The 57,265-nt window shown below is 70.8% G+C and carries 48 protein-coding genes and 2 pseudogenes (1 of these 50 running past the window's edge); 20 read left to right on the top strand and 30 right to left on the bottom strand.

The features are described from left to right. On the bottom strand, nt 1–272 hold the start of the coding sequence (locus AC0680_RS18425; RefSeq protein ID WP_478629748.1) for a phosphotransferase family protein. 685 nt of this gene lie to the left of the window's left edge; 272 of the gene's 957 nt are visible here — the first part of the coding sequence; its start codon is at nt 270–272; its stop codon lies beyond the left edge, outside the window. A gap of 231 nt (nt 273–503) precedes the next feature. Between AC0680_RS18425 and AC0680_RS18420 the strand changes: the two genes are divergently transcribed. Beyond that, nucleotides 504–833 carry a hypothetical protein gene (locus AC0680_RS18420; RefSeq protein WP_478629703.1) on the top strand — a complete coding sequence of 110 codons (330 nt, stop codon included), beginning with the start codon at nt 504–506 and terminating at the stop codon, nt 831–833. Between the two features lie 561 nt (nt 834–1,394). Continuing rightward, entirely contained in the window at nt 1,395–3,038 is a 1,644-nt protein-coding gene (locus AC0680_RS18415) for a PLP-dependent aminotransferase family protein (RefSeq protein ID WP_478629700.1), read from the top strand. A 15-nt stretch (nt 3,039–3,053) separates the two neighbouring features. Here the strand turns inward: AC0680_RS18415 and AC0680_RS18410 are convergent, their stop codons facing one another. From AC0680_RS18410 to AC0680_RS18390, 5 genes and pseudogenes are all read right to left on the bottom strand, one after another. After that, nucleotides 3,054–3,530, bottom strand: coding sequence for a hypothetical protein (locus AC0680_RS18410; protein ID WP_478629697.1), 477 nt, complete (start codon nt 3,528–3,530; stop codon nt 3,054–3,056). Nucleotides 3,531–3,545: 15 nt separating this feature from the next. Continuing rightward, nucleotides 3,546–4,103 (bottom strand): telomere-protecting terminal protein Tpg, encoded by a 558-nt coding sequence (gene tpg, locus AC0680_RS18405; protein WP_478629696.1) that lies wholly within the window; start codon nt 4,101–4,103, stop codon nt 3,546–3,548. 3 nt (nt 4,104–4,106) lie between these two features. After that, nucleotides 4,107–6,359: a telomere-associated protein Tap gene (gene tap / locus AC0680_RS18400; RefSeq protein ID WP_478629693.1), complete on the bottom strand. Its 2,253-nt coding sequence runs from the start codon at nt 6,357–6,359 to the stop codon at nt 4,107–4,109. A 369-nt stretch (nt 6,360–6,728) separates the two neighbouring features. Beyond that, nucleotides 6,729–9,626: a TIR domain-containing protein gene (locus AC0680_RS18395; protein WP_478629690.1), complete on the bottom strand. Its 2,898-nt coding sequence runs from the start codon at nt 9,624–9,626 to the stop codon at nt 6,729–6,731. Between the two features lie 805 nt (nt 9,627–10,431). Beyond that, a pseudogene (locus AC0680_RS18390) lies at nt 10,432–11,680 on the bottom strand (MFS transporter). A 332-nt stretch (nt 11,681–12,012) separates the two neighbouring features. On the opposite strand from AC0680_RS18390, the gene AC0680_RS18385 reads away from it, so the two are divergent. Further along, nucleotides 12,013–15,231, top strand: coding sequence for an NACHT domain-containing protein (locus AC0680_RS18385; RefSeq protein ID WP_478629687.1), 3,219 nt, complete (start codon nt 12,013–12,015; stop codon nt 15,229–15,231). A gap of 283 nt (nt 15,232–15,514) precedes the next feature. On the opposite strand, the gene AC0680_RS18380 is transcribed toward AC0680_RS18385, so the two are convergent. Next, on the bottom strand, nt 15,515–16,555 hold the full coding sequence (locus AC0680_RS18380) for a hypothetical protein (RefSeq protein WP_478629684.1): 1,041 nt from the start codon (nt 16,553–16,555) through the stop codon (nt 15,515–15,517). A gap of 204 nt (nt 16,556–16,759) precedes the next feature. Between AC0680_RS18380 and AC0680_RS18375 the strand changes: the two genes are divergently transcribed. The 3 genes from AC0680_RS18375 to AC0680_RS18365 all read left to right on the top strand — a co-directional run bounded on the left by AC0680_RS18375 (nt 16,760) and on the right by AC0680_RS18365 (nt 20,218). Beyond that, nucleotides 16,760–17,086 carry a hypothetical protein gene (locus tag AC0680_RS18375; protein WP_478629681.1) on the top strand — a complete coding sequence of 109 codons (327 nt, stop codon included), beginning with the start codon at nt 16,760–16,762 and terminating at the stop codon, nt 17,084–17,086. A 486-nt stretch (nt 17,087–17,572) separates the two neighbouring features. Further along, a complete protein-coding gene (locus tag AC0680_RS18370) occupies nt 17,573–19,228 on the top strand; it encodes a hypothetical protein (RefSeq protein WP_478629679.1) in 1,656 nt (551 codons plus the stop codon). Between the two features lie 165 nt (nt 19,229–19,393). Beyond that, entirely contained in the window at nt 19,394–20,218 is an 825-nt protein-coding gene (locus AC0680_RS18365) for a M55 family metallopeptidase (protein WP_478629677.1), read from the top strand. Nucleotides 20,219–20,470: 252 nt separating this feature from the next. Here AC0680_RS18365 and AC0680_RS18360 read toward each other — a convergent pair whose 3' ends face one another. From AC0680_RS18360 to AC0680_RS18350, 3 genes are all read right to left on the bottom strand, one after another. After that, nucleotides 20,471–21,166, bottom strand: coding sequence for an endonuclease/exonuclease/phosphatase family protein (locus AC0680_RS18360; RefSeq protein ID WP_478629675.1), 696 nt, complete (start codon nt 21,164–21,166; stop codon nt 20,471–20,473). Beyond that, nucleotides 21,163–21,558, bottom strand: a complete 396-nt coding sequence (locus AC0680_RS18355; protein ID WP_478629672.1) for a hypothetical protein — start codon at nt 21,556–21,558, stop codon at nt 21,163–21,165. Before AC0680_RS18355 ends, AC0680_RS18360 begins: the two co-directional genes overlap by 4 nt. A 196-nt stretch (nt 21,559–21,754) precedes the next feature. Further along, on the bottom strand, nt 21,755–22,588 hold the full coding sequence (locus AC0680_RS18350; protein WP_478629670.1) for a 2OG-Fe dioxygenase family protein: 834 nt from the start codon (nt 22,586–22,588) through the stop codon (nt 21,755–21,757). Between the two features lie 156 nt (nt 22,589–22,744). Here AC0680_RS18350 and AC0680_RS18345 point away from each other — a divergent pair, with 156 nt between their 5' ends. After that, nucleotides 22,745–24,835, top strand: coding sequence for an NACHT domain-containing protein (locus AC0680_RS18345; RefSeq protein WP_478629669.1), 2,091 nt, complete (start codon nt 22,745–22,747; stop codon nt 24,833–24,835). 85 nt (nt 24,836–24,920) lie between these two features. On the opposite strand, the pseudogene AC0680_RS18340 reads toward AC0680_RS18345, so the two are convergent. Then, nucleotides 24,921–25,557 (bottom strand): annotated as a pseudogene (locus tag AC0680_RS18340) (M20 metallopeptidase family protein). 146 nt (nt 25,558–25,703) lie between these two features. On the opposite strand from AC0680_RS18340, the gene AC0680_RS18335 reads away from it, so the two are divergent. From AC0680_RS18335 to AC0680_RS18325, 3 genes are all read left to right on the top strand, one after another. Then, entirely contained in the window at nt 25,704–26,420 is a 717-nt protein-coding gene (locus AC0680_RS18335; protein WP_478629666.1) for a TetR/AcrR family transcriptional regulator, read from the top strand. Between the two features lie 169 nt (nt 26,421–26,589). Beyond that, complete coding sequence (locus AC0680_RS18330) at nt 26,590–27,795, top strand: acyltransferase family protein (protein WP_478629663.1); 1,206 nt, start codon at nt 26,590–26,592, stop codon at nt 27,793–27,795. Between the two features lie 310 nt (nt 27,796–28,105). Continuing rightward, nucleotides 28,106–28,825, top strand: coding sequence for a DUF6333 family protein (locus AC0680_RS18325; protein ID WP_478629662.1), 720 nt, complete (start codon nt 28,106–28,108; stop codon nt 28,823–28,825). A 171-nt stretch (nt 28,826–28,996) separates the two neighbouring features. Here the strand turns inward: AC0680_RS18325 and AC0680_RS18320 are convergent, their stop codons facing one another. From AC0680_RS18320 to AC0680_RS18305, 4 genes are all read right to left on the bottom strand, one after another. Continuing rightward, on the bottom strand, nt 28,997–29,344 hold the full coding sequence (locus AC0680_RS18320) for a hypothetical protein (RefSeq protein WP_478629659.1): 348 nt from the start codon (nt 29,342–29,344) through the stop codon (nt 28,997–28,999). 49 nt (nt 29,345–29,393) lie between these two features. Further along, entirely contained in the window at nt 29,394–29,663 is a 270-nt protein-coding gene (locus AC0680_RS18315) for a response regulator transcription factor (protein WP_478629656.1), read from the bottom strand. A 264-nt stretch (nt 29,664–29,927) separates the two neighbouring features. Continuing rightward, nucleotides 29,928–30,914, bottom strand: a complete 987-nt coding sequence (locus AC0680_RS18310) for a hypothetical protein (protein ID WP_478629653.1) — start codon at nt 30,912–30,914, stop codon at nt 29,928–29,930. A gap of 306 nt (nt 30,915–31,220) precedes the next feature. After that, nucleotides 31,221–31,685 (bottom strand): ATP-binding protein, encoded by a 465-nt coding sequence (locus AC0680_RS18305; protein WP_478629651.1) that lies wholly within the window; start codon nt 31,683–31,685, stop codon nt 31,221–31,223. Between the two features lie 366 nt (nt 31,686–32,051). Here AC0680_RS18305 and AC0680_RS18300 point away from each other — a divergent pair, with 366 nt between their 5' ends. After that, nucleotides 32,052–32,372 (top strand): hypothetical protein, encoded by a 321-nt coding sequence (locus AC0680_RS18300; protein ID WP_478629648.1) that lies wholly within the window; start codon nt 32,052–32,054, stop codon nt 32,370–32,372. 252 nt (nt 32,373–32,624) lie between these two features. On the opposite strand, the gene AC0680_RS18295 is transcribed toward AC0680_RS18300, so the two are convergent. Further along, nucleotides 32,625–33,161: a DUF4232 domain-containing protein gene (locus tag AC0680_RS18295; protein WP_478629645.1), complete on the bottom strand. Its 537-nt coding sequence runs from the start codon at nt 33,159–33,161 to the stop codon at nt 32,625–32,627. Between the two features lie 122 nt (nt 33,162–33,283). Continuing rightward, entirely contained in the window at nt 33,284–33,631 is a 348-nt protein-coding gene (locus tag AC0680_RS18290) for a hypothetical protein (protein WP_478629643.1), read from the bottom strand. Nucleotides 33,632–33,807: 176 nt separating this feature from the next. Here AC0680_RS18290 and AC0680_RS18285 point away from each other — a divergent pair, with 176 nt between their 5' ends. Next, nucleotides 33,808–35,259: an MFS transporter gene (locus AC0680_RS18285; protein WP_478629641.1), complete on the top strand. Its 1,452-nt coding sequence runs from the start codon at nt 33,808–33,810 to the stop codon at nt 35,257–35,259. 220 nt (nt 35,260–35,479) lie between these two features. Further along, nucleotides 35,480–36,424 carry a MerR family transcriptional regulator gene (locus tag AC0680_RS18280; protein WP_478629638.1) on the top strand — a complete coding sequence of 315 codons (945 nt, stop codon included), beginning with the start codon at nt 35,480–35,482 and terminating at the stop codon, nt 36,422–36,424. Nucleotides 36,425–36,575: 151 nt separating this feature from the next. Here AC0680_RS18280 and AC0680_RS18275 read toward each other — a convergent pair whose 3' ends face one another. After that, nucleotides 36,576–38,180, bottom strand: coding sequence for an amino acid adenylation domain-containing protein (locus AC0680_RS18275; protein WP_478629635.1), 1,605 nt, complete (start codon nt 38,178–38,180; stop codon nt 36,576–36,578). Nucleotides 38,181–38,547: 367 nt separating this feature from the next. Here AC0680_RS18275 and AC0680_RS18270 point away from each other — a divergent pair, with 367 nt between their 5' ends. The 3 genes from AC0680_RS18270 (at nt 38,548) to AC0680_RS18260 (ending at nt 40,007) form a co-directional block, all read left to right on the top strand. Beyond that, nucleotides 38,548–38,835, top strand: coding sequence for a hypothetical protein (locus AC0680_RS18270; protein WP_478629633.1), 288 nt, complete (start codon nt 38,548–38,550; stop codon nt 38,833–38,835). Between the two features lie 624 nt (nt 38,836–39,459). After that, the gene (locus AC0680_RS18265) at nt 39,460–39,810 is read left to right on the top strand and encodes an LppU/SCO3897 family protein (protein WP_478629746.1); all 351 of its coding nucleotides are present in this window, start codon (nt 39,460–39,462) and stop codon (nt 39,808–39,810) included. Beyond that, entirely contained in the window at nt 39,786–40,007 is a 222-nt protein-coding gene (locus AC0680_RS18260; RefSeq protein ID WP_478629632.1) for a hypothetical protein, read from the top strand. Before AC0680_RS18265 ends, AC0680_RS18260 begins: the two co-directional genes overlap by 25 nt. A 4-nt stretch (nt 40,008–40,011) precedes the next feature. On the opposite strand, the gene AC0680_RS18255 is transcribed toward AC0680_RS18260, so the two are convergent. The 7 genes from AC0680_RS18255 to AC0680_RS18225 form a co-directional block, all read right to left on the bottom strand. After that, nucleotides 40,012–40,698, bottom strand: coding sequence for an HAD family hydrolase (locus tag AC0680_RS18255; protein WP_478629631.1), 687 nt, complete (start codon nt 40,696–40,698; stop codon nt 40,012–40,014). Nucleotides 40,699–40,761: 63 nt separating this feature from the next. Next, the gene (locus AC0680_RS18250) at nt 40,762–41,742 is read right to left on the bottom strand and encodes an AfsA-related hotdog domain-containing protein (protein ID WP_478629630.1); all 981 of its coding nucleotides are present in this window, start codon (nt 41,740–41,742) and stop codon (nt 40,762–40,764) included. 171 nt (nt 41,743–41,913) lie between these two features. After that, nucleotides 41,914–43,110, bottom strand: coding sequence for an MFS transporter (locus AC0680_RS18245; protein WP_478629628.1), 1,197 nt, complete (start codon nt 43,108–43,110; stop codon nt 41,914–41,916). A 58-nt stretch (nt 43,111–43,168) separates the two neighbouring features. Then, a complete protein-coding gene (locus AC0680_RS18240) occupies nt 43,169–44,236 on the bottom strand; it encodes an aldo/keto reductase (RefSeq protein WP_478629625.1) in 1,068 nt (355 codons plus the stop codon). A 158-nt stretch (nt 44,237–44,394) separates the two neighbouring features. Next, on the bottom strand, nt 44,395–45,924 hold the full coding sequence (locus AC0680_RS18235; protein WP_478629622.1) for a beta-ketoacyl synthase N-terminal-like domain-containing protein: 1,530 nt from the start codon (nt 45,922–45,924) through the stop codon (nt 44,395–44,397). Next, entirely contained in the window at nt 45,921–47,150 is a 1,230-nt protein-coding gene (locus tag AC0680_RS18230) for a beta-ketoacyl-[acyl-carrier-protein] synthase family protein (protein ID WP_478629620.1), read from the bottom strand. The genes AC0680_RS18235 and AC0680_RS18230 overlap by 4 nt, the downstream gene beginning before the upstream one ends. Beyond that, nucleotides 47,143–47,409, bottom strand: a complete 267-nt coding sequence (locus AC0680_RS18225) for an acyl carrier protein (protein WP_478629617.1) — start codon at nt 47,407–47,409, stop codon at nt 47,143–47,145. The genes AC0680_RS18230 and AC0680_RS18225 overlap by 8 nt, the downstream gene beginning before the upstream one ends. A gap of 364 nt (nt 47,410–47,773) precedes the next feature. Between AC0680_RS18225 and AC0680_RS18220 the strand changes: the two genes are divergently transcribed. From AC0680_RS18220 to AC0680_RS18205, 4 genes are all read left to right on the top strand, one after another. Continuing rightward, nucleotides 47,774–48,823, top strand: coding sequence for a 3-oxoacyl-[acyl-carrier-protein] synthase III C-terminal domain-containing protein (locus tag AC0680_RS18220; RefSeq protein WP_478629615.1), 1,050 nt, complete (start codon nt 47,774–47,776; stop codon nt 48,821–48,823). Nucleotides 48,824–49,163: 340 nt separating this feature from the next. After that, nucleotides 49,164–49,868, top strand: coding sequence for an SDR family oxidoreductase (locus tag AC0680_RS18215; RefSeq protein WP_478629614.1), 705 nt, complete (start codon nt 49,164–49,166; stop codon nt 49,866–49,868). 15 nt (nt 49,869–49,883) lie between these two features. Next, the gene (locus tag AC0680_RS18210) at nt 49,884–50,351 is read left to right on the top strand and encodes a hypothetical protein (protein ID WP_478629612.1); all 468 of its coding nucleotides are present in this window, start codon (nt 49,884–49,886) and stop codon (nt 50,349–50,351) included. Nucleotides 50,352–50,809: 458 nt separating this feature from the next. Beyond that, nucleotides 50,810–51,139, top strand: coding sequence for a cupin domain-containing protein (locus AC0680_RS18205; protein ID WP_478629610.1), 330 nt, complete (start codon nt 50,810–50,812; stop codon nt 51,137–51,139). A 206-nt stretch (nt 51,140–51,345) separates the two neighbouring features. Here AC0680_RS18205 and AC0680_RS18200 read toward each other — a convergent pair whose 3' ends face one another. The 5 genes from AC0680_RS18200 to AC0680_RS18180 form a co-directional block, all read right to left on the bottom strand. Continuing rightward, a complete protein-coding gene (locus AC0680_RS18200) occupies nt 51,346–51,756 on the bottom strand; it encodes a RidA family protein (protein WP_478629608.1) in 411 nt (136 codons plus the stop codon). 463 nt (nt 51,757–52,219) lie between these two features. Beyond that, nucleotides 52,220–53,011, bottom strand: a complete 792-nt coding sequence (locus tag AC0680_RS18195; protein WP_478629606.1) for an alpha/beta fold hydrolase — start codon at nt 53,009–53,011, stop codon at nt 52,220–52,222. A gap of 425 nt (nt 53,012–53,436) precedes the next feature. Next, nucleotides 53,437–54,114 carry a response regulator gene (locus tag AC0680_RS18190; RefSeq protein ID WP_478629604.1) on the bottom strand — a complete coding sequence of 226 codons (678 nt, stop codon included), beginning with the start codon at nt 54,112–54,114 and terminating at the stop codon, nt 53,437–53,439. After that, nucleotides 54,093–55,181 carry a sensor histidine kinase gene (locus tag AC0680_RS18185; protein ID WP_478629603.1) on the bottom strand — a complete coding sequence of 363 codons (1,089 nt, stop codon included), beginning with the start codon at nt 55,179–55,181 and terminating at the stop codon, nt 54,093–54,095. Before AC0680_RS18185 ends, AC0680_RS18190 begins: the two co-directional genes overlap by 22 nt. Before the next feature lie 211 nt (nt 55,182–55,392). Further along, nucleotides 55,393–57,081 (bottom strand): FAD-dependent monooxygenase, encoded by a 1,689-nt coding sequence (locus AC0680_RS18180; RefSeq protein ID WP_478629745.1) that lies wholly within the window; start codon nt 57,079–57,081, stop codon nt 55,393–55,395. Nucleotides 57,082–57,265 lie beyond the last annotated feature (184 nt).

Raw genomic sequence — 57,265 nt, 5'->3', positions numbered from 1 at the left:
CCGGGAGCCGGCACGCCGGTCCCCGTGAGCAGGGTCAGGGCGCCGGCCTCCCTGTTCAGCCAGTCCTCGGCGTGCTCCACGTCGACGAAGGTCCGCAGCACCAGCTCACGGGTGCCTCCGTCCCGCCTGCCGAGGGTCAGCCGCCGCATTTCGGCGGTGATGCCGCCGTGCAGCGCCTCGGTTCTGACGATCCGTTCGCCGGCCTCCAGGTGCCGGCTCACCCAAGCCAGTGTCAACGGTCGGACAGCCGCCGCCTCATCGTGGTTGGTCACCGTGCCACCCCACCATCCGGACGACGGCACGCGCAAAGGCCTTTCGTGCGCAACGGCCTTTGGTTGGAGGCGATGGCCGTGCTGCTCCGGCAGAAACGCCGCCGGCACGAGGCGGACCGCAGCAGACCAGTCATGGCGAACCGCAGCAGACCAGTCATGCGGCAGACATTTCAGTTGCCGGCGCTCCTCCCCGCGGCTGATCCTGGGCACTTGGCGAGCGAGGAGAGCGGGATGGGGCTCGTACTCTTTCCCGGAGATGACGACGTCAGCAGCCCGGACATCTCCTGGTCCTACAGCGGCTTCGGCGCGTTCAGGGCGTGGTTGGCGCAGGCCGAGGGGTTCACGCTCGCCGAGATGCACGGCTTCGGTGGAGACCGTCCGTGGAGCAGCGTCTCCACCACGCTGACACCGCTTCTCGATCACCCGGACGACGACGGTCCCGACCTCACGCCGACCCAATCGCTGCCATGCTGCCCCGCCTGGAGGCAATCATCGACCAGTGGCGACACGATGAAAGCGATCCCGTTCTCCGACGGCGCGGCGACGACGTACGCCAGCTGATCGCCGTCATGCGGCTCTGCCTGGACAAGGACGTCGAGCTCATTTTCGGCTGACCGTCGACCGGAGACGGTTACGCGCGGGGCGTCGCGGTGACTTCGTGGGAGCCGGGCAAGGCGACCGGCGGCGGCCCGTACGGCCGGCTTCGGCGGACGCGGTCTCACGCCGGGACTTCGCTTCCGCGGCTGCCGGCGATCCCTCACCCACCAGGCGGCTCCCCCTCGGGTACACAAAGACAGCCGTCCGGCGTTGGCCCCTCTTCAGTTTCACCCGAAATGGCCATGGCCAGATAAACGTGGGAGATCTGGTAATTCGAGTTCCCGCTTGTGCATATTCTGTTTATCGCGAGACGCCCGATGGGGCGATCCGTCGCCAGTCGCTGACGTCACCGCAGGTCCGTGCAGCCTGCGGCCGGGCGGACTTTCGGCTGACGAATCGACCGGCGGCTTTCCTCGCGCCCTTCCATATCCCTTTGATCCCGAGCATTTCCTGGGACTGGTGGACCCGGTAGACCAGCACCGTCCACTCCACCGTTTCGGGAAATCGCTCAGAATCGGACACGGAATGACTGTCGAACACTCCGATGCGGGCCTGGCGGCGCTGCCGGCCAACGACGACTACCGGCTGGGGACCGACGCCTACACCGACGAGCAGCGGACCGCGGTTCTGGAGAAGCTGGAGGGTCACCTCGGCGAGCGGAGCGGGCGTCTGCTGGGGTACCAGGTCAACCTGTCGCTTGCCGGCCACGCCGCGCTGGGACGTTTCCTGGGGTATCACATCAACAACGTCGGGGACCCGTTCGTCGACAGCAACTTCAGCCTCCACTCACGGTGGCTGGAGCGCGCGGTGCTGGAACACTACGCCCGCCTGTGGCACGTCCCGCTCCCCAAGGATCCGGCCAACCCGCAGGACCAGGACGGGTGGGGGTACGTGCTGTCCATGGGCAGCACCGAGGGCAACCTCTACGCCCTGTGGAACGCCCGCGACTACCTTGACGGCAACGCCCTCGTACGCGACGAGGTCTCCGGCCACTCCAGCTGCCGTACCACCTACCTTCGGGCCAAGCACCCCGACGACAACCCCAACGCCTACTCCCCGGTGGCGTTCTTCTCGCAGGAGACCCACTACTCCCACATCAAGGCCATGCGGGTCCTGGACATCCCGACCTTCTACGACCTGGGCGGGAGTCTCTACCCCGGTGAATGCCCCATCGACGTGGCCGGCACCAAGATGCAGACCTACAACGGCTGGCCGCTCGGCGGTGTCCCCACCACCGGCGGCGACGAAGGTCCCGGCACCGTTGATGTCGATGCCCTGGTCGCCCTCGTCGACTTCTTCGCCGCCAAGGGCCACCCCGTCCTGGTGAACTTCAACATCGGCAGCGTCTTCAAGGGCGCCTACGACGACGTCGCCACCGCCTGCGAGCGTCTGCGCCCCGTCTTCGAGCGGCACGGCCTGGTCGACCGCACCGTCCGCTTCGACCCCGACGACCCCGAGCGGGTCAGCATCCGCAACGGCTACTGGATCCACGTCGACGGGGCCCTCGGCGGCGCCTACGCCCCCTACTTGGAGAAGGCCCGCAACGCGGGCCTCATCGACACCGCGCCCCCGGTCTTCGACTTCCGGATCCCCGAGGTGTCCTCGATCGTCACCAGCGGCCACAAGTACCCCGGAGCACCCGTCCCCACCGGCATCTACATGTCGCGCGCCGGATCCAAGCTGCGTCCGCCGTCCGACCCGGCCGTCGTCTCCTCCCCCGACAGCACCTTCGCCGGCTCCCGCAGCGGATTCGCCTCCCTGGCCATGTGGAACCACCTCGCCCAACTCAGCGAGGAGCAGCAGGTCCGCCAGGCCGCCGACGTCCTGCGGCTCGCCGAATACACGGCCGAACGCCTGCGCGGGCTCAGTCTGCAGCTGAAGGATCGCGCCGAGCCCTGGGCCGAGGACGGCATCGAGGTCGGCCACGGCGACCACGCACTCAGCGTCTGGTTCCAGCAGCCCAGGGCCGAGATCACCGAGAAGTACACCCTGGCCTGCGTGCCCCTCAACCTCGACGGCCGCCGCCACGACTACAGCCACATCTACGTCATGCCCCACGTCACCCAGGACCTCATCGACGAACTCCTCGACGACCTCTCCCGCCCCGGAGCATTCGACCGGACCGGCGAGACCGGCGCCGTCCGGCCGACGCTCCCCAGCCAGCGCTGACCTGAACCCCCGGCCTTACCGCGGCCCCGCCCGCGCCGGCGCCCAGCGCGTCACGCGGGCGGGGAGCCGCACGACTGCGACCCACCGGCCGCCCCACCGGCCGCACCCGACCGCGGCTCGCCCTCCCCCACGACTCCAAGGAGTGGCGCATCCCCACACCACCGCCAGCACCAGCACCAGCACCAGCACCAGCACCAGCACCAGCACCAGCACCAGCACCAGCACCAGCCTGCCCGTTGCCCCAGGCGCGCAGTGGGAACTGTGGCGGTCGGGGCGGCCGCTCGCGCTGTACGCGAGTATGAGGACGTGAAGCGGGTCGGGCGGCAGCTCGCCGAACGGGGCGAGGCAGCCGTCGGCCGTGACCGGGGCGGGCGTGCGGTGTTGGCACGTCGACGCGTGCGTGAAGTCCGTCCCCGCGGATGTACGGGTGAGGTCCTGTACCAGCGCCAGGGGTGCGGGGCGGGCCTCACGGGTGTGCGGGGCAGGCCTCACGGGTGTGGGGGGCTGCTACAGCTCGATGTCGATGTGCTCCACGTCGGTGAACTCCACGCCCAGGCCGGCCGCGCGGGTGTCGTTGGCGCGGAAGTACATCTGCGCGAGGCCCTCGGCCGCGATGCGTTGGAGCTGCTGTTCGGTGGCGCCCTGCTCGCGGGCGGTGAACAGGCGGTCGGCCCACTGGGGCGGTAGGGCCTGGGTGATGTCGCGGATGCGGGCGTCGTCGGTCGTGCCCGGGGCGGCGGTGAATCCGAACCGGGCTCGGCTGGAGAGGACCAGGCCGTCGGTGGTTGCCGCCTTCTTCTTGGCCTTCGCCCGGATCTGCGGCTGCCAGCGGTGCTTGACCTCACGCTCTATGCGCGCACGCAGGTCCTTGCGGGGCCGCTTGAGTGTGCCGACGACGTACCGCTCCACGGTGCGCTGGGAGACCCCGAGCGCCTCCGCGACCGCCTTGGTGCCCTTGAGCTGCTTGACCAGGTACTTCACTTGCGCCTGGGCGCTCTTGGGGATGGGGCGGGTGAACGCTCCCTCCAGCGCGCGGTCCAGGCTTTCCGCGACCGAGTCCGCCATGGCCTACTCGCCTCCTGTGGCCGTCATGTCGTTCATGTCATTCATGTCGTTCTTGATCAGGTTGGCGACGTTGAAGACGCCGCCCTGGGTCTCGAACTGCTCCTCGGCCCACAGCACGGTCTGCGTGCCCTGGTGTTTGACCATCCCCGGTGAGACGCCGAGCCGGAACGTGCCCGGCGCGGGCTTGCCCTCGTCCGTGTGTGGCAGGAAGTCGAGCGGCGAGGGGCCGGGCGAGGGATAGACCAGTGCGTCGGTGCCGATCGCGACCGGGTAGACGTCGGCCGCGGCGGCGGTCTTCATCATCTTGCGGTGCATGCTGACCCGGACCGTCGCCAGCACGGCGGCCCGGATGTCGGGGCGCCAGGTCTCCCTCGAGAGCGCCGGCCACGGCTCGTAGTACGGCACCTGACCACGGTTGCGCTGGCGCAGCTTGCCGATGCCGCCCTTGGCGGTGGCCTTGATCGCCTTGAGTACCAGGGCCGTCGTCGGGTCCGCCTGTTGGGAGCGGGCCATCGCCTGAAGGAACTCCTGGCCGCCCAGGTCGGTGGTGACGCCGAGGTCGGCCATCGTGGCGACGTAGGCGTCCCGCAGTCGCTTGTACCAGGGGTCGAGGTAGCGGCCGGTCTGCGTGCGCACGTGCGCCTCGATCGGTGCCACCTCGAAGCCCAGTTCCTGGGCGTAGGCCACGGTCGGGGTGGCGTACCAGGCCGGGCCCTGCGGCCGGTTGCCCTTGGGTGTGAAGGGTGAGGGGAGCCGGTCGCCGTCGAGGGTGCGGCCGTTGATCCGCACGTGGGAGAGGTCGACGTGGGTGAGGTCGACCAGCCACGAGCCGGGCAGCGACGGGTCGAATTTCGGGTTGCCGGTGAGGTGGGTGGGCCCGTTCAGACCGACGGTGAGCCCGTTGGCGGCCGCGGCGAACGCCATGTTGACGTCGATGGCGACCAGGTAGCGCTGCATGCACTCGGCGTCGGTGAGCTGCCGGCACCAGTCGTACGGCTCCTCCATCAGCATCTCGGCCGGGGTGCGCAGGTGATGCCGGGCGTGGACGCCCTTGAGGATCGGGTGCTCGTCGGGGACCTCGCACTCCACCACGTCGTACAGCTTGGTCAGGGCGTCGTCGTTGAACGCCCTGTTGAACTCGCCGGTGGCCGGGTCCTTCTCCGCGCGGTTCGGCGGGCGCAGCGCCGTCATCAGCTCCAGGCCGGTGACCGCGGTGGTGCCGCGCGGCGTCATCACGCGGTCCGCGTACGTGCCGAGGAACCGGGCCAGGTCCGCTGCGTGCATGGTCGGCAGTTGCGGGTCGTTGTTGTTGTCCCACTCGTCGACGGGCAGCGCGCCCCAGGCCGGGATGCACAGCTGCACGCAGCGGCGCCTGGAGCCCTCGGGCTCGCGGAAGAGGCGCGTCCATGCCCCGAACCCGCGCTGGGTGAGCTGCAGGCCGGCCTTGCCGAGCTGTTTGACCGCCTTGTGGCTGTCCTTGAGCCGCCCGGCGCGCCGCTCCTCCTGCGACAGTTCGGCAGGCAGGCCGTAGCGCTCCAGGGCGGCGGGGGTGAGGAGCAGGACGGGGTCGGCGTCGCGGCCGTTGCGGTGCAGGCGGGTCTGGCCGAGCTTGGCCTCGGTCAGTGTCCAGTCGACCAGCGCGGGCAGGGACTTGGCGGGCACGTCCAGGACCAGGCCGCCGACGCAGTACGCCGACACCTGCCCGTCCTCGCAGTCGACGACCGCCAGCGGGCCGTTCTCGAACCGCGCGTCGGTGCCTGCCGGGCCGGTCGGCTTCGTCGCCGCCTTCCGCGCGGCCGGCCGCCGCGATGTCGGCGACGGCCGGCCGGCACGCGCCGGGCGCGATGCGGCTGCCGGGGCGGTGCTCGGCTCAGCGTTCCCTTCGGCGGCCGCGGCCGCTGCCTCGGGCGCTGCCTCGGGCGCTGGGAGGGACGGTGTTCGCACCTCGGGGCGGGCGGGCGTGGCGGTGAGCGGCACCGGCAGCTGCGCAGCGTCGGTGTCGGTGGGCTGGGGGTACTTCTGCGCCCACCCGTCCAGCAGCCGTTGGTAGGCCTGGCGGCGCGGCGGCCGCGGTTCCGAGCGGCCGGCTTCCCAGTTCTTCACCGTCTGCGTCGATGTCCGCAGCGCCTCCGCGAGCCGGGCCTGAGAGACACGGGCCGCTTCGCGCAGCCGCGTCCGCTCTGCCGGGGGCGGCATCTCCGGCTCGCCCTCCAGTAGTGCGTCCACTGCCGCGAACAGCTCGTCTTCGGTCGGCATGCTTCACCTCCGTCCCAGACACTACCGCGAACTTACCCGTGAATTTACCTATGAGTTTGCGGTTGGATTTCGGATCGGGCTGCTGTGGGCAGAAGGCGGGAGGGTGTGGTGACCTGTCGCGGCGGAGGTTGAGCGTTCCTCATCGGTGTTTGGCGGCCGGCCGTGCTCGTGCCGCTGAGGACCGTGAGGCGGTGGGCGCCCCCAGCCCCCAGCCCCCAGCCCCCAGCCCCCAGCCCCCAGTCCCCAGCGGCAAGAGAAGTGCAGTGCAGGCGCTCCCGGGTCCGTCGAGAAGTGCGTTCACTACGGCTCGACGAAGCCGACGCTCGACGCCGCCTACCAGGAGCCCACCGTGCTCGAGGTCGTCAGTCGTCAGCGGCACGGGTCTTGGTACGCCAGCCCCGGTACGTACCGTAGCCACTGCGTCCGGTCCAGGCCGCCGGCGGCCACCTGGCAGGCCAGGCGCTTGGGGTCGTGGGCGGCGGCGGGCAGCTGGCCCAGGTCCCACAGGCGCAGCATGCCGTCGCCGCCGGCTGTCAGCAGCGTACGGCCGTCGGGGGTGAACGCCACGTCGTCGACGCTGTCGTCGAGCGGCGGCAACTCGGCCGCGACATGGGGCCGTTGCAGATCACCGATGTCCCACAGCACGGCCGTACCCTGGTCGTCGGCCTTGGCCAGCAGGTCGCCGTCGGGGTGAAAGGCCACGCGTCCACCGCGGTCGGGCGCATCGGGGAGCTCGATGGCGGGCTCGGACAGGGACGTGCCGTTGACCTGGTAGACGCTTTCGCCGACGGCCAGCAGTCTGCGTTTCGCACTGAACGCCGTGTCCTGCTGGAGCACCGCCACCGAGTCCCACTTGAGGTGACGGGGCCGGTTCGTATCGCTCATGTCGAACAGGCCGCTGCCCGCGCCCGGAAGCGCGAGCAGCCTGCCGTCCGGACTGAACGATGCCACGCTCGCGTTGGTGAAGCTGTTGAGGGTGTACGAGCGGGTCTGCGCGGGCCGTGCCCCCTTGAGGTTCCACAGCGTCGCCCAGCCGTCGATACCGCCGGTGAACCGGGGTTGGTTTCCGGACGTGACGAGGAGTGGGGCACGGGGGCTGAAGGCCAGCGAGGCCACCGGGCCCCGGGTGCGCAGGGTGGCGGTCTTGCGGGGGTGGCGCCGGTTCGATGCGTCCCACAGGATGACCCGGCTTGCGTCGTCGCCACCGGCCAGGTAGCGGCCGTCCGCCGAGAACGCCACGTCCCTTGGGTTCCCGGAGAAGCCGCGCACGACGGAGAGTCGGCGGGGCTTGTCGTGGTCGGTGAGGTCCCACAGCACCAGGGCGTGCATGCCCGCGGTCGCCGCCGTCCGCCCGTCCGGGGAGATCGCCACGGCCGCCACGGCCACCGGGTCCGCGGACGCCTGGGCGCGTTGCCGGGGACCGGGCTCGAAGTCCGTGCGCCAGCTGGCGACCACATCGTTGGTGTCGACTTCTCGGATGTGCCGTCCGTCAGGTGTGAAGGCGACGTCCTCGCCCCGGCGCAGCTCGGCGTCGAGCAGCTTTCCCGGGGAGTGCGGCTTGTCGGGGCGTGCCAGGTCCCAGCGCACCGCGCTGCCCTGCCCGTCGAGCGTGATCGCCGCCTTGCCGTCGGGCCGGAAGGCGGCGGCGGTCACGTCGCCCCGGTGGCCGCGGAGTTGGCTGAGGCGTTGCGGTGCGCGGGAGGGGCGGATGCGCCAGACGTAGGCGGTCCTGGCGTGGCTGCTGATCAGGGTGCGGCTGTCGGGGCTGAAGGCGAGGGCCCCTCCCCAGGGGGCGTCGCGTCCCAGGCGGCGCGGACGGGCCGGGTCGGAGGTGTCCCACGCGGTCATCCCGCTGCCGTGCTCGATGGTGATCTTCCCCGTGTCCGCCTCGTCGAGAGTGATCTTGCCGGTGGCGGTCACGACGGTCTTGCCGTCGGGGCTCATCTGGACCTTCGCAGCGTCGTAGAGACCGGTCACCGAGGCGAGACGGCGTGGCCGGCGCGGGGCTGCCACGTCCCACAGGTCCATCCGGCCGCTGCTGCCCCTGCCCTCGTGCACGGTGGCCAGCGTCCGGTCGCCGTCGCCGAATCCGCCGCCGTCCAGGCCCGTCGCGCCGGGCAGGCCCGGTAGCGGCCGCGGCTTGCCGGGCGTGGTGATGTCCCACAGGGCGTGGCCTTGGGTGGCCGCCACGAAGAGGGTGCGTCCGTCTCGGCTGAAGGCGATGTTTTCGACGTCCCCTCGCGGCGGTGCGAGGCGGTGCAGCAGTCGGCGCCGGCCTGGCTGTGAGACGTCCCAGAGCTTGAGCGTGCCCTCGCCCGCGGTGGCCAGGACGCCGGCGTCGTCCGAGAGTTGCCTGACGAACTGGCCGACGTCGTCCGGTCCCTGTGATGCGCCCGCGTACGGCGTGCGTTGCAGTGCGTTGACCAGGGCGGCGCGGGTTTCGGTGCTGGGGCGTACGCGGTACGCGGTCAGGCCGAGGCGGACGGCGGTGCGCGGGTCGCTTGTCAGGCGGTTCTCCGATTCGGCGAGCAGCGCGCGCACCGTGGCCACCCGCCGTTGCCCGTCGGCCTCTTTGCGCTGACGCTCGGCCTCGTCGCCGCGCACCTGTGCCATGACGCCGAAGACGAGGGAGGCGATGAGGAAGAAGGCCAGGCTCCAGGTCAGCGTGCGCCGCACGCCGACCGTTCTGGCGTGCTGGCGTGCCTCCTCGCTGTCGAGTTCGTCCTTGCTCACTTTGTGCAGGGCGGCCGCCAGGGTGCCGATGTCCTGGCGGAACCGGGCGTGGTCCAGGGACAGTTCGGTCTCGCTGCGGGCCCAGGTCAGGTCGACCCACAGGGGTTCGGCCGTGAACCATCCGAACATCTGGGGTGGTAGGGCGGTGGTGCGTGTCCGGTCGAAGTCCCGTGTGGTGTGGTCCCAGTGGATCGTGCCGCTGGTGAGCACGATGAGCAGGGTGGCGGGCTCGCGGTGCTGTTTCCAGTGGGCGATCTCGCGGCCCACCCATGGGGAGCGGGCGGCCTGCGGTGAGGCGAGCAGGATGAGGTGGCGGCTCGTGCTCAGCTTGGTCTCGATGGTGGCCCACAGGTCGGGACCGGCTTCCAGGGATGCCTGGTCGCGGAAGATCCGCAGGGCGCGCGGCCGGTTCCAGGGCTTGGCCAGGCGGCTCAGTGCTCTGTGCACGGCCGGGGCCGCCTTGGTGTCGGCCCCGTGACTGTAGGAGAGGAAGGCGTCGTAGACGTATCGGGTCGTGGTGTCGGTCGACGGCATTGGCTACCTCACATGTGGGAAGCGCGCCACAGGGTGTGCTCACGCCATGCCGCGTCCTTGGCGTTCGCCACGGAGTCGGCAGTGACCTGAGCCGGGACGCCCCGTCGGGGACTGGCCAGGCGGCCTCGACGTCGGTCTCGATCTTTGTGAAGCGGGTCGGTGGCAACTCGGCGGCGGTTTCGGTCGAGGTTTCCTCGGGCACCGAAGCCAAATGATCGCAGACGGTGATCCGGGTGTCCCGCGAAGTCTCCTGGGGCCAGGGTGACTTCGGCCATGTCGGGGCAGGGGGCACGTCTGCTCCGGTGGAAGCGCCTGGTCCTGCAGCGGTGCTCGGCAGTGCGGCTGCCGAGCACTGATCGGGCGCCGCTCTCGGCCACCCCTGGCAGCGGAGTCAGTCGCCGCAGGCCAGAGGGTCGCCGTCGGCTGACTCCCCAACCTCGCCAACTCGACGGAGTTGGGCTCCGGCAGGGTACGGCGCTCGAATTCCTCGTCGATGCGCGTGATCAGCCGGCCCAGGTCCCCTTTGGCTCCGGGAGGGAGGTGCAGCATCGCCCGCTCCAGGTCGTCACGGGCATCTTCCACCTCTCTCACAGGCGAATAGGCCTCGGAGGCGTTCAGGTAGCGTCCAGGCTGCTGGAAAACCCACTCGAAACAAGCGAGCGCATCAGCGACCGCGTTGGGCCACATCTCCTGGTCTTCGACCCGGCGGATCGCTGCACGAGTCCGCGCGGAGACACCAGGCACCTTCAGGACCGGATACTGCCATCGTGGCCGCCACCGCTCTGCGCGGAGGGCCTGGGGGCGCCTACGCGGCATCGCCCTTTCGGATCAACATGAGGCTATCCTGCCACGGCTGGGCACTCCCGGCGCAGGCCAGGGCCGCGAGCAGTGTCACGCCGCCCGTGAGCGCGAAGCACGCCCCGAGCGGCAGCCGTGCCGCCAGCAGACCGGCCGCCGCCGTGCCGCCCGAAATCCCCGCGTTCACCGCCGTGTTGACCCAGGCGCCCGCCTGGGTGCGGCGCCTCGGCGGTGCCACCTCGTCGGCCAGCAGATACGCCGTGGTGAGCGCCGGAGCCACAAAGAATCCCGCACCCGCCGCCGCCACGGTCAGTGCCCCCACGTCCGGTGCGAGCCCCGCGGCGGCCAGGGCGAGACCGAGGCCGGCGGCCAGCAGCGGCAGCCGTATCCGGGCCCCGGTGCGCCAGTTGACGGCGCCGTTCAGGAGCCCGCCGACCGCGCTGCCCGCCGAGAGGGCCGCGAGCACCCAGGCGACCACGTCGTCCCCGTGATGCCGCGCCGTCGCGAAGGCGAGGACCAGCAGATCCATGGCGCCCAGGGACAGCCCGACCCCGGCCGCCACCACGACCGGTGTCAGCAGCGCCCGCGCGCCTTGCAGCGGTGTCCTGGAGCGTGCCGGCGCCTTGGCAACGGCAGTCGGCCGTATGTCCCGCACGGCCGGCGACATGACGAACGCGCAGGTCCCGGCCCCGACGAGCAGCGCGCTCACGACGACCCCGGCCGCCGGGGGCGCGATCTGCACCAGCGCGCCGACCAGCAGCGGACCGGAGACGAACAGCATCTCCTCCGCGACGCCGTCCAGGCTGTACGCGCGCTGCAACAGTGGCTGGTAGTCGGTGAGTTCGCGCCAGATGGCCCGCATCGAGGGGCCGAGCGGAGGCGTCGTGGCGCCCGCGGCGGCGGCGAGGGCGCCCAGGAGGAAGGCGGGGGTGCCGGGCCGCCAGGAGGCCGCCGCGAGGGCGCTCAGGAGGCCCGCGTAGAGCAGGGCCATCGGCAGGAGCGCGGGGCGTGGCCCGTGGCGGTCGACCAGTGCGGCCCGTACCGGGGACAGGGCGACGCTGGTGGCGCCGAACAGCTGCCATGATCGTGCCGGCGACGGCGTACGAGCCGGTGGCCCGGGTCACCGCCAGCATCACGGAGAGGGCGACCATCCCGTAGGAGAGCCGCCCGAGCAGGGCGGCACCGAAGGTGCGTCGGGCGTACGGAAGGCGCAGTACGGCGGCGTACGAGGGCCGCCCTTGAACAGGCGCAGACATGGAAGGTTCCTCGGTCGAGGCGGAAGGAGGACGCCGGAGTGTCGCGAGCGCTGTGTGCGGGTCGCGGCCTGGGCGTGCCTATGCCAAGAGGAGGAACATGAGGCTCAACGTAGCAGCGGGCACCAGGGAAGTCAGTAGTCGCGGGAAGTCCGTAGTCCTAGGGAAGTTCGTAAGTCCTAGGGAAGTCCGTAGTCCGAGGGATCCCGCCCTCGGTGGTCGCGGGATGCGCGGCGCGCATATTGCAGTGAGATGTCCCGTTCCTGACCCGTGCGGGCCCGTGCGTGCCAAAGTGGAGGCCGACGAGGGGGATTGAGGCCATGAGGGCGCGCAGAGTGTTGACCTTCGCCGACGCGCTCGTGCTCCTCGGCGCCGAACCGCAGGGGCTGGCGAGACTGGACCAGGCGCTGGGCGGGGCGCTGAACCTGGCCACCGGCGGGGTCAGCAGCACTGTGCTCGGCATGGCGGACGCCAACGGCCGCCTCATCGGTCTCGGCCGTGATGCGGCACGAAGCGTCGGTGCGCGGCTCGGTCGGGTCCAAGGCCGGGCGGAGCGCACAGAACTGCTGCGCGCGGCGCACACCGTGATCGTGGTGGTGGCGTTCTTCGAGGCGATGGCGGAGTTGGATCTGCCGTTCGGCCTGGATGAGGTGGAGCTGACCCGCAGCGAACAGCTCGCCCTCGCCCGGCCGGATCCGGCGTCGTCTTCCTCGGCACCTCAAGCCCCCGACGTCGTGGCCCTGCTCCTCGATGCCGACCTGCCCTGCCCGGCGCCGCACACCACGTCAGATGCGGTCGGGGCAGCCCTGTTGGTCCGCTACGGCGAATACGCCGACAGGTTTGTGCGCTTCCTCCAGGGCTTGGCCGTCTGGGAGGGGCTTTCTCCACGTCGGCGCGAGCAGGCCGGCGACAGCCTCATCCGGGTCCTGCCGAGGAAGGCTCAAGAGCGCTATCAGAGTCTGTACGTTCAACTTGCCGCGCAGGCACCGGAGTTCGCGTTCTGGACAACGCAGCTGGCGCAGCAGGCCACCCAGGCAGAGGTCGGCCGGGCCCTTGCAGGGGTGGAGAGACTCCTCACCCGAACAGCCGAGGCCTTGCGCCCACCGGTCGACGTGGCAGCAGCTCTCGCGCGCGCACACCGCGCGGCGCTGAGCCGCACCGTGCTCGACGCCGAGTCCGCGCCGGAGGGCATCCGTATCCCCTCCACGGAGGAGCTCTATCTCGACCCGGACTTCCGAGTGAGCGATGTGCCCGGATCCAGCGAGCCGACCGACGAGCAGTGGTGGGAGCACATCCCGGTCCGCCGGGATCTGACACGGTATCTGGCCGGCGCGCTGACGTCCCCCCATATGACCCAAGCGCCGCTGCTGGTACTGGGGCAGCCCGGAGCAGGCAAGTCCGTACTCACTCGTGTGCTGGCCGCGCGGCTTCCTGCCGTCGGCTTCCTCCCCGTGCGCGTGCCGCTGCGGGACGTCCGCGCCGAGGACGATCTTCAGGATCAGATCGAGCAGGCGATCAGAGCCGCCACGGGTGAGAGGGTGAGCTGGCCGGAGCTGGTGCGCTCAAGCGGCGGCAGTACCCCGGTGCTGCTCTTGGACGGCTTCGACGAGTTGCTGCAGACCACCGGCGTCCACCAGAGCAACTTTCTCGAACGTGTTGCCCAGTTCCAGGCGCGCGAGGCGGATCAGGGCCGTCCTGTCCTGGCGCTTGTCACCAGTCGGACCGCGGTGGCGGATCGGGCTCGATTTCCCGACGGTCTGGTGGTGCTGCGTCTGGAACCCTTCCGGCCCGAGCACATCAGACAGTGGCTGGCTGTGTGGAACGCGGCCAACGCGGCCGGGTTCGCCGCCGCCGACCGCTCCCCCCTGGCCTGGGAGCACATCGAACGGCATGCGGACCTCGCCGCCCAGCCCCTGTTGCTGACCATGCTCGCGCTGTACGACGCGACTCAGGGAACGCTCCAGGGCGCCGGTGACAACCTTGATGTGACGGAGCTGTACGAGCAGCTGCTCTCCTCGTTCGCCCGACGCGAGGTGGAGAAGTCGACGCAGGGCGCGATACCCGAGGAGGAGACGGCCGAGCTCGTCGAGCGGGAGCTGCAGCGCCTGTCGTTGGTGGCCTTCGCTCAGCTGAACCGCGGCCGCCAGTGGGTGTCGGCCGCGGAGCTGGAGGAGGACCTCACGGCGGTGCTCGGGCGACAGCCGGTGCGGGCCGGCGGGTTCCGTACTCCCCTGAACCCGGCCGAGGTGGTGCTGGGCCGGTTCTTCTTCGTCCAGCGCGCCCAGTCCAGGCGGGACGGGCAGGTACTGGCCAGCTACGAGTTCCTGCACGCGACGTTCGGCGAGTACCTGGCGGTGCGACTCGCCCTGCACCTGCTCACCGACCTTCTGACTCCCCGCCCCGCGCTCGCGCTCGGCGGCAGCCACATCCACGACGACCTCGCCTACGCGCTGCTGTCCCATACCTCGCTGGCATCCCGCCAGATGCTGCGCTACGCACGCTCCTTGACCGAGTCGATGCCTGAGGATGAGCGCCGCCGTCTCGTCCGGCTCCTGGTCCAGGTCCTGGACCAGCACCAGACCCGTACGGCGGATCAGCTTCCGGGCTATCGACCGGCGCTGCTGCGTACCACGTCGCGCCACGGTCTCTACGGGTCGAACCTCGTTCTGGTGATCGTTCTGCTCGCACGGCACTGCCCCGCGGCGGTGCTCTTTCCTGCATCGGATGATCCCGTAGGCGCCTGGCACAGGCACTGTCTGCTGTGGCGTTCGGCGATGGACGAGAGCCAGTGGACGGACTTCGCGGTGTCCTTGGATGTCCATCATTACTGGGACGATGGCGGGCGGGGCCTGAGCGTCTCCCTGCGGCCTCACGCCGCCGGGCCCCCCGAGCCGCTCGACATGAACTGGCTGTTCCGCTATCCGCAGGCGCATGGCGGCTCGGGCTGGTCACGCTCCTACTGGGAAGATCTGTGGCTCAAGATGGCCATATCCGGCGGCACGAACGACTCGGTGCTACGGCACAGTCTCGATCCGGTGTTCCGCTGGCTCGGCCAAGCGGTGACGGTCTTCACTCCCATCGAGGGCGCGCCTGCCTCATCGCTCGCCCACGATCTCCTCGAATTGCTGCTCGCCGACCGTGAGGCGGTGACCGACGAGCAACTCGGCGATCTTCACATGCGGGCCCTGCGCGGCGTTCGGTCGATGTTTCCGACGGCCTCCATGTACCTGATACGAACCGTGGACGCCCTGTTGACCGCATTCTCCCGGGACAGGGAGCGACTGCCTGAAGCGTCGTCCGGTGCTCTCGGGGAGTTCCTGCACAACGACATGGTCCCCCTGCTGCTCGGTGAGCACGAGAGGGTGACGACGCCTGCGCCGTCCGTCCGTCATGCCCTGTTGCGGGTTCTGTGGCTGCACGAGCCTGCGCTGTCCGGGCTGCTTGCGCCGGATCTTCTGGACCGTCTGAACGACTACCGGGCGAGGGCCGATTGTTCTGCGCCGCCGTCGACGCGGTTCACCGGCCGCAGGTCACCCTCTGGGGAGGGGAGTTGACCACCTGCGTTCCCGCCGACCTCGAACGGTTCCTCTTGCACGCCCCCGCGTGTGGGTGCTCGATGTTTCCTACGGTCCCCGGGGGAACCCCGGAGTCAACGGGCTCGGTCCGGTGGTGCGGGCGCAGGAGGTCGCCGGCGGTGTGGTGACCCGGCCGGTCATGTGGCCCGGGCTTGGGCCGAGCGGTGCACCGACGACCGGGAAGGCGCGATCCCGGAGTGCGAATGGGTGGGCCGCCAGTGGCCCCGTGCCTAGGACGAGCGCCGAAGCGGCCCCGTACCGCTCAGGCCTCCCAGTCCTCGTCGTCGCCGCCGCGCATGGTGCGCCATCCTACGAGGTCTTCCCGCGCCCGCCGCGCCAACTGGGCGTACTGCACCGGGCACTCCCACAGCTCGCGGGCCGAGAGCTCGGCGGGCACGGGGGTGTCGGGGTGGTCGTGCGGCGCGTACAGATGGACCACCGCGCGGTAGCGGGAGCGCACGTCGGAATCGGCGGTGGACCAGGGGTGCTGCGGATGCTCGCAGGAGACGTTCAGGTCGATGGTGGCGAGCGCGGCTGCCAACTCGCGCGCGTAGGAGGGCGGCAGACCCTCGTACGTCTGGGCGATGCCCATCCACAGGCACAGGAACAGGCCGATCCGGTCCTCGTCGGGCACCTGCCCGGTGAGCCGGCGGCGGGCGGACCACAGGGCGACCGGGCCGGTGTTGTTCTCCCAGCTACGGCTGATCGCCTCCTGCATGGCGACGAGGTCGAGGCGGCCGTCGTCGCGGACGAACTGCGCGTCCAGGTGGGAGACGTCGATGCCGCCGAAGAGCTCTTGGTGCGCCTGGTGCAGGCGGCTCAGGGCCTCGTCGGCGAGGTCGGCGAGGAAGCCCTCGCAGTCGAACACCGCCGGCTCCTCCTGGTCGAGACCGTAGTCCTCGGCGAATGCGGCCCGTCCGGCCTCGGTCAGCATGCTCACCCCGGCCTCGACCTGGTACTCCGAGTCCAGCTGCGTGGGATGGGCGCCGGCCGGGCAGGTGCAGCAGGCCCGGTCCCACTGCGCGCGGAGCCCGTCCAGGGCCTGTATGTACGACGCGAACAGGGACTTGCTGAAGATGCGTGCGGAGACGTACCAGCAGGTGGCATGCAGGAGGATCGTGTATCCGGTCCGCTCCCGGCGGCCCTCGGGGGTGGCGCCGCGGCCGAGCGCCTCCGTCGCGTCGTCGGCGAGGACGGCGAGGGTCGACTGGGGGTCTGCGTTGGGGTGGTCGCTGACGATCCCGGACAGGTCGGAGATCAGTTCGCGGTGGTCGGCGGGCAGCGTGGGCGTCACTTCAGTCACGTCCGTAACCGACGATCGCGCAGGTCGGACGGTTCCCCCGGCGCACGTGGCCGATGCCGCGGGGCCCGGTCATCGCGGAGACGTCCGGTGTCGTTTGGAACGGCGCTCCGGGGGATGTCGAGGCCTCGCGGCGCCCTTGTAGGGTCGTGGCGGGGCAACGGTGTGACGTGTCCGCACGGGCCCTGAAGCATGGGAGGGGCGCAGATGCTCTTGTCGTTGTTGGTGCTGGTGGTCTTGGGCGTGCTGGCCGCGATCGTGGTCGTCGTCGCCGTGGTGCTGAGCAAGCGCGGCAGCGGCGCGCGGCCGCAGGGCGCTCCCGGCGGGGGGTGGGGTGCGGGTCCGGGTATGCCGCACCAGGCGCCGTATCCGCCCGCCCCGCAGTCCGGGCAGGGGTTCTGGCCGCCGCAGCAGCCGGGCGCGCCGGGGTATCCGCCGGTCGCCCCTGCGGGGCAGCCGCCGCAGAACCCGGGACCGTACGGCGCCCAACCGCCACAACAGCCGCCCCATCAGCCGCCCCATCAGGGTCAGTGACAGCCGAGGAGCGCCGGCGATCGGTCGGGGGCGCAGCCGGCGAGAGGTCTGGGGCTCGGCCGCGTGGCGGCCGGGCGGCTCGGTGGGCGCGAAGGGCGTTTGCGGGGTGACGGCACGGGCTGTCCGGGCTTGACCGTGACGGGCGGCTGTCGGGACGCCGGTGTATGCCGACGGTCGTCGTGGGTGATCCTCGCAGCTGTCGGCGGCTCGTCGAGGTGGTCGTCATGTGGGGCAGGCGCACCGGGCGCGTGTTCCGTTCGGGTCTCGAAGGTCGGAGAAATAGGCTGGCGGTGACTTTCCGTGCCCGTTATGGGAGGAAGGAGCCGCTGTGGGCCTGCTGTGCTGCCCCTGCGCAGGGCCGTCCACCGCGCAGGGCCGGCGGCAGAGCCTCGATCGGCACCTGGTACCGGGCGCCGACGTCGTCGAGCCGAGCCGAGTCACACCGAGTCACACCGAGTCGAGTCGCATCGCTCTGCAGGAGATCTCATGGAGTACTTCTTCGACCTCGGGACCCTCACCCGGCCGGTGTCGACACGTTCGCCGAAAGCGCAGCGCTGGTTCGACCGTGGTCTTGCGTGGAGCTTCGCGTTCAACCACGAGGAGGCGGTCAGCTGCTTTGAGTCGGCGGCGGCTGCGGATCCCGGATGTGCCATGGCGTACTGGGGCATCGCGTACGCCCTGGGGCCCAACTACAACAAGCCCTGGGAGTTCTTCGACGACGCCGATCTGCGGCGCACGGTGGGACGGGCGCACACCGCCGTCGAACGGGCTCGCGCACTGTGCGACGGGGCCACGCCGATCGAGCGCGCGCTCATCGAGGCGCTGCGCGAGCGCTACCCCGCCTCGCGCGCCGCGCAGGACTGTTCCGTCTGGAACGAGCCCTATGCGCAGGCCATGCGCGCCGCATACGAACTCGCACCCGACGATCTGGACGTCGCCACCCTCTACGCGGACGCGTTGATGAACCTCACTCCGTGGCGGCTGTGGGATCTGCGCACGGGCGGGCCCGCCGTCGGCGCGCGCACGCTGGAGGCGAGGGCCGTCCTCGACCGGGCGTTGCTGACCGAGGCCGGCGCCGGTCACCCGGGCGTACTGCACATGTACATCCACCTGATGGAGATGTCGCCGACGCCGGAGAAGGCTCTTGTGGTCGCCGACCGGCTGCGGGGGCTGATCCCGGACGCGGGCCACCTGCACCACATGCCCTCGCACCTCGATGTGCTGTGCGGCGACTACCGAAAGGTCGTGTCGGGCAACAGCGACGCGATCAGGGCTGACGAGAAGTACCTGCGGCACGCCGGCGCGATGAACTTCTACACGCTGTACCGCTCGCACAACTACCACTTCAAGATCTACGGTGCGATGTTCCTGGGCCAGTGTGAAACGGCGCTGGAGACGGCCGCGCAGCTGGAGGCGTCCGTTCCCGAGGAGCTGCTGCGTGTGGAGAGCCCGCCCATGGCCGACTGGCTGGAGGGCTTCTTGGCCATGCGGGTGCATGTGCTGATCCGCTTCGGCCGGTGGAGGGACATCCTCGCGCTGCCGATGCCTTGTGATGCGGAGCTGTACTGCGTCACCACGGCGATGCTGCACTACGCGCGCGCGGTGGCGTTCTCCGCCACGCGGGCGATCGCGAGGGCCGAGGCCGAGCGAGGGCTGTTCCGTCATGCGGCCGAACGGGTTCCCCCGACGCGGATGCTGTTCAACAACACGTGCCGGGACATCCTGGCGATCGCCTCCGCCATGCTCGACGGTGAGCTCGCCTACCGTAGGGGCGAGTACGACGTGGCGTTCGCCTGCCTGGAGCGCTCCGTCGAGCTCGACGACAACCTGCCCTACGACGAACCGTGGGGCTGGATGCAGCCGACCCGCCACGCCTACGGGGCGCTGCTGCTCGAACAGGGCCGGGTCGAAGAGGCCGAGGCTGTCTACCGGGCCGATCTGGGAATCGACGACGCCCTGCCCAGGTCCTCGCAGCATCCGGGGAACGTCTGGGCCCTCCACGGCTTCCACGAGTGCCTCGTGCGGCTCGGCAGGACGGGCGAGGCCCGTATCGTCGCCCGGCAGCTCACCTTGGCCACCGCACTCGCGGACGTCCCCGTCGAGGCGTCGTGTTTCTGCCGCCTGGGTGCCGCGGGCGCGTAGAGCGGCTGCGGCATGCCGGGGACGGTGTGGCGGGCGGTTTGGAGGTCGGATTGGCTGAAAGGACGCTCTGGTCGTGCTGCGGCCGGCTCCTCCATAACTGGGGGCCGCCACCGGCAACGGGCGCGGGCATCGGCCCGGTTCGCACCGCACCAGGGAGCGTGTGCCGTGAAGATCTTCGTCTCCTCTGACATGGAGGGCACCGCGGGCGTGGTGGACTGGTCGCAGTGCCGGCCCTCGGAGCCTGAATACGCCTACTACCGGGGCCTGTTGCAGGAGGAGGTCAATGCCGCCATCGAGGGAGCGCGGGCCGGCGGTGCGACGGAGTTCCTGGTGAACGACGCGCACTCGACGATGGCCAATCTGCGGCCCGATGCCCTCGCGGGCCGCAGCCGCTATCTGTCCGGACGGCATAAGCCGCTGTATATGATGCAGGGCCTGGACGACTCCTTCGATGCGGTCTTCTTCGTCTCCTACCACGGCTCGATGTCGGGCACCCCGGCCGCGCTGTCGCACACCTACAATCCCCGGGCCGTGAGCGAGGTCCGTCTGGGCGGGGTGGTCGCCGGGGAGAGCGGTATCAACGCCCTGGTCGCGCTCGGCTACGGCGTGCCCGTGGTGCTGATCACCGGGGACGACACGACGGCCGCGGAGATCGAGCCCTTTTGTCCCGGGATCCGCAGCGCCGTGGTCAAGTCCTCGGTGTCCCGGTTCGCGGCGGACAGCCTCCATCCCCTCGACGCACGGGAAACGATTCGCAAGGCCGCCTACGAGGCCGTGCGGGCCCTGCCTGAGGCTGCCCCGCCGCGGATCGCGCTCCCGGCCACGCTGACCGTGCGGCTGCGCAACCCGGACCTCGCCGAGATGGCCACCTGGATCACCGGCGTCGAACGTCTGGACGCGGTGACGGTGCGGCTGACCGACGACGACCCGATCCGGCTCTACCGCAGGTTCGTCACCGTCGTGGTCCTCACCCGCGGGATCGCGGAGTGAGCCGGTGCCGGCCGGCCGAGTCGACGGCGGCGGAGTCGTGCGGGCCACCTGTCGCCCGTTGTGGGCGCCGGCAGCGTGGCCGCCTTGCCGGCTGCTCCCGGCTGGGCAGCCTCGCCGCCGAGGCGCCGCTGCAACCGGCATACGGCAGCGGCTGCCCGGCGCTGATCCTCCGGCTCGGCGCAGGGCTCGACACCGTCGTGGCGGTGCGCCTGGACGACGGCCGCAGCACCGGGCTCTACGCCGTCGGCTGGCTTACAGGTCGAGTTCGGCGACGATGGCGGCGTGGTCGGAAGCCTGGTCGCCGGGTCCGGTCACCTCGTCGAACGGGGTGCCGAACTCGAAGATCCCACGTCGCTCCACCTCGACGTCGTCGACCCTGGCGAACAGCTCCGGCGAGAACATCAGGTAGTCGATCTTGTCCTTGTCGGTGCACTTCCCGTGGGTACCGGGCGGGCCCTCGTAACTGTCGTGGGTCATCGCGTCCTTGAGGCTGGTGGCTTCGAGGAACGTGAGCGGGGGGCTGCCCGGGGTGTCGTTAAGGTCGCCGGCGACCACGACACGGGCCGAGCGCTTGAGCGCGGCCCGGTAGAGCTGGGCGACGCGCTCGCCCTGGAGCTTGCGCTTGTCGCCGCCTCCGCCGCCGCGCTTGCTCTTGAAGTGGTTGCCCAGGAGCCAGAGCGGTTCGCCATCGATGTCGATCTCGAATTCCGGGCAGTCCCGGCTAAAGATGTCCCGGGAATCCTTCTTGTCGAAGATGTGCGAGCGTACGGAGGTGATCGGGTGCCGGCTGAACAGCCCCACGTCGATGCCGCGAATGTCGTTTCCGTCGATCAGCATGTTGAACGGATACGGTTCCGCGTCGAGCTGGCCCGCCAGCACCTGCTTGTTGAAGCGGTGCAGGGTGAGCCGGTCCTCGACTTCGACCGTCAGCAGAATGTCGGCGTTCACCTCGGCGATGACCCGGCGGTGTTCTTGACGGCGTCCCAGCTGAGGTCGTCCTTGACCAGTTCGACCCAGCCGACCCAGGCGGAGCGGCCCGTTACCTCGGCCCTGACCTCGATGTTCCTGCCCTCGCCCTTGAGCAGCCGGGCCTGTCCGCGCGGCTCGTTCACCAAAATCGTCTGGGTGGAGATCTCCTGGGAGACATCGACGCTGTGCTTCTTGAGAAGCTCGATGATCTTTTCCTTGTCATTGGCCGTATACGCGTCGTGATCGAGGATTTCGACAAGTTTCCTGAAGTCGCCCAGCACGGCGTCGCGTATGGGGTCGCTCCCCCTATCGAAGACGGCGGGCCTCCGGAAGAGGTTTTCGCAGTTGAAAGTGGCTATGCGGATGCTCATGGCCCCTCCTCACGCACATCCAATTCTCCGGCGGTGTGCCATCGCTGTCGAACGGAGCAGGGCCGGCCCGGGAGCCGGCTGGGGCGGCGGCCGAAAGCGGGCCCCGGCAGGGGTAGTCCGCGGACCGACGGGCGGTGCGGCGCGCTCGGCGGCCTTGAGGACGTCCAGCGGGATGCCGGCCGTTGGGACCGCTCGATCACCCTGTGCGGCGCGGGCCGCATCGGTGTGGCCGGGCGGTGGAGGGAGCGGATCGCCATCCGGAGCTGAAGGTCACTACCAGGACGTCGCGCAGGCCGGGCCGGCGAGGGTCGGCCTGGACCAGCGGGGTGACTTCGTGGCGGAGGTGCTCGTCGTCGACGAGGACCAGGTCCAGTGGGTCCCGCAGTGTCACCTCGGCCCGGCGTTGGTCGTCGTGGTCGTACAGGATCGTCGCCCCGCCGCTGACGTTGTCCCGCCGTACCAGGACCATCATCGCGAATCTGACTCCGTCGCGGTGGCGGCCCTCGGGGGTGGGTGAGACGCTCGCGGTGGTTTCGGCCGTGATGCGGAACTGGTGGACCTCGACGTGCCAGTCGTCGTCGGGAGACAGCCGGCCGAACACTTCGGCTCCCAGCTCCAACAGGCTGTTCATCGTCTGGCTGTACAGGGTCTCGTCGCGGACGGGACCGAAGAAACGGGGGAATCCGCCGTTCAACCAGTTGTGCTGGAGATGCTGATAGTGGGCCTGGGGCGGATTGATATAGAAGGTGCGGCTGGAGGCGCATGCGCGCAGTGTGGAGAATCGGCGGCGGCGGTAGCGGCCGCCGTCGTTCATGAAGTGATCGAGTGGCATGTGGGACCAGCTCTGCTGGAATGCGTCCCAGTCCGAGAGCGAACGGGGATTTGCGGACAACAGCAGTGCCTGAGCCCATTCTCCGGGCAGGATGCAGGCGTTGTCCCGGTCGAGCTTCCGGCCCAGCTCAGCGACGGCGGCGGCGGGTGGCGTGGGGATCGCCGTGCACGGGCTAAACGGATCGCGCCGAATGGCCATGGCGTCACACCTTTGGGTAATTGACGCTCCGTAAGTGCGAGGGATAGAAGTGTAGAAGTTGGCGCGGCGGCATCGGAAGGCGCTCATGCCTGTCCGCTCCCCGGCACCGTACTTTCTGGGGGATGTTCGATATGCCGGACGCCAGGTAGGCCTGTCGTGGCCGCGCGCAGGACGAGGGTCGCAGCGGCGATTGCGCTGGCTTGCGCCAGTGCCGGCTCGGGGATCGCCACCGAGCTCGTGCCCGGTCAACTGCCGAACTGGCTGGTGAAGAACTCCGCGCTCTCGTGGGCCGCCTTCGGCATCACGGCGCTGTTGTGTCTGGGGGTGGCGGCTTGGCAGGCGTGGATCGAGCCGCAGGAGGATCCCGTACCCGATGCCCGGGTGCAGCAACAGCACCGCAGGCTGATGCTCCAGCGCCAGCGGGACTTTTGGATCGACGGGGTCCTGAACCAGTCGCTGGAGGTGGTGACGAGGCTGGAGTTGGGGCTGGAGACCCGGTCGGACGCTGTCGAGCGGCCGTGGAACGTCGTGGTGTACGACGATCCGGGCCGGCCGCGTGCGCTTCCGCCGGGAACTTCGGCCATCGATGTCTTCGACCAGTCCGGAGGCTCCCTGCTGATCCTTGGTATGCCCGGGTCCGGCAAGACGACGTTATTGCTCGAGACAGCCGCGGAGTTGCTCCAGCGGGCGCAGTCCGACGGGGAGCAGCCGATGCCCGTCGTCTTCAACCTCTCCTCGTGGGGGAAGTCCGAAAGTCCGCTCGACCAATGGCTCGAGGACGAGTTGCAGCGCCGGTACACCGTTCCGCGGAAACTGGCCCGGCAGTGGCTGCACGACGAGATGATCCTGCCCCTTCTTGACGGTCTCGACGAGGTCAGGGTCGACCGCCGCGACGGCTGCGTCAGGGCGATCAACGAATTCCTCGGCGCGAACGGCCCGCTGCAGATCGTCGTCTGCTCGCGGGTCGCGGACTACGAGGCCATCGGCTCGCTGCTCCGCTTGAACAGGGCGGTGTTGATCCGGGACCTGACGCAAGGTCAGGTGCTCGCCCACCTCGCCGGCGCCGGAGCCCAGCTCGCGGGGCTGCACACGGCCATCGCGCATGACGACCAGTTGCTGTCGCTGCTTGCCTCTCCGCTGCTGCTGAATGTGGCCTCCCTGGTCTATCGGGGGCTGTCCGCAGAGGAACTGCAGGCCGAAGGCCGGGTCGCGGACCGGCGTTCACATCTGATCGACAGCTATATCCAGCACACGCTGCGCCGCAGGCCGACCCGCCGGGCCTACGGTGACGAACGCGTCGTGCGCTGGCTCGGTGAACTCGCGCACCAGATGAGCCAGGACGACCAGACGGTGTTCCACGTGGAGTGGATGCAGCCCGGGTGGTTGTCGAGCCCGCTGCTGAGGATCATCACGGCGTGCTTCTCCCCTCTTCTCCTGGGGGTGGCGATGGCTCTGGCGACCGGGTACGCGATCGACCACGCCAACACCCTCGGTGCCAGGCTCTTCGGCCTGGGCAACGACGTCTATGTGGCGGGCATGTCGACGGGCTGGCTCACGGGTGCCGCTATCGGGGCGCTGGTCTGCGTCTTCGCTTTCGACAGCGCGATCCGTCCAGCCGAGATCATCTCTTGGTCGTTGCACTCCCTGCGGCAGAACGCCGGCCGGCAACTGCGCTCGGCCTTGCCCTGGGGCGTTGCGCTCTCGGCCACCGTCGGGACCATCATGCACGTGTGGGGCCCGACCACCACCGTGGTCTTCGCGGCCTTCTTCATGCTCTTGCCGATCACCTTCTACGTGGTGGTCGGCGGGGTGTCGCCGCAGCTTCGAGAGGCCCGCATCAGTCCGAACGAGGGGATGCGCCGCTCTTTGGTGAACGCCGTCGCCGTCGGTCTGCCGGGAGGCACGGCCATCGGCATCCTGGCAGGAGTGGCGTTCGGGGCACGGATGACGTTGCTGTTCGGCTTGATCGACGGGCTGACGTGCGGCACTTCCGTGTTCGTTCTGACGGCGTTGCACACCGGAGGACGCGCCTGGCTGCACCACTACACCCTGCGGGTGATGCTGGCGCTGCAGGGCCGCATCCCGCTGAGGTGGGTGCGGTTCCTGCAGGACGCCAGCGACCGTATCCTGCTGCGCCGGGTCGGCGGCGGCTACATGTTCGTTCACGGCCTGTTCCTCGACCACTTCGCGGCCCTGCATGCCCGTGCCGTGAACGGTTCGGCACCTGCCGGGCCGTCGGCCCGGTAGGTGCGTCCTGCCGTGGCAAGGCTGTCGTCGTTGCACTGCCCGGTGACCGTCGCAGCCGGTGCGTTGCCTCGTCGGCAGGACGGTGCTAGGTCCCGGATTCCGCGAGGAAGGCCTCGGTGACGGCGCAGTGCACGGCGGTGCCGACGGCGAGCGCGTCCTCCTCGTACACCACGTGGTTGGAGTGGTTGTCGGGCGCCGCCCCCGGCGTGCGGTCCGCGGGGCACGCGCCGAAGTAGGCCATCGTGCCGGGGACGCGTTGCAGGACGTAGGAGAAGTCCTCGCCTCCCATGGTCGGCTGCGGCAGTTCCCGCACATTCTTGGGGCCGAGCGCCTTGTGCGGCGCGGCGGCGTGCCCGGCGCGCCCGCGCACCGTGATGCGCAGGGTGTCGGCGGCCGCGAACTGCGGTCCCGGCCGCAGGTGCACCGTGCCGGCCTCGTGGCGGGTGGCGATGTGCAGGGCGAAGGCGCCGTCCACCGGCGGGCCGTCGGCAGGGGCGAGGAGGCCCTCGTCGATCATCCGCTCGGCACCGCCGCCGAACTCCTCCCCCGGCTGGAACATGAACACCCCCCGGCCCGCCAGAGCGTTCCGGCGGGCGGTGAGCAGCCGGGCCGCCCGCGATGAGCATGGCCGTGTGCGTGTCATGACCGCAGGCATGCATGACGCCGGTCACCTGTGAGGCGAACGCCAGGCCGGTGTCCTCCTGCTGCGGCAGTGCGTCCATGTCCGGCCCCGCCAGGGCGCCGGTCATCGCCGCGCCATCCGCCGGGGGTGGTTCGGCGCGCCGGTCACCTGCTCACGCACCGTGGACCGGCTGGTTCAACGTGGTCCGTTTGGACAGCAGTTGGCCGTGCGTCTAAGGTTTTGGCCATGCGGTCAAAAAATGATCCTGACGGCCAGTTCGACGGTGGGAAGGTCGAGCCGGAGTCGCGGGAGACGGAGCGGTCGTTCATCGAGAGGGCGCGCCGTGCCCAGATCATCGATGCCGCCGTCGAGACCATCGCGGCACGGGGGTTCGCGAAGGCTTCGCTGGCGCAGATCGCCGAACGGGCGGGCATCAGCAAGGGGGTGATCTCGTATCACTTCGCGGGCAAGGACGAGCTGATCGAGCGGGTCGTCGAGCAGATCTACGAGGGGATCGGCGCCTTCGTCGGTGCCCGGCTGGACGAGCGGGTCGGGGCGGGTGCGTGGCTGCGCATCTATGTCGAGTCGGTCGCCGAGTACATGCTGGGCCACCAGGCCCAGCTCACCGCGCTCGGTGAGATCTTCCATCACTTCCGTAACTCTGACGGAGCGCCGCGCTATGGCATCGCGTCGAGCGAGCCGATCTACGTCGCGTTGGAGAAGGTCTTCGTGGAGGGCCAACGAAGCGGTGAGTTCCGTGCGTTCGACGTTCGTGTCATGGCCGTCAGTCTCCAGGCCGGGATCGACCACATGTTCGCGTACTGGAGCGCCCATCCCGAGTGCGATCTGACCGCCTATGCCGGCGAACTCGCCGACACCTTCGAGCACGCCACGCGGGCGGACGGCCGTGGTTCCACGCCACCGCAGGGAAGGGACGCACTCGACTGCGCTGATGCGCAGTAGATCGCTGCGAATCGGAGTGAATCACAGCGAATCGCGGTGAATCACGGTGAATCGCTGTGAATGGCGGTGAATGGCTGTGAATCGCGGTGCAGACACGCTCAACTGATCTTGCTTCAGCTGAATTCGGTTTGGTTCAGCTGGGCTGCACACAACGGGGAGAGACTTCTTTATGACCGGCGATCCTAAATACGCGGCCTTGAAGGCCGGGACCGAGCCGACGTTTGCGAGGCCGGCGCGCCCGCGGCTGCTCTACATCGACAATCTGCGGATCACGCTGACGGCGCTCGTGGTGCTGCACCACACCGCCGTCACCTACGGCAACATCCCCGCCTGGTATTACACCGAGCCCGCCAAGGACGGTTCCGGGCTGCTCCTGGACGTCTTCGTCATGTTCAACCAGGCGTTCTTCATGGGCTTCTTCTTCATGATCGCCGGGTATTTCACCCCGGCCTCCTACGACCGCAAGGGCGCGCGTCCGTTCTTCCGGGACCGGCTCAAGCGGCTCGGCATTCCACTGCTCCTCTTCCTGTTGCTGCTCCGTCCGCTGACGGGCTTTGGCGGGTACGCCGATATGCGGGACGAGTTCGCCGCGCGTGGTGAGTCCCTCCCCTACTGGGTGTATTACGTGCTGAGTTGGGATGCGGGGCCGCTGTGGTTCGTCGAGGTGCTGCTCGTGTTCGCGGTGCTCTACGCGCTGGTCCGCCGCGGTGGCGCGCGCCGGGCGCTCGGCGCCGCCGGGGAGGCCCGGCGCGCGACCGTACAGGAGCCGCGGCCCTTGCGGCCGACGGCCGTCGTCGGATTCACCGTTGCGCTGGCCGTTGCCACGTATCTGTGGCGGATCCTCGTGCCGAGCGACACCTACGTGCCGTTCCTCGGCCTGCCCACCCCCAACTTCATGCCGCAGTACGCGAGTTTCTTCGTCCTGGGTGTGCTTGCCCACCGTCGGGGCTGGGCGCAGAGCCTGCCGCGCGTCGTGGGCTGGGTGGGTTTCGCCGTGGCCACGGTTGCGACGCTGGCGTACCTTCCCTTCGTCGTCACGGTGGACACCGCAACGCTCGTGGGGCACGGCAGCTGGCAGTCGCTGGTCACGGCCGCGTGGGAGTCGACGTTCGCCGTGGGTATGGTCCTCGGGCTGACGGTGGCCTTCCGTGAGCGCCTCAACCGGCAGGGGGCCCTCGCCGCGTTCCTGTCCCGTCATGCCTTCGCCGTCTATCTCATCCATGCGCCGGTGCTCGTCGGGCTCGGCTTCGCCTTCCGCCTGGTGCACGCTCCTGCGGCGGTCAAGTTCGCGCTCGTCGGCGCCCTTGCCCTGCCGTTGTGCTGGGCCGTGGCCTATGTGGTGCGTCGCCTGCCCCGCGCTGATCGCGTGCTGTGAGGGCCGCCCGCGGCGTGGCAGGCGGCCGTCGGCGCCGGGCCGAGCCCCAGTCCCGGGGCGAGCCCCAGTCCTGGGGCGGGCTGGGGCGGGCTGGGGCGGCCGGGATCGGTGCCCGGCCGCCCCGGCGGCTCCGGCGGCTCCGTCCGGCGGCGGTCCGGCGGCGGTCCGGCGCGTAACCAGGCTCCCGATAGGGCCGCTGGCGCGCCCGGGCCCGATGGGGCCGATGGCGAACCAGGGCTCCCGGTAGGGGCGTTGGCGCGCCCGGGCCGCTGATGGGGGCGTCGATGGGGCGCCGCTACGGTGGCGGGTCATGACCCCACACAGCTATTGGACCTCGCCGCCCGACCGCATGGTGCGTGGCTCCATGGGCCACTGCAACATCACCGTCCTGCCGCCGCCGTTCGACGTCGACGCCCGGGCGCTGCCCGCCAACGACCCGGCCCGCGCCGCGCAGTTCGCCGCATCGCTGGGAACCGTCGAAGAGGTCCTGGAAGACCTCGGGGCCCGGTCCGTCCTCGAAGTGCCCTACCCCCACACCCGCCTCGACCTGGACGTCGTCCAGGCCGCCGTATGGGGTCAGGTGCGGGGATTTTGCGATCCGGCGCTGGCCGACAACGGGGGCGACACCCCGCTGCTGTACGAGACCCGGGCGCTGCGGGAGCGGTTCCCCGACGCCCGTATCGTCGGCCGCGTCCACTTCGACGCCGGCGCCGACCACACCGAGGACATCGTGTGGCTGCCGGACGGTGCCATGTTCCACGCCTCGGGCTGGCCCGGCGACGAACCGTTCGAGGTGGACGGCGACCCCGATGCCGTGATCGCCGCCCTGGGCCTGACCGGCGAGGTGCTCAGGGACGCCGGGTTCGACCTGGAGGAGGACGAGCCCCATGAGGCCCAGTGGTCGGCGCTGGCCGCCCTCGCCCTGGGCGAGGCCGATCCCTGGGGCCGGCCCGACCTGCAGACCTCCGCGTTCGGTGTCCGCCACACCTCCTCCGCCGTCCGGGCGATGGAAGACCTGTACTTCACCTGAACAACTCGCCGCATCGGGGCCCGGTTGATGCACGTGGTGATGCATCCGGTGATCATGCGGTGATGCATGCAGGCGGTGATGCAGGCGGGTTCGGGGACGGGTCATGCCGTGTGCCGGTGGGGCGTGAGGTCCCGCCGGGTGGCTGCTCCTTGACCGGCCTGTCCTGCCGCCCTATGGGTAGGTGAACACCTGGAGCACCACGATGCCCACGACGACGAACACGGTCGGCACGGCGATGGCCACCGAGCCGAGCGCGACGCCGGTTCGCGCGCGGCCGCGGGCAGCGGCGATCTGGCCTCGCATGTCGCGCAGTGCGCCGAGGCCGGAGACCACCGCGCACATCCCCACGGGCACGGTCAGGTAGACGGGAAAGAACCTGATCCAGTTCGGGACGGCGGACGGCAGCCACGGGCAGCCGAGCATGGCCGTCGCGGCGATGGCCAGGAGGAGCGAACAGGTGCCGTCGCGCCCGGCCGAGGCCGGCGCCTCGCGCTCCCGTTCCCCGTGCTGCTGCGTCATGCGGATCATCGTGCGCCGAAGGCCGCACGGTGCGCCTGAGTACCGCTACTCAGGTCGGGGTCGGTGAGGCGTGCGGGTGTTTGGGCTGCTCGGAGCGCAGGGCCAGTCGGATCAGCTCCGCGTGGGTGCGGGCACCGGATTTCGCGCGGATGCGGCGCAGGTAGCCGTCGACGGTGTGTACGGAGATGCCGATGCGGCGGGCGGTCGCGGCGTAGGTGCGGCCGTCGGCGATGTGCTGGAGGACTTGCCGTTCGCGGTGTGACAGCGCCGGGTGCGAGGGGGCCGTCGTGGTGAGGGGGGTGGGGGGTGTGCGGTGCATGGCTGTTGTCTTCTTTCTCGCCAAAGGGGCTGGTGTCCGCGCTCGTATGCGGGTCGCGGGTGCCTGGCCGTCGGCGCTTTCTGCCGGTGGTGCGTGGGGGTGGGGTGGGGGTGGGGTGGGTTCTGCCGGTGGTGCGTGGGGGTGGGGTGGGGGTGGGGTGGGTTCTGCCGGTGGCGGGGTGGGTGGCCCTGCGGGCCGAGGTGAGCCGGTCCCGCAGGGCGCGCAGGGTGGTGTGCTGGGTGGGTCGGGTGGTTGGGGTGTGGGTCAGTTCTTGTGCTGCTTGGCGCGGCGGTTGCGGTGTGCCCGCCAGGCCAGCAGGCCGGCGGTGGCCACCGCGCCCATGCCCACCGGCGTCGTGAGGAACTGGCGTGCGCGGTCGAGGGAGAACCACGAGGCGGGCTCCCGCATCCAGCCCTGGCCGTCCGGGCCGTCGTGGCCGTTCCTTCCGGTCGGGTCGCCGCCGTGGGACGCGTCGCCGGAGCCCCGCCCGGACCCTTCAAAAGAGCCTTCGAAGGAGCCGCCGGAGGCGCCGTCCTCGCCCCGCGAGCCGGCTTCGCCCGCGGCTTCGCCGCCGCCGCTGCCGGACCGGCCCCCGCCACCGCCGCCATCACCATCACCGTCGCCGTCACCGTCGCGGTCGCGGTCGCGGTCGCGGTGGGGTCGATCGCCGTCGGGGGTGCGGTTGCCGGCTTTGCCGCCGTCCTCTCCGCCGTCCCGGCCTCCTGCGCCGGAGGAGCTGGCGTCGTCCGACGAACCGCCGTCGCCCGTCGAGCCGCCGGGGCGGCCCGAATCGCCGCCGGCGCTGCCGCCGCCCCCGGTGGGGCCGCCGCCCCTGTCGTCGTCCGACCCGCCGCCGTGCCCGCCGCCGTGCTCGTCGCCGTGCTCGTCGTCCTTGTCCGGCGGAGACGGGGGCGCAGTGGGCGGTATGCGGAGGGCTCCGCCGGGCGGGATCTTGACGGGCCCGGTCGGCGGGTCCTGATCGCCGATGAACCCTCCGGGCGGGATCTTGACGGTCCCCACCAGCGGGCGCTGCGGCGGCGGCTCGACCGTCGTGTCAGGTCCGACCGGCTTGCCCGGGCCGCCGGGCCCCGGGCCGGGCATCGGCTGGAGCTCAGGGGCGCCTCCCGCCCGGGAGACGGCGGCCTGTGCCGTAGTGGCCGGAGTCTGTGCCGACGCCGCGGAGGCTGCCAGGGGCGACAGGGCGGTGGCTCCGGCCAGTGCGGCGATGATGTGGGCTCGATAGCGACGCATCGTGGTCTCTCCTTCATCGGGGGCCTGGTGCCCCGCTCGTATGCAGGAGTCGCGACCGCCACGGACGCCAACAGGTTTTCTCCGGCTTTTCGACGAGTCGTGCATCGCCTCGTCGCCGGGCCCGTGGCGCGTCGCCCCTTCAGCCCTGCCGAAGCCCCTGCCGGAGCCCTGCCGGAGCCGTGTCGTAGCCCTGCCGGAGGCGGCCACCGGCGTCGCGGCACCTCCCACGGAGGCTTTCCGGAGAGCTTGCGGAGAGTGTTCCGTGGGAGGTGCTGCGACACCGGTGTCGGGGCGGTGGGTGCGGTCTCAGTGCGATGCGTCGGCCGTGACGCGCATGCCCACGCGGACCTCGCGGCCCTCGTCGTTGTCGTGGACCTCGGTCCACTGCGCCAGGAACTCGACGATCCCGGTGCCGCGGCCGTGCTCGTCGGGGGCCAGGTCTGCGTGCCCGTTGGTGTGCTGGACCACGGCGCCCGAGTCGGTCAGGGTGATCAGCAGCTCGCCGGCGTCCAGGGCGAGGAGCAGGGTCATCAGGGCGTGACCGTGCTGGACGGCGTTGGAGGCCAGCTCGTCGACGATCAGGGCGGCGGAGTCACGCTCGTCCTCGCCGACGCCCCAGCTGCTGAGGAGATCTTCCGCGAAGTGGCGGGAGGCGGGTACCGAGGCCTCCTGCGAGGGCAGGGTCAGTACGGCCTGGTGGCCGTCGTGCGGGGCGTGAGCTGCCGTGTGCGAGGTGTTGCGCTTTTCGTCCAGGTGGTCGGAGAGAAGCATGGCCGCGATCTTTCAAGAAAGGGGTTCGACCGGCTGGGAAGTCCCGTTCCGGTGTCCTACACCTGTGAGATCCGCGGCCCTGAGGAGGGCCAACACCTTTCCGCGGCGCATTCCAAGATTTTTCCGCGCGGTCCGGACAGCAGCGTGGGCGTGCGGGGGGGGCGGCAGGTGGCCGGGAAGCGCGCGGTGGCCGGGCGGTGCTGTGACACGTGGAGCCGGGGTGGCCATCCTGCTCGACGGCAGCGCCTCCGGCTCCGCTTCGTGTTCGTGCGCCCGCTGCGCGGCGGCGCCCGTCGCGGTGGATCTTGCCGGTCTGGCCCTCGAGGTCGAAGCGGACCTCGTACTTTCGATTGCACAGGGAGCGTCGTGGCACTTTCGGCGAGAATCATCCGCCGCATCGAACGGGATTTCCCCCAGGATGAGGGGGCGACCGTTGCGCAGCTGCTCGAGGAAGTCGTCCAGTCTGTCGGGTACGGCAGTCCCATAGTCGAGGAGAGGGTCGCCGCGGCCGTTGTTCTGTACAGCCGTGGTGATGCCGATCGATTCGCAGAAGCCGTGGACTCTGCGCAACAAGACTGGCGGGATCTTCTGGTCGACGTCGAATTGGCCGATGGGGACTGGGCGCAGCGCATTGACGACGCGTTCGGAGCCGTTGAAGGTCCCTCGCCGGGGGCGGCGCACGTGTGACAGCGGGGGCGAACCGCTCGGGTGGCCGCCCTGCGTCGCGTACGGCTGCAGCCGTGCCGTGCCTGCGGCTTGTCGCGGGCGGGCGCGTCCTGCCGTCGCGTCAAACGGCGGCGGGGTTCTTGGCGAAGGCGGCCATGTTGTGCGGGCAGCGCGTGCGTGCGCTGAAGTGGGGGGCGAACGGCGGCTCGTCTTGCGGATGGGTGTCATGCCGGCAGCTGTCCTGATGCCGGTGGAAGAGGTCGGTCGCCGACGTCAGTGCGTCGCGGCCCCCAGCGCGGTGTGGGCCTGTGCCCAGGACGGTTGCCACCACGTGGTCACCGGCTCCCACACCCGCACGCCGCGGGGCAGCCCGAGGGCGTCGGCGGCGATCGTGCGGCCGCGGTGGGAGGGGTCGGCGGCCACGGTGACGAAGTCGACGATCCGGGGTCGCGTGCCGCCGGCGGGGTCGACCGTGCGCACCGCGGCGTGGGCGGTGGCGCCCGCGGCGAGGCGGTAGGGGGCGCTTGGGGTGGGCGGTACCGGCTGCGCCGCGCCGTCGAGGTCCCCGAAGGTGACCGTCGGGATCCGGTCGACGACGCAGGCACGGGCCGTCTTGTTGGTGACCTTGATGTGCAGCACCTCGGGGCGCTGGGTCCCGGTCGCGGACACGCTCACCGCGGACTCCTTGCAGGTCGGTGTCGGCGCCACGGTCGCGGTGGCCGCGGTGGCCGCATCGGCTGTGGGAGCGAGGGTGGCCAGAGCGGCGGCAGCGACGGCGGCGGGGGCCGTGAGAAGCGAACGAGCGCGCATGGCGGATTCCTCTGTTCTGGGCTTGGTGGGTCATCAGCGATGACCGGCGAGGGCGCCAACTGGTTGCACGGCGGCGCCCGTTGGGCGGCAGGCCCTCAGGGGGTCGCGCCGGGCGGACGCCCCTAGACGTCGACGGTCAAACGGCCGGTCCGCAGTCCGTCGGTGATCTGCGTGGTGGTCTGGGCTAGGGGCTGGGCGCTGGAATCGACCACATGGCTCTCGAGCGCTCCGAGATCCTCGAATGCTCCGTACAGGCCGGTGATCGGTTCGATGTCCTTGAGGTGTCGGCCTTCGCGGTGGGTGGCTCGTGCGAGCGTCGCCTCCAGGCTGGGGCGCAGGACGATGTAGGAGAGGTTCAGGCCGCGGCGCCGGCATGCGGTGCAAAAGGGTGGGAGCATCCACGGTCCCAGGACGCCGTCGAGGAGGGTGTCGTAGCCGTCCGCGTAGGCGCAGGCCGCGTCGATCATCACGTTCTGGACGATCTCGTTCTGGCGGGCGGGGCGGGGCTTCGGGGGGTGATTGGGCGTCAGGTGCCTGCAGACGTGCGCCCGCTGCGGGATCGGGGTGCTTTGCGTCGTATCTGCGGTTTGGCACCCTATGGTGATCGTTGCTGCCGGGTGCTGGTGCACGGGAGGGAGGTCAGGCCGTGGCGTTCGCGGAGCCGGCTGGTGGTGGCCGGTCCGCCTCCCCTGCGCGGCCGGGCGGGGGATCCGGCGGGCGGTCTCTGGTTCCGCTGCTGGCGGTGTGTGCCGGGTACTTCATGGTGATCCTGGACGTGACGGTCATCAACGTGGCGGTGCCGGTCATCGGGCGGGAGATGTCGGTCTCGGTCACCGGCATCCAGTGGATCACCGACGGCTACACCCTGGTCTTCGCCGGGTTCTTGCTGATGGGCGGCGCGTTGGGCGACCGGTGGGGCAACCGCCGGGTCTTCTGCGCCGGGGTGGCGGTGTTCACCCTGTCCTCCGCCGCGTGTGCGGTGGCCTCGAGCGGGCTGTTGCTGATCGCCGCTCGTGGGGTGGAGGGGCTGGGCGCGGCGTTGATCGTGCCCGGTTCGCTGGCGTTGCTGCAGCAGGCGTATCCGGCTGGGGCGGCTCGTTCGCGGGCTTTCGGGCTGTGGGGGGCGATGGCCGGCATCGCGGCTTCGGCCGGGCCGTTGCTGGGCGGGCTGCTGGTCTCCACCGTGGGTTGGCGGTGGGTGTTCCTGATCAATCTGCCGATCGGCATCGTCTGCCTGGTGCTGACGCTGCGGCAGGTGGCGCCCTCGGCCCGGCTGGTGTCGCGGGCCGTGGACTGGCCGGCGCAGTGCGCGGTCGTGGCGGCGGTGGCGTTGCTGACGGCGGCTCTGAACGAGGCGGGGCGGCGTGGTTGGTCCGATCCGGCGGTCCTGGCCGGGCTGGGTCTGTCGGTGCTGGCCGCCGCGGGGTTCGTGGTGCGCGAGCACCTGGCCCGCTCCCCCGTCGTCGCACCGGGCCTGCTGCGTTCGCGTGCCCTGGGCGGCGGCGCGGTCGTCGGTCTGCTGTTCAATTTCGGTTTCTACGGCATGGTGTTCACCGCCAGCCTGTACTTCCAGCATCAGCGTGGCTTCAGCGCGCTGGGTACCGGGGTGGCGTTGTTCCCCGCGGTGGCGATGACGATGTTCGCCTCCGTGCTGTCGGGACGGCTGGCCCGCCGTACCGGGGATCGGCCTTTGGTGGTCGCCGGCATGCTGCTGGCGGCGTGCGGGCTGGCCGGCTGGGCCGCGGCCGGCCACGATCCGGCCTACCCGCTGCTGATCGCGCCGATGATGGCGGCGGGGTTCGGTACCTCCTTCGCGCTTACCGGCTCCACCTCCACGGTGATGGGTGCCGCGTCAGCTGCGTATTCGGGGACCGCTTCGGCCCTGTTCAACACCGCCCGGCAGGTCGGCAGTTCCACCGGGGTGGCCCTTGGCGGCACCCTGCTGGCCACCGCCGCCGACTACGGGCAGGGCCTGCGCGTCAGTATGGCCATCGGCGCGTTCGCCTACCTGACGGCCGCGGGTCTGGCATGGCGGTGCGTGCCGCAAAGGTCGCAGAAGCAGGATCCGGGCGCACAGGGAGCAGCCGGGGCGGGGTGAGCGGCCGAGGCGGGGTGAGCGGCCGAGGCGGGGTGAGCGGCCGGTGCGGGGTGGGCGGCCGGGGCGGGGTGGGCGGCCGGGGCGGGGTGGGCGGCCGGGCAGGGTGGGCGGCCGGGCAGGGTGGGCGGCCGGGCAGGGTGGGCGGCCGGGCAGGGTGGGCGGCCGGGCACGAAAAGGTGGGGCTTGAGTCTCCTGCGGGGGGAGAGTGGAAGGTGGGGGCATGGACAGCGGCACCCTTTACTCGATCGGTGAACTGGCCCGGCGCACCGGGCTGACGGTCAAGACGATCCGGTTCTACTCCGACCGCGGCATCGTGCCGCCGGCCGAGCGCACCCCTGCCGGGTACCGCCGCTACGGCGCCGATGCCGTCGCGCGGCTGGCTCTGGTGCGCACGCTGCGCGAGCTGGGGGTGGGCCTCGAGGCGATCCGGCGTGTGACCGATCGCGAGCGCACGCTCGGCGACGTCGCCGCGGAGCATGCCGCTGCCCTGGACGTGCAGATCAGCGTGCTGCGTCTGCGGCGAGCGGTGCTGGTCGCCGCGGCCGGGCGCGAGCGGAGTGTTGAGGAGATGGAACGTATGCATCGGCTGGCCGCCTTGTCCGACGTCGAGCGGCGCCGCTTGGTCGAGGACTTCCTCGGCGCCGTCTTCGAAGGCGCCCACGGCGACTTCGCTCTTGCCGCCCTGCGGCGTTCGATGACCCCCGAGCTTCCCCACCGCCCCACAGAAGAGCAGGTCGCGGCGTGGGTGGAGCTGGCGGAGCTGTCCTTGGACGAGGACTTTCGCGCCGCCGTGCGCGGCTTGGTCCGCGACCAAGCGGCCGATCGGGCCGACGGCGCCGCGCCGCCGCGCCCGGACGTCGTGGCCGTTGCCCGCGAACTTGCGGGGCCGGCCATGGCCTTGGGCATCGGCCCCGACTCGCCGCAGGCCGGCCCCGTTGTCGCCGGGCTCACCGCAAGGTGTGCGCCGGCCGTTGGCCGCCGTGACGACGCCCGGCTACGGGGCCGGCTGCTGCGCCGGCTCCAGGCCGCGCACGATCCGCGCCGGGACCGGTACGTCACCCTGCTCGCCGTGATCAACGGCTGGCCGGCCCCGGAGCCCCTGGCACCGGTGATCGACTGGTCCGTTCAGGCCCTGAGGGCACACAGCGGCTCGATGACGCGGTAGCCGAAGACGTCGTCGCGGTAGCCGAACAGGCGAGAGGGCTGGTCGCCTCCGTCTGTCCGGCTCGCCGAGAGCCCTTGGCCTGCTGCAGCGTTCTGGCTCTTCGGCACGGCCGTCCGGGCAAAGACCCGCGCGCCTTGCCCGGCCCGGGGGTTCAGGTGTGGGTGGGGAGCAGGCCGGGGGCGGGGTCGGGGGTTTGGGCCCGGTCGTCGAGCCAGCGGCGCAGGGCGGTGCGGTCCACCTTGCCGTTGGTGTTCAGCGGCATGGTCTCGATGGTGTGGACGGACGCGGGCAGCATGTAGGGCGGCAGGCTGCCGGTGGCTGCCTCGGTCACGGCGGCCGGGTCGGCCGCACCGGACAGCACGGCGGTGATGGTCGTCGCATCGGGCCACATCAGGCACACCGCCTCCAGTGCTCCGGCCCGGCGCAGCACCGCCTCGATCTCGCCCAGTTCGATCCGGTAGCCGTCGATCTTGACCTGGTGGTCGTTGCGGCCGATGCAGACCAGCTGGCCGTGGTGGGTGCGCACCAGGTCGCCCGTGCGGTAGTACCTGTGGCCGTCGCGTTCGAAGAAGCGCTCGGCGTTGAGTCGGGGTGCCTGCCAGTAGCCGGGGGTGGTCTGGGGGCCGGCCACGCACAGTTCGCCGGTGGCGCCGTCGGCGACCGGGGTCAGGTCCTGGTCCACGATCAGTGTGTGCAGGCCGGGGTAGGGCTGGCCGATGGGGACGTTGTCGTGCACGCACTGCGCGGGGCTGGTGCGCGCGTCCCAGCGGTAGGCCGTGCAGGCGATGGTCAGTTCGGTCGGGCCGTAGAGGTTCTCCACGATCGATGCGGGCGCGGCGGCCTGCCAGGCTTCGGCGGTCGCCTGGGGCAGCGCCTCTCCGCAGAACAGGCTCCAGCGCAACGTGGGCATCGATCCGGGTGTGAGCACGCCCTGTCTGCGCAGTGCCGCGGCCACCGAGGGCACCGAGAACCAGACGGTGATCTGGTGGCGTTCGAGGTAGGCGAAGGGCCGGGGCAGCTCCTGGGGGTCCATGACGCAGACCCGCGCCCCGTTCTCCCAGGCCATGAACAGGTCGAAGACCGACAGGTCGAAGGTCTGCTCGCCGATCTGCGTCAGCCGGTCCCGGCAGGTGATGCGGTAGCGGTCCTGGTTGGTCGTCAGGAAGGAGCGGATGTTGGCGTGGGTGATGGGCACCGCCTTGGGCTGACCGGTACTGCCCGAGGTGAACAGCACATACGCCGCCTCGTCGGGGCCGGGCTCGGGCAGTTGCTCCAGCGCGGTGGCGGCTGCGAGGTCGGCGGCGTGCAGGACCGGCCCGTCGCCGAGGTCCCCAAGGCCGGTGGGCGGACTGTCGGGCAGCAGCACGGCCGGACGGTGCGGCAGGCCGTCGAGCAGCTGGGGCAGTTGTGGCAGCGACGCCGCGTCGACGATCAGCGCGTCGAGGGCGGATTGTTCGAGCATGGTGCGGGTGCGCCGCAGCGGGAGGTGGCGGCTGAAGGGGACGAAGGCCGCTCCGGCGAACAGCGCGGCGGCCACCCCCAGGTACGCGGCCGGGCTGCGTGCGGCCAGGACACCGACGCGGCCAGGCCGGGGGCCGGCTGCCTCGACGATCGCGGCCGCCCACCGACGGGCGGTGTCGGCGACCTCGTGGTAGCTGTACTCGCGCCGGCCCAGGGTCAGCGCGATGTGGTCGGGCAGGCGCTCGGCGTGGTGCAGCAGTCCGCTGCCCAGGCGTCGGTTCGGCGCTGTGACCATCTCAAATCCGTGGACGTGCGACAGCCCGCCCGCGCCGGGGGCCGGCGGCGGTCGGCGGACGGGAGACGGCGGGGCCGGCCAAGGCCGGCGGGGGCGGCCAAGGCATCACGGTGCGGGGGCGGGGTGTGGGGGTCATGTCTCCACCCTGACCAGTGCGGGCCTTCGGCGCCTGTCGGCGACCACGCTCAGCCCACGGCGGGAGTGCGGGAAGGTGTGGGGTGTGCGGCCGGTTCGCCCGGGGCCGAATCACCGGAGGCCGGTTCGCCGGAGGCTGTTCGTCGGAGGCCGGTTCGCCGGATTGTCTGTGGCTCACTCGATCAGCTGCACTCGGGGCGAAGGTCCCCACGGGGACGTGCATGGTGATTTCATGAACACTACTCAGACGAATCGCCCGAAGAAGGCCGTTTCGCGAATATTCGCGGCCGGTGCCGCCCTGGGTCTCGCTCTTGCCGCCACGGCGGCCACCGCCACCTCCGCCGCGGCCGTGACGCCCGCCCCCCACGGCGCCGCCGCCTCCAAGTCGAGCCCGGCCGGCGACCACGACAACGGCTGGGGCAACACCTGGGGCTACGGCGGCGGCCACCACGGCGGCGGTCACGGCGGCAATGACGGCGGCGACGACTGCAGCGGTCTGATCGTCGTGCTCTGCCTGTGACGACAGTCCGCACGGCTCGGGAGCCCCCGGGCCTGGCGGACGACGCACGACGGCAGGAACGACGACGGCAGGAACGACGGACGGCGAGCGACGGCCGGCGCACGGCGGGCGGGGTGGCGGGCGAGCGGGGATCACGCGCAATGTGCCGTGATCCGGCAGGCCCCGCGGTGACTCCCCGCTCGCGTCCTTCCTCTCGCCTCGCTGCCGGACCGCGTATGTGAAGGTGGGCGGGGAACCTGGGTGGTGGCCCCCTGTGGGGTGCGTGGGTGGTGGCCCCCTGTGTGGGGTGCGTGGGTGGGGCCTCATAGCCTGTTGGTCGCACTCGAAGCGGTGCCGGGCACTGCGAGCGGTGCCCGGCCGGCCGCGTATCACAGGGGGATCTGCATGTCCGCGTACTCACCGCCGCCCCAAGGCCCCGCGCCCCAGGGCCCCGCGCCCCAGGGCCCCGCACCCCAAGGCTCGATGCCCCACGGCTCGGCGCCCTACGGTCAGCCCGGCCCCGTGCCCTACGGTCCGCCGGCCGGCTACGGCCCTGCGGTCCCCGGGGCGGCTGCCGGTGAGCCACTCCCCCACGGCCGGCCCCCGGCGTACGGCCAGCCCCCGGTACAGCAGCCGGGCGTGCCGATGTTCACCCCCACCGGGCCCGAGCGGCGTCCGTGGCTGCGGCCGCTGATCGCGGTGGGTGTCCTGGTCGGTGTGGGGGCCGGTTTTTGGGGGCTGAGCGCCCTGACCGATGACGGCAAGCCCCCGGTGAAGGCCGCCCGCGACGCGCGGGTCGGGGACTGTTTGGAAAACCGTGGTACGCACGGCGATCCGGTGCTTTTCACCATTGCCTGCAGCGACGCCAAGGCCGACTACAAGATCGTGATCGATGCGACGCTTCAGGGCACGTGTCCGCGGGAGTTGGACAAGTACACCGAGCGCGGCGGCCGTCAGGGGCGGACCACCCTGTGCCTGCAGCCGGTGCGGCACTGACCCGGGCCCAGGCACAGACACAGGGCCGGACACGGGTGCAGGTCCAGGCGTGGGTGCAGGTGCGGACACGGGTGCAGGTCCAGGCGTGGGTGCAGGTGCGGACACGGGCCTGGCCGGGCCTGGTCGGGTCGGGCCCGGTCTGGTCGGGCCTGGTCGGCTCTGGTCTGGTCGGGTCCGGCCCGGTGGTCGCCGTGTGAGGCGTCAGGTGGTGATGCCCGCCAGGTGGTGCCAGTGGGGCTGGGTGGATTCGGCCAGGAGTTCGGGGTTGTTGCCGACGGCGACGGGGTGGCCGACCAGGTTCAGCAGTTCGAGGTCGGAGGTGTGGTCGCCGTAGGCGTAGCAGTCGGCGGGCGGCCAGTCGTGCGTGGTGAGCAGGGTGCGTGCGTGCTCGGCCTTGGCGGGTCCGATCATGGTGGTGAGTACTTCGCCGGTGTAGCGGCCGTCTTCGACTTCCAGGTCGGTGCACAGGATGCGGTCGGCGCCGACGTGGTCGGCGATGGGGTCGAGGCAGGCGGTGAAGGACCCGGAGACCAGGACGGCGGCCAGGCCGTTTGAGCGGTGGGTGTGCAGGGCGTGCAGGACGTCGGTGTGGAAGAGGCCGCCGCGTTCGATGTGGCGGTCGAACCAGGCGCGTCCGATGGCGGCCACCGTTTCCTTCTCGTAGCCGGCGAAGCGCTGGTAGAAGAGGCGGTTGCCCTGCAGGCGGGGAAGTCCCGGGCGCAGCAGGTCTCGGGCTTTTTGGCGCAGGCGCTGTTGTTCTTCGGTGCTGTGGCCGACCGCTGCGAGGAAGAAGTCGTAGAAGTCGAACATGGTCTTGATGGTGGTGAGGGTCTCGTCGACGTCGAAGAAGGCGGCGGCGGGCGCGGGCGGGCGGGGGGCGGGGGTCATGGGGTCTCCTGGCGCGTGGCGGGTGGACGGGTGTGGGTGGGGCGGGTGTGGGTGGGGCGGGTGTCAGCCGAGGGTGAGGGTGATTTCGGCGACGGTGTGGTCTTGCTGGCGGGCGGTCATGCGGAAGGTGTGGGGGGTGGGGCCGGTGTGGGGGGTGGTGGTCAGGTGGACTTCGTCGTCGAGTTCGGCGAAGCGCTGGAAGGTGCCGTGCAGGTGCAGGGGCTGCGGCACGCAAGCGGCGGTGGTGTTGGTGGGGTGCAGCAGTAGGGCGCATTGGCGTGCCGCTTCGCTGAAGACCATGGCGGGGACGTGGTCGTAGGGGTGGTCGTACATGCTGCGGTTGGCGAAGGTGCGCGGGCTGAGGTGTGCGTGCAGGTGGCCGTCTTGGGTGTGGGCGCCGTCGAGGACGACGTTTTGGGGGTTGCGGCGCGCGACGTGTGCGGGGGTGAGAGGGTCCGCGGCGGGGGTGGCGGGCAGGGTGAAGGCGGTGGGGACGTCGGTGCCGCGCTGCATGCGGCGTAGTTGGTGGTACTGGTCGGTGGGGGTGCAGCTGACGTCCATGGTCAGCTTCCCCAGTGGCTTTGCGTCCAGGGTGAGTTGCATGGCGAAGACCAGTCGGCGCAGTCGGCCGCCGCGCTGCTGGGTGTGGGTGATGTGGCCGTCGATGTGGAGTTCGCCGGGGCGTTCGCCGCAGCGCAGGGCGGTGGCGTCGTCGATGTCCAGGCCCCAGGAGGTGACCATGAAGGTGGTCTCGCGCGGTACGCCCTGGTGGACGTGGGCTGCGTAGGTGACGGCCTGGCGGCAGCTTTCCAGGACCAGCAGGGTGTCGTGGTGGTCTTCGCCGCCTGGGTGGTCACGGAAGTAGCCGTGGGTGAGGGGGAGTTGGGCGGCGGCGGTGAAGTGGGTGTCGTCGGTGCGGTGGGAGTCGCAGAGGAAGACCTCCGACAGTGCCCATCGGTGTACCAGTGCGCGCGAGACGGTTTGGTCGTAGGACAGTTCGCGAGTCGGGGTGGCGGCGGGATGCTCCGCGGTCGGGGTGGGCACCGTTGCTCCGTTCGTGTGGGACGGGTGGGGCGGGTGGCAGGCGGGTGGCGGGCAGGGCGGGGCGCGGGGCGGCCGGGGCGGTCGGGGCGGGGGCCGGTGCCCCGCCCCGGGGCCGGCGGGCGCCCCCGGGGCGGGCCTGGGGGCGCCGGGCGGGGTGTGGTGGTTGCTCGGTCAGTGGTGGGTGGAGGGGGTGGGGGTGGGGCTGGGTTGGGGGGTGGGGGCTGTGGTGCGGCGGTCCATGGCGGCGGTGAGTGCGGCCAGGATCAGTCCGGCGAGGCTGACCAGGGCGCCGGCCCAGTTCAGTGCCGCGTATCCCAGGCCGGCGGCGATGATGCGGCCTCCCAGCAGGGGGCCGGCGGCGTTGGCGAGGTTGAACGCGGCGATGTTGGAGGCGGAGGCCAGCGTCGGGGCGCCGTCGGCCTTGGCCATGATCAGCATCTGCAGGGGGGCGATGGTGGCGAAGGTCGCCGCGCCGAAGAAGAAGACCGTCACGCAGGTGGCGATCTGGTTGTGGACGGTGAGGGTGAACAGGGCCAGGACCGCGACGAGGGCGGCCAGTGAGCCGCACATCGCCGTCTTGGGGGCGCGGTCGGCCAGGCGTCCGCTGACCAGGTTGCCGACGAACATGCCGACGCCGAACAGCACCATGATCATGGTGACCGCGCTGGGCTTGAACCCGGTGACGGTGGTGACCATTTCGGCGATGTAGGTGTAGGACGTCATCACGCCGCCGAAGCCGAGGACGGTGGTGAGCAGGATCAGCAGGACCTGAGGACGGCCCAGGACCCGCAGTTCGGCTTGGAGGCTTGCGCCTTCGGGGGCGGGGGTGGGGGTGAGCAGTGCGCTGATGCCGGCCAGTCCCAGGGCGCCGAAGATCACGACCATCCAAAAGGCCCATCGCCAGCCGAAGTTCTGTCCGATGAGGGTGCCCGCCGGCACGCCCAGGATCGTCGACAGGGTCAGGCCGGCGGCGACCATGGACACCGCGCGGCCCTTTTTGTTGTCGGGCACGAGCGAGGAGGCGACGACCATGGCGACGCCGAAGAACGCGCCGTGGGCGAGGGCGGAGACGACCCGGCCGACCATCAGCACGGTGTAGGTGGGGGCGAGTGCCGAGAGCAGGGTGCCGATCAGGAACAGGCCCATGAGCTGTACCAGCAGGCGTTTGCGTTCCATGCGGGCGGCCAGGACCGTCAGCAGGGGGGCGCCGACGACCACGCCCAGTGCGTAGCCGGAGACCAGCAGGCCGGCGGTGGGGATGGACACGCTGAGGTCGGTGGCGATGTCGGGCAGGATCCCGGCGATGATGAATTCGGTGACGCCGATGGCGAAACCGCTCAGGGACAGGGCGATGACGGCTATTGGCACGGGTGTGCTCCCGGGTTTATTGCGGCAGGTGGTTCTGGTGGCGCCCCCGTATGGGTGGTCAGGGGTAGATGTCGCCGGGCAGGCGGCGGTCGCCGGCCAGGGCGCGGATGTGCCAGTAGGGGTAGGGGGCGGGGCGGTCGCTTGCCTTGTCGAGCAGTTGCCGTTCGGTTTCGGTCAGCTCCCACTGGGTGGCGCCGAGGTTGTCGAGGAGCTGCTCGGGGCGGCTGGCGCCGAAGACGACCGAGGTGATGCCGGTGGCGCCCAGGACCCAGTTGAGGGCGACCTGGGCGACGGAGACGCCGCGGTCCTTGGCGATGGTCTCGGCGACGTCGACGATGTCGTGGGCCTGGTCGCGGTCGGCGAGGGGAGCGATGGAGGCCGGGCCCTGGTGGGCGAGGCGGAAGTGGGCGGGGGCTTCCCCACCGCGCGGGTACTTTCCGCTGAAGAATCCGCCGGCCAGCGGGCTCCAGACGGTGATGCCGACGCCCTGGTCGACGGCCGCCGGCACGATCTCGTGCTCCAGTTCCCTGGCGCCGAGGTTGTAGTAGCCCTGGTAGGCGGCGAAGCGGGTCAGTCCTGCGTGGTCGGAGGTGGAAAGTGCCTTCATCAGCTGCCAGCCGGAGAAGTTGGAGCAGCCGGCGTAGCGGATCTTGCCGCTGCGCACCAGGTCGTCGAGGGCGCTGAGGGTCTCGTGGAGTGAGGTGCGCGGGTCGAAGCCGTGCAGGTAGAGGACGTCGATGTAGTCGGTGTCCAGGCGGCGCAGGCTGTTTTCGACCGCTTGCAGCAGGTGGTGGCGGGAGGAGCCGGCGGAGTTGATGTCGTCGGGGTCGGTCTGGAAGCGGGCCTTGGTGGCGATGATGGAGCGGTCGCGGCGGTCTTTGAGGGCCAGGCCGAGGAGTTCCTCGCATTCGCCGTCGCGGTAGACGTCGGCGGTGTCGAAGAAGTTCACGCCGGCGTCGTGGGCGGCGTGGACCAGGCGGACGGCGTCGTCTCCGTCGTTGACGCCGAACTGGGACCAGTCGGCGCCGGGGAGCGCTCCGAAGGCCTTGGGGGTGCCCAGGGTGGCGGCTCCGAAGGAGAGCGCGGAGACCTGGAGTCCGGTGCGGCCCAAGTAGCGGTACTGCATGGTGTGTTGTCCGTTCTGTGGGGTCAGGCCCGTGGTGTCGTCAGGCCCGTGGTGCCGTCGGGCTCGTGGTGCCGTCGGGCTCGTGGTGTCGTCGGGCTCGTGATGTCGTCGGGCTCGTGGTGCCCGGGTCTGGGGTGCCCGGGTCTGGGGGTGGTGGGTCAGGGGGTGGTGGGGCGGGTGATGACGGCGCAGCCGACGGATCCTTCGGGGGCCACCGCGGTGATCACGGCGACGCGTTCGCGGTGGGTGGGGGTGGTGGGGTGGTGCCAGCGGGCGAGCAGGGCGGCAAGGGCCAGGGCGCCGGCGGCGCTGTGGGTCTCGCCGAGCGCGGTGTGCAGGTGCAGCTGCTCGGGGCCCTCGGCGCGACCGGCGGTGGGGTCGGCGTCGGGGCCGGTGGTGGGGGTGAAGGCGTGGTGCAGGGCGCGGCGCTCGACCGCGGCCCAGCCGCGCCGGCCGGTGGCGGTGGGCACCGCGATGTCCACGTCGCCGGGGGCGAGGCCGCTTTGGTGCAGGGCGTGGCGGATGCAGGCGGTCAGGCGTGCGCTGACGGCCAGGGGGCCGTGGGCGATGTCAGCGAAGCCGGTTTCGCAGGCCAGCAGTTCGGCCTGCGGCCGCGGCCGCGGCCGCGCCGATGCGGCTTCGGGGCCGTGCGCGGCGGCGTGGCCGTGCCCGCCCTGCACGGTCGCGGCCGCGTGGCCCCCACGGGCGGCGTCGTGGCGGGCGGTGGCGGTGTTGTCGTGGGCGGTGGCGGTTTCGGTGTCGTGGTGGGTGGTGGGCAGTTGCAGGGCGAAGACGGCGCCGGCTTCGCCGGGCAGGGTGTCCTCGTTCAGGGCCTTGGCGCGGTACCAGGCCCAGGCGTTGTAGGGGGAGAGCTCCTCGACGGCGCCGGCCAGGATGCGGGGGGTGTGGCCTTTGTGCAGGGCGTTGCGTGCGAAGCGCAGGGCGTGCAGGAAGGCCAGGGGGCCGCCGGAGACGGTGGCGTTGACGTCGGTCAGGCGGTGGCGGATGGCGGTGCGGCCGGCGGTGGAGTTCATCAACGTCCCCGGGAAGTCGGAGGGGTTGACGAGGTAGGGCCGCTCTTGGAGCAGGGTGTCCTGGGTGAAGGCGGCGATGGCGGAGAGGCTGCCGGCCGAGGTGCCCAGCACCACTCCGGTGGCGGCCGCCTCGGCGCCGGCGTCGTCGAGTTCGTTCAGGGCCAGTGTGCAGGCGGCCAGGCCCAGTTGCTCGGTGCGGGTCAGGCGGGCCAGGCCCTTGCGGCCCAGGATGTCGGCCGGTTCGAAGAGGGCCGGGCGCAGCCCGGTGGGCGGGTAGGGGTCCTCCCCCACGAACGCCACCGGCGCCACCGGCGCCACCGGCCCAGCCGGCCCAGCCGTCTCGGTGGGCCCGGCCGGATCGTTGGGCTCGGTGGGCACAACCGGCTCAGCCGGCCCGGCCGTCTCGGTGGGCTCGGTGGGCACAACCGGCCCGGTGGGCTCGGTGGGCACAACCGGCCCGGTGGGCTCGGTGGGCACAACCGGCCCGGTGGGTGGGGTGTGGGTGGCGTGGGCCAGGGGGGTCAGGCCCACGCCGGCGGCGCTGATCACTCCGGTGGCGACCAGGCTGATCGGGGCTGGGGCACTGGGCCGCCGGGTGGTGGCCGGGCCGGTGTGGCGGGGGGGGGTCGGGGGTGCCGGGGCCGCGGGGGTCATTGGGGTGCCACCTTTGCAAAGACGGTGACGGCGTTGTTCCCGCCGAAGGCGAAGCCGTGGTTTTGGGCGATGCGCAAGGTGGCCTCGCGTGCGGTGTTGGGGACGCAGTCCAGGCCGGGGCCCAGGGCCGGGTCGGTGTGGCGCACGGTCGCGCTGGGCGGCAGGAAACCTTCGTCCAGGGCGGTGCAGCACACCAGCGCGCCGAAGCCGGCGGCGGCTCCCATGGTGTGGCCGAGCATCGATTTGATGGAGCTGACCGGGGGCAGCCGGTCGCCGAAGGCCTCGCGCAGGGCGGCGACTTCGGTGGAGTCGTTGGCGCGGGTGCCGGTGCCGTGTGCGCAGATGTAGTCGACCTCTTCGGGTTTGATGCCGGCGTGGTGGTGGGCGCGGCGGATGCACTCGGCGATGGAGGCGGCGTCGGGGTTGGTCATGTGCTTGGCGTCGCACGTCATGCCGTAGCCCAGGACTTCGGCGTAGATGTGGGCGCCGCGGTCTTTGGCGTCGTCGAGGGGTTCGAGCAGGAGCGCTACGCCGCCTTCGGCGGTCACGATGCCGTCGCGGTGCTCGTCGAAGGGGCGGGGCAGGTCCTGGGCGAGGGCGCCCAGGCGGTGGAATCCGGCGTGGGTGGCGCGGTTGGAGGCGTCCGCGCCGCCGCACAGTACGGCGTCGGCTTCGCCGTCGGCGATGAGGTCGAAGCCGTAGCCGATGGCGTAGTTGCTTGCCGCGCAGGCGGTGCCCAGGGTCACCGTCGGGCCGCCGAGGTCGAGTTCGGCGGCGACGGCGGCGGCGATGCGTCCGGCGTCGGCCTGCTGGGCCAGGTCCGCATCCACGCCGGCGCCGCCGCGGGTGATCCACTGCCCGGTCAGCTGCTCCAGGACCTGCGCCTCGCCGTTGGTGGTGCCAAAGCAGCTGGCGGTGCGCTGTGCGGGCAGCTGTGAGGTTTTGAGGCCGGCGTCGTCGACGGCCATCCGGGCGGCTGCGGCGGCGAACTGTCCGCTGCGGCCCCAGCGGGCGGCATCGGTGCGCCGCAGGTGCTCGCGGGCGTCGAAGTCGCGGACCTCGCCGGCCAGGGTGTGCTCGAAGCCGGCGGCGTCGAACTGCTCGATGGGCGTGATGCCGCTTCGCGCGGTGCGGATCGCCTCGGTCAGCGCCCGGCGGCCCAGCCCCAGGCTGCTGACGGCGCCGAGCCCGGTGACCGCGACCCGGCGCCGGGGCTGCTCAGACACCGGCGGCCTGGGCCGGGGTGTGCTCGGCGAGCAGGGCGTAGGTGGTGGGCAGGTCGTCGAGTTCGATGACGCTGTCCTGCGGGATCTTGATCTTCAGGTCGCGTTCGAAACGGGCGTACATCTCGATCACCAGGAGCGAGTCGGCCTCGAAATCGTCGGCGAAGCTGCTCTCTTCGGTCAGGGCATCGGGATCTGCTTCGAGGACCTCGGCGACGATGGTGCGTATCTGGTCGCGCAGTTCCTCGGAAATGCCGCTCATTTCATCCCCCTTGTTCGTGGCGTGCATCATCATGACGCCGTGGTGGTATCCAGCCAAAAAGTGGTATCCAGCCGCCGACGTTGCGGCCACCGGTGGGTGGCTGTGCTGGTGGGCGTTGGTGCGGCGGCAAGATCCGTTGAAGGTCGCCGGTCAAGGCCGCTGATCTAGTCAATCCGGCGCGGGCGGCCGCGACAAGCACATCCAAAGTGGTAGCGCGATGCTCCAGCGGGTGCCCGGCGCGGTTTTCGTAGGAAGTAATTGAGCGCACCGGCCGATTTATTCACCGGGTTTTGATGCGGCTTTGATCGGCGTGCTGAAGCATGCCTGCAATGAACGCAATCGACGTGCCGGGAGCTGACGCTGTATGAAGCCGGGGATTGCGGTGGGAATCGCGGCCGCCGCGCTGTGGCTGCCCCAGGGGCGTTCTTGGGCGTCCGATGCCGTCGCACAGCGGCGGCTGACCGCCCGCGCGGCGCGGGATCTGGGGCACGACAGCGTCCCGGAGGCCGATGTCGCGCCGCCCGATGCCGCGGTGCGCGCCGGGGCCGCGGCCCTGGCCGGCGCCGGGGTCTCGGCTCAGGACGTCGAGGTGTTGGGGCATGCCTGGATGCACTACCAAGGGCATGATCTGTGGTCGCCCGCGCACTATGTGGCGCGGCGGCTGGGGGCCGTGCGGGCGCTGCCGGTGGGGATCCAGCAGGTGTGCAACGGCGGCAGTGCGGCGGTGGATCTGGTCGCGGCGCGGCTGGTGGCGGGTGCGGGCGACGGCGGGCGGCCGCGGACGGGTCTGGTGACCACCGCGGACCGTTTCGCCCCGCCCGGTTTCGACCGGTGGGGTGGTGACTACGCCGTGGCCTACGGCGACGGCGCCACGGCGGTGGTGCTGCGCTGCCCCGCCGGGCCGGGCGATGCGCTGGTGTTGCGTTCGCTGGCGACGTTCGCGGCGGTGGAGCTGGAGGAGATGCACCGCGGTGCGGATGCGTTCATGCCGGCGGCCCGTATGCAGCGCGAAAGCGTCGACATGCGCGCCACCAAACGGGCCTACCTGCACGCTTACGGTGATGAGTCGTTCACCAAGGTCAACGAGCACGCCATCCGCACGGTCGTGGCGCAGGCGCTGGACGAGGCGGGGTGGTCGGCGAACGATCCGCGGCTGCGCCGGGTGATCCTGCCGCGATTCGGCCGCAAGACCCTGGTCGAGTCGTGGATCCCGGTGCTGGCCGACTGCGTGCCGGCCACCGCGGTGGACGTGGGCCGTGCCACGGGGCACTTGGGTGCCGGTGACGCGGTGGCGGGCCTGGCTGAACTCATCGACGGCCGGATGCTCGCCGCGGGCGAGGCGGCACTGGTCTTCAGCGCCGGCGCCGGCTTCACCTGGTCCTGCCTACTGGTCCAAGCACCTCCGCAGACGTGACGGGCGCAGACGTGGCGAACGTCGGCGTGACGAATGTCGGCGTAGCGAGCGCTGGCGTGACGCACGTCGGCGTGACGAGCTCAGACGTGGCGAGCGCCGGCGTGACGAGCGCAGACGTGGCGAGCGCCGGCGTGACGAACGCTGGCGTGACGAACGCTGGCGTGATGAGCGCCGGGCGCGGGACGTGTGAGGGCGTGGCGTGTGGGGTGGCCGGGTGATGTGGCCCGGTCAGAGCCGGGCGGTGTGGCCCGGTGAGAGCCGGGCGGTGTGGGACGTCGGGCGGTTCACGCCGGGCGAATGCGATCGGCCGGGCGATGGACGCCCGGCCAAGGAAGGAAACATGTCCCGTTCTGTGTTTGTCACCGGCGGAAACCGCGGCATCGGACTGGCCGTGGCCCGCGCCATGGCCGAAGACGGCGACCGGGTGGCGGTCGGCTACCGCACCGGCCCCGCCCCCGAAGGGCTCCTCGCAGTGCCCTGCGAAGTGCGCGACCAGGCCTCCGTCGATGCCGCCCTGGCCACCATCGACAAGGAACACGGCCCCGTGGAGGTCCTGGTCGCCAACGCCGGAATCACCCGCGACACCCTGCTGCTGCGCATGGACGACGCCACCTTCGACGAGGTACTGGAGACCAACCTCAAGGGCGTCTTTCGCACCGTGCGGGCAGCCGCCGGCGGCATGCTGGCCGCACGCCGCGGCCGGATCGTACTGCTCTCCTCCGCGCTGGGCTTCCTCGGCTCCCCCGGCCAGACCAACTACGCAGCCGCCAAGACCGCACTGCTGGGCTTTTGCCGCTCCCTGGCCTGGGAACTGGGACCACGCAACATCACCGTCAACCTGGTCGCACCCGGCATCATCGACACCGACATGACCACCTCCCTGACCGACCGGCGGATGCGCGAGGTGATGCGGATGACACCGATGGGCCGCCCCGGCACCGCCGACGAAGTCGCCGCGGCCGTACGGTTCCTGGCCGGGGAGTCGGCCGGATACATCACCGGTGCCGTCCTGCCCGTGGGCGGCGGCATCGGGATGGGCATCTGAAGGCGGCACCGGCCGATGACGGGCGAGTGCGCACCGCACACACACCAGGGCGCACCCGCCCACACCCCCCAACACCCCCCACTGCGCCACGCCGACATGGCGGCGCTGGATGTGTGGGACCGCGGCCCCTCCCCCGGCCGCACCCAACGCATGGCCCGCATCATGCAGGCACTGACCACCGCATGGCTGACACCGCTGGGCATCACCGCACACCTCACCGACGGCGGTGCCACCTTGATCCTCACCAGCCACGAAGCCGCCCGCCTGCACGCCGCGGCCTCCTTCGCCGACGCCCCCACCCCCCTGATGCACCTCACCGGCCCAACCGAACTGCGCATCACCCCCCGCGCCCCCCACGGCCAGCACACCCAACTATGGGAAGTCCTCGCCGAACTACGCGACGCAGCAGCCACCTCAGCCGGCCTGGCCCCCACCTCCTTCACCCCCCACGTGCCCTACGACACCGGACCAGAGCCCGACTGACCAACCCGATCAGCCCAGACCATCACCCACCCCGATCGGCTCGGACCATCGCCCACCGACACCGACCCGCCACAGCCCAGGCCATCGCCCCACCGAACGCCAACCCGCCACAGCCCAGGCCATCGCCCGCCCCGACGGCCGGGCAAGCCTGCCGGCCGGCCGCGCCCCCCTGCGGGCTGTCAGAACCCACGAGCCACCAAGACCACTCCACAACCTCCCCAGGCACTCACACCCCCGGCCCAGCACAAAGGAGGCGAAGTGAAGTGAAGCGAGGTGAGGCGGGGTGGGGTGGGGTGAGGCGGGATGAGGTGAGGCGGGGTGAGGTGGGGGGGAGGTTTTGCCGAACGGTCGACCAACTGCGCGTCGTCCTGCCGTACCGTCGCCGCATCCCTTGATCACGACTGCGGGCGTCCGCGGCGGCCCTACGGCCCGGCCGGACAGCCCGCCAGGAGGCATGCATGAACACCAACGCCGTCGACCTACCGAGCACCGCCGCCGAACTGCCCGACGCCTGGAGTTCGCTCCTGCTCGGGCACATCGGGCGCGCCGGGATCAAGGTGCTACGGATGGACGGACGCGCCCTGGCACCGGAATCCCATGACACAGCGGAAGCACTGCTGGTCGTGGACGGACAACTGCAACTGGTGGCCGACGGCACCGAAGTCGCCGTGCACGCAGGCGAGATGCACCTCATCGAGGCAGGCGTTGTACATGCCGTACGCCCGGGCAGCACAGGCACCCTCGTCATCATCGACCACACCCCACACCCAACCCAGGCCAGAGCGTGACCACAACATCCCACCGGTCCACCGGGCCCGCCCCGGCCCAGGCCCAGGCCCAGGCCCAGGCAGAGTGTGACCACAACACCCCACTGGCCCGCCCGGCCCGCCCGGCGCGCCGCGGCTCAGTCAGGCGGTGTCCGCGACACCCCGTCCGGGCCGCGACGCCCGGCACGGCCCTCCCCACGCCGGCCGCCGCGGTGTGCCATCGGGCCTCAAGAGTCGAGTACGGCGGCGACGGCCTCGATCTCGACGAGCTGGTCCTTGTAGCCGAGCACAGTGACGCCCATCAAGGTGCTGGGAACGTCATGGTCAGCGAACGAGTCCCGAACCACCTGCCAGGCAGCCACCAGATCCTCCCGCCGGGCCGATGCGACGAGAACCCTTGTACTGATGACGTCTTGGAGTGACGCGCCGGCAGCCGTGAGAGCAGTCTGCATGTTCTCGACAGCTTTCAGCGCCTGACCCGCGTAGTCCCCGATCGCCGCCGTCGAGCCGTCGTCGTTGAGGGGACACGCACCGGCGAGGAAGACCAGACGGGAGTCGGCGGGCGCCGTGGCCGCGTAAGCGTACTCGGCGGCGTCAAAGAGGGATGCGGAGCGGATCAAAGTGATGGCACGAGCCACGATCGTCGGGTCCTTTCCCATCGAGTGGTGAGCGCCGACATCCTGCCAACGACCCGTTGGCACCCGCCTTCTCTTTTCTCACCGCTCCCACGGCAACGCCGTCATTTGTGGTCGACAAGCGTGGACCGGGTGATCACCAACTGACTTCGAACCGTCGAGAACGCTGTTGGTAGAGGTCAACGAAGCCACGCGGGCCGATCCGGTCGGGCAGGTCACGCACGCCCTGAGCGCCGGTCCGCACCCGGTGCACGATCCCCGTCGATCACCTTGCGCGATCACCTGCCGCGATCACCTGCCGGTGGCCCCTTCACCGACCACGACGCCTGTCGCGCACCGGCAGAACGCCTCGTAGCCGTTCCCTCCGCGTCACTCGGATCACCCGCCCATGCCCAGAGCAACCGCCCGGGCCCAGGCAGTCACATGATCGACCGGACAGGTCCTCGCCAGGATGGGGCGCATCTGGTCACGGGGCGGGGAGGGTGGAGGTGGCGATCCGGCCCAGGAGAGTGGCAAGTTGCCGGGGCATGGACAAGAACGGCGAGTGGCTGCTCGGCAACCGGTGGACAACGTCGGCGCGCGTGGCGAGCTCGTGTTGCCGGGCCGGTGCGAGCGCCTGGTCGCGGTCGCAGACGACGTAGCTGGAGGGCACGGTGCGCCATCCTGCCGTGGTCACCTTCTGCGTGAAAGACCGTAGGCTCTGCGGGCGCAGCCGCGCCACGGCACGGGCGGCATCGGCCTCGGGCACGTCGTCGAAGAGTATCCGCCGGGCGTCCTCGTACGGCGGGGCGTAATCCGTGCCCTCGCCGGTGCCCACGTCCGTGCCCTCGCCGGTGCCCACGTCCGTGCCCTCGCCGGTGCCCGCGTCCGTGCCGTCGTCGGGCGCGGGCTTTTGGAGGAACGTGAAGACGCTCTCACCCACGTCCAGTTGGAAAGCGGCGAGGTACACCACCTGTACCACGTTCGCAGCATCGGCGATGGCTTGCGTGGTGGGGACGCCGCCGTAGGAGTGGGCGATCACCACCACCGGGCCGTCGATGCGCCGCAGGCTGTCGCGGATGGCGTCCGCGTCGTCCAGCATGCCCACCGGCCCGGCGCCGTCGGGCCGGCCGGCCGGGGGGTTGGCGCTGGGCAGGTCGATGGCGTGGGAGGGCCAACCGTCGGCGTCGAGCGCGGCGCGTAGCAGGTCCCAGCACCAGGCTCCGTGCCAGCCTCCGTGGACCAGCAGGAAGGTCGGTCGGCGGGTGTCGGCGTTCATGTGCGGTACCTCCGTTGTCCGAACTGCGGATAGCGCTAGACCGTGACGCAAGACTGTGACGCAAGACTGTGACGCGAGACCGTGGCGCGAGCTTGTGCGCGGAGCGGGCCGCCGCGCCCTTGGGTTGCGGGCCGAGTGGCCGCACTCAGGGCTCCCGACGGTACCGCGCGGCCTCTGCACCATCGACGGCCGGATCGCACGTCCGTATCGCGCGTCGGGGCTGGCCGACTCGCGCGCCCGGCTCGCACGGCCGGCTCGCGTGTCCGTATCGCGTGTCCGGCTTGCGCGTCGGGGTGGGGCCGGCTCGCGCGCCCGGCTCGGGCGTCCGGCTCTCGTGTCCGGATCGCGTGTCCGGCTTGCGCGTCGGGGGTGGGGCCGGCTCGCGTGTCGGGGGCCGGCTCGTCAGCGTGGTCGACTGGGCGCGGTTAGGGGGATGTGGGCTGGGGGGGAAGGTGTTTGGGGGCGGTGGCGGGGGGTGCGATCAGGCCCATCTCCACGGCCTTGTTGGCCGCTTCGACGCGTGAGCCGGTCCCCAGCTTCTCGAAGATGTTGCGCATATGGCGTTTGACGGTTCCCTCGGTGATCTCCAGGCGCCGTGCGATGCGGTAGTTGCTGAACCCGTGCGCGGCCAGTTCGACGACCTGCAGCTCCCTGGGGGACAGCAGACCCGCACCCTGGCCGGCCGGGGCGGTCAGGCTGTGGGCCAGCAGCGAGAGGGTGACCCTGCTGCCCAAGGTGCAGGCATCGCGCACGGCGGCCGCCAACGCCTGGTGGGTGACGGTCTTGTGGAGGAAGCCGCGGATGTCCAAAGGCAGCAGCGCCTGCACCAGACGCGGGTCGTCATGCATCGTCAGCACCAAGATCCGCACCCCCGGCACGGCCTGCTGCAGGGCCCGCACCGTGGCGGGCGGATTGTGGTTTCCGGGCATCTCGATGTCCAGCAGCACCACCTGCGGCTCCAGCTCGGCGGCCAGGCGCAGCGTCTCCTCGACGTCGCCGGCCATCCCCACCACCTCGAAGTCGGGTTCGGTGGCCAGCAGTTCGGCCAGGGCGCTGCGCAGCAGCGTGTGATCGTCGGCGATCAGGATGCGGATCGGTCCCATGTCTCCCCCTCGGATGACTGGCTGCGGTGGGGCAGCGGCAGCCACAACAGCATCCGTGTCCCCTCCCCCGGGCTGCTCAGCAGCAGGCACCGTCCCTGAAGCTGCGCGGCCCGCTCGCGCATCGCCGACAGTCCGCCGCCGCAGTTGGCGACCTCGTCGTAGACGAAGCCGCGGCCGTCGTCGCTGGCCTGGACATCGACCCGTTGCGGGCCCAGCCGGATCTCGATGGTGATGCGGGCCGGGTCGGCGTGGGTGAAGGCGTTGCGGAGGAATTCCCGCAGGATCAAAAACAGTTCCGTGCGGTGGGCCTCGGGCAGCCAGGCGTCGTCGCCGTGGACGGCGATGCGTACCGGCACCTCGCAGAAGTTCAAGTCCTCGGCGCACGCCAGCAACGCCTGGCGGATGTCGGTGTGTGCGGGCTGGGCGCGCAGTCCGGAGACCAGGGAGCGGGTGAAGTCGGTCGCCGACTCCAGCGAGGCCCTGATCGCGGCGAGGTGACGTTGCCCGGGGGCGGCCGGCGCGGGTTGGGCGGTCAGCTCGAACAGTTCCAGCCGCCGAAAGGCCAGCGCCAGGCTGTTGCCCAGGTGGTCGTGGATGTCGCGGGCCAGCCGGGCCCGGTCATCGCCGTTGGCCCGCCCGATCTCCTGCAGCAGGTGCGCCTCGTAGCTGAGGACGGCGGCCTGGGTGCGGCGGGCGGCGATGTGCGAGATGACCTGCGCGGCGCGCACCCCCACCGTCGCGCGCAGCGCCGCGCTCTCGCCTTCGATCAGCTCCAAGACCGTTTCCAGGGCGGTGGTCTTGAGGTTTTCGACCGCGCACAGCGAGTCGATCAGCCGGGCCCGGGCCATGGCGCGGCGGGCGCCGAGGGAGGAGGAGAACACCAACTCCGTGTCCTGCTCGCCGCCCGCCGCGGACAGGGGCAGGGGGGTGTGGGGTGGGGTGTTGAGGGCGTGGGCGCAGTCGGTCAGGATCAGTTCGGCGTGCGCGCGGGTGTCCTCCCACAGGTCGCCTTGGGTGCCCAGGGGGTTGGATTCCGCGCGCAGCGCCGCGCGATATCGGGCCAGCACAGTCGGTATTTCACGCTTCAAACGGTCCCCTAAAGGGCACGTCGATGAATACCCACTCTGCATGAAAGTCCCCGTTTTCCTTCGCATACCGTGCAGCGCAGCCACTATGCGCACTCTCGGCAGGAGCGTAACACGACCGCCGCGGACTTGAACTTTCCTTTACTTTGCCTTTTCCGCGTCAAGAACGGTTGCATGCCGGGGCGTTGCCCGCTTAACTCGGCTCGCCCGACTTCCCCATAAGCTCGCTTATCACGTCGGAGAGTTCCGGATCGAAAGGCGATGAGACCGCCGCCACCACACCGTCCGGCCGCACCAACGCCGCACACGGTTTGCTCACCCGCAGCAAGGAATGCGCCCGACTGTCACTGCCCTCGACCACCACCACCTCAAGGCCCTCGGCGTGCTCCTTGCGCACCCCCTCCACCCACGCCCGCAACCGCTCACCATCGCGCTCGGCCGTGCCGGCGAACACCACCAGCACCCCACCCGTCCCACACAGCGCATCCCGCAGCCACCCGCCACCGGCCAACGGCACATCCACCAACCGCCGCCCCGCCCGAATCCGCCCCACACGCTGCCGCGGCACCGGATACGTGAACGTCAACTGCGCCTGACGCGGCACCACCACCCGATTCAACGCCCCACTGGCCTCCCCCACCGCCAACGCCGCATCCCGCACCCGCGCCTTGACACCCCCCATCATCCACATCCGCGTCTGACGATCCGTATCACTCACCACCGCCCGCGCCACCCCCAACCGCTCAGCCTCCCACTGACGCAACACACCCCGACCCAAACGCCCCTGAACCACCCCCGCAAGCCGCCACCCCAACGACGCGGCATCCTCCATCCCCGTATTCAAACCCTGACCACCCGCCGGCGAATGAATATGCGCCGCATCCCCCGCCAACAACACCCGCCCCACACACAACCGATCCACCATCTTGCGATGCACCCGAAACACACCCGTCCGCTGCTCACCCACCAACTCCACCGGCACCGCACACCGCTCAGAAGCCGCCGCCTGCACCACCGCCCGCGCATCCACCACCTCACCCCCCGACGGCACACTCACAAACGTCCGATACAACCCACCCGGCAAACCCACCACCACCAACACACCCGCCGACGTCATGAAGTAATGCACCTCATCATGCGCCAACGACGTCTTCACCTCCCCATCAGCCAACAAAAACGTCTGCTCATAAGAACTCCCCGCAAAATCCACCCCCAACAACCCACGCACCGAACTATGCGCCCCATCACACCCCACCACCCAACCAAAACACTCCCGCTCCACCACACCACCAACACCGGCACCCACACCAGCACCAGCACCAGCACCAGCACCAGCACCAAAGCCCACACCGGAACCCGCACCACCAGCAAAACCAGCACCAAAGCCCACACCGGAACCCGCACCACCAGCAAAACCAGCACCAAAGCCCACGCCGGAACCCGCACCGGTACTGGCTACGCCGGCACCGGCGTGGCGGCGGAATTCCACCTCCACACCCGAAGCACCCTGCACCAAACCCACAACCTCCACACCAAACTCAATCTCACCCCCCAACCCCAAAAACGCCTCCCGCAACACACCCTCCGTCACCGCCTGCGGAACCGACAACGCAAACGGAAAACGCGTCCCCCGCAACCCCCCAAACACCAACCGCGCCACCCGACGCCGCTCCGAATGATAATTCTGCGCACGCAACACCAAACCCCGCGAAACCACCTCACCCCCCAACCCCAACCGCCCCAACACCTCAACCCCCCGCGGCCACAACGCAATCGCCTTCGAATGCGGCGACGGCCGCACCCCACAATCCACCAACCGCACCCCCACCCCCCGCCGCAACAACTCCAACCCCACCACCAAACCCACCGGCCCAGCACCCACCACCAACACCCGCGAACCCACACCCACACCAAAAACCGACACCACAACCACCCTCCACAACCACCAACACACCAAAACCAACCACACACAAAGACACACCGGACTACACACTTAGAGGCATTGCGCTACGCACATCAGCGCACGCCGCAGACACACCGGTACACGCCTTAGACACACCGGCACA

The organism is Streptomyces sp. NPDC043738 (assembly GCF_056436545.1).
This window is presented reverse-complemented; position numbering and strand designations above follow the sequence as displayed.

Bases quoted from the DNA above. Each gene is read 5' to 3' on its own strand.
- AC0680_RS18420 (WP_478629703.1), top strand. From the start codon at position 504: ATGGGGCTCGTACTCTTTCCCGGAGATGACGACGTCAGCAGCCCGGAC.
- AC0680_RS18330 (WP_478629663.1), top strand. From the start codon at position 26,590: ATGACCGGCGATCCTAAATACGCGGCCTTGAAGGCCGGGACCGAGCCG.
- AC0680_RS18310 (WP_478629653.1), bottom strand. From the start codon at position 30,914: ATGCGTCGCTATCGAGCCCACATCATCGCCGCACTGGCCGGAGCCACC.
- AC0680_RS18265 (WP_478629746.1), top strand. From the start codon at position 39,460: ATGTTCACCCCCACCGGGCCCGAGCGGCGTCCGTGGCTGCGGCCGCTG.
- AC0680_RS18335 (WP_478629666.1), top strand. From the start codon at position 25,704: ATGCGGTCAAAAAATGATCCTGACGGCCAGTTCGACGGTGGGAAGGTC.
- AC0680_RS18370 (WP_478629679.1), top strand. From the start codon at position 17,573: ATGGAGTACTTCTTCGACCTCGGGACCCTCACCCGGCCGGTGTCGACA.
- AC0680_RS18220 (WP_478629615.1), top strand. From the start codon at position 47,774: ATGAAGCCGGGGATTGCGGTGGGAATCGCGGCCGCCGCGCTGTGGCTG.
- AC0680_RS18375 (WP_478629681.1), top strand. From the start codon at position 16,760: ATGCTCTTGTCGTTGTTGGTGCTGGTGGTCTTGGGCGTGCTGGCCGCG.
- AC0680_RS18350 (WP_478629670.1), bottom strand. From the start codon at position 22,588: ATGGCCATTCGGCGCGATCCGTTTAGCCCGTGCACGGCGATCCCCACG.
- AC0680_RS18210 (WP_478629612.1), top strand. From the start codon at position 49,884: ATGACGGGCGAGTGCGCACCGCACACACACCAGGGCGCACCCGCCCAC.
- AC0680_RS18215 (WP_478629614.1), top strand. From the start codon at position 49,164: ATGTCCCGTTCTGTGTTTGTCACCGGCGGAAACCGCGGCATCGGACTG.
- AC0680_RS18320 (WP_478629659.1), bottom strand. From the start codon at position 29,344: ATGACGCAGCAGCACGGGGAACGGGAGCGCGAGGCGCCGGCCTCGGCC.
- AC0680_RS18305 (WP_478629651.1), bottom strand. From the start codon at position 31,685: ATGCTTCTCTCCGACCACCTGGACGAAAAGCGCAACACCTCGCACACG.
- AC0680_RS18280 (WP_478629638.1), top strand. From the start codon at position 35,480: ATGGACAGCGGCACCCTTTACTCGATCGGTGAACTGGCCCGGCGCACC.
- AC0680_RS18325 (WP_478629662.1), top strand. From the start codon at position 28,106: ATGACCCCACACAGCTATTGGACCTCGCCGCCCGACCGCATGGTGCGT.
- AC0680_RS18395 (WP_478629690.1), bottom strand. From the start codon at position 9,626: ATGCCGTCGACCGACACCACGACCCGATACGTCTACGACGCCTTCCTC.
- AC0680_RS18255 (WP_478629631.1), bottom strand. From the start codon at position 40,698: ATGACCCCCGCCCCCCGCCCGCCCGCGCCCGCCGCCGCCTTCTTCGAC.
- AC0680_RS18270 (WP_478629633.1), top strand. From the start codon at position 38,548: ATGAACACTACTCAGACGAATCGCCCGAAGAAGGCCGTTTCGCGAATA.
- AC0680_RS18315 (WP_478629656.1), bottom strand. From the start codon at position 29,663: ATGCACCGCACACCCCCCACCCCCCTCACCACGACGGCCCCCTCGCAC.
- AC0680_RS18295 (WP_478629645.1), bottom strand. From the start codon at position 33,161: ATGCGCGCTCGTTCGCTTCTCACGGCCCCCGCCGCCGTCGCTGCCGCC.
- AC0680_RS18415 (WP_478629700.1), top strand. From the start codon at position 1,395: ATGACTGTCGAACACTCCGATGCGGGCCTGGCGGCGCTGCCGGCCAAC.
- AC0680_RS18190 (WP_478629604.1), bottom strand. From the start codon at position 54,114: ATGGGACCGATCCGCATCCTGATCGCCGACGATCACACGCTGCTGCGC.
- AC0680_RS18235 (WP_478629622.1), bottom strand. From the start codon at position 45,924: ATGACCCCCGCGGCCCCGGCACCCCCGACCCCCCCCCGCCACACCGGC.
- AC0680_RS18275 (WP_478629635.1), bottom strand. From the start codon at position 38,180: ATGGTCACAGCGCCGAACCGACGCCTGGGCAGCGGACTGCTGCACCAC.
- tpg (WP_478629696.1), bottom strand. From the start codon at position 4,103: ATGGCGGACTCGGTCGCGGAAAGCCTGGACCGCGCGCTGGAGGGAGCG.
- AC0680_RS18240 (WP_478629625.1), bottom strand. From the start codon at position 44,236: ATGCAGTACCGCTACTTGGGCCGCACCGGACTCCAGGTCTCCGCGCTC.
- AC0680_RS18195 (WP_478629606.1), bottom strand. From the start codon at position 53,011: ATGAACGCCGACACCCGCCGACCGACCTTCCTGCTGGTCCACGGAGGC.
- AC0680_RS18205 (WP_478629610.1), top strand. From the start codon at position 50,810: ATGAACACCAACGCCGTCGACCTACCGAGCACCGCCGCCGAACTGCCC.
- AC0680_RS18225 (WP_478629617.1), bottom strand. From the start codon at position 47,409: ATGAGCGGCATTTCCGAGGAACTGCGCGACCAGATACGCACCATCGTC.
- AC0680_RS18355 (WP_478629672.1), bottom strand. From the start codon at position 21,558: ATGAGCATCCGCATAGCCACTTTCAACTGCGAAAACCTCTTCCGGAGG.
- tap (WP_478629693.1), bottom strand. From the start codon at position 6,359: ATGCCGACCGAAGACGAGCTGTTCGCGGCAGTGGACGCACTACTGGAG.